Source organism: Stenotrophomonas sp. 22692, from assembly GCF_052045015.1.
Lineage (GTDB): Bacteria > Pseudomonadota > Gammaproteobacteria > Xanthomonadales > Xanthomonadaceae > Stenotrophomonas > Stenotrophomonas geniculata.
In genome coordinates, this window is sequence record NZ_JBQEMR010000018.1 from 1 (window position 1) to 56,661 (window position 56,661).

Consider the following 56,661-nt stretch of genomic DNA (forward strand, 5'->3'; position numbering starts at 1 on the left):
GCGGCATGGATGCCGCGGCCAAGCCCCCATGGACGGGTTTACGGCGTCCCCCGCGATGCCCACCCGCCCGGCCAAACCCTTGAATTCGCGTGCCGACCAACCACGAGGGGCTCCGCCGATGGCCGCCGACCGCGCGCAGCGCGCTCTCCGCCCGATTCCCGGAACCATGCGCTTGCTCACGGATTGACCACACGATTGATGACAACGTTGTCCCTACCTGGCGCCGGACTCTCTCCCCGGCCTCCCAGGTACCTCCGTCCGGCCCCTCCGTCGCCTTCCCGGGCGATGCCCGGACCTGCGTCACGCGCGGCGCCATCGGGGCCCGCGCGCCCTTTGATCGGAGACTTACCCATGTACGACCCGATTGTGCGCAGTGCCGAACGTGCGACCCGAAGCTGTCGTCCCCGCCGCCTGGCCTGGCTGCTTGCCGTGGCCGCCGGTGCCGCCGCCCTGCCCGGCCTGGCGCAGGCCGCCAGCTGTGCCGGGGTGGCCCAGTGGGACCAGGCCAGGATCTACCGGGCCGGCGATACCCTGCAGAAAGGAGGCGTCCTCTATCGGGCGAACCAGGACATCTGGAACGCGCCGCCGGACCATCCGGCCGGTGCGCCCTACTACACCAACCTCGGCGCCTGCGATGGCAGCGGCGCCAACCAGCCGCCGGTGGTCAGCCTGACCTCGCCGGCCAACGGCGCCACCTTCAGTGCCGGCAGCACGGTCAACGTGACTGCCAACGCCAGTGATCCGGACGGCAGCGTCGCCAAGGTCGAGTTCTTCCGCGATGGCAGCACGCTGGGCGTGGCCACCAGTGCGCCGTACGCGGCCAGCTGGGCCAATGCCAGCGCCGGCAGCCACACCCTGCGCGCGGTGGCCACTGACAACAACAACGCCACCAGCAGCACCGCGACCATCACCATCACCGTCAACGCCGCCGGTGGCGATACCACCGCACCGAGCGTGCCGGGCGGGCTGGCGGTCGGTACGCGCACCGCCAACAGCATCGCACTCAGCTGGAGCCCGTCCACCGACAACACCGGCGGCAGCGGCGTGGCCGGCTACGACGTGTACCGCAACGGCAGCCTGGTCGGTTCACCGTCCAGTGCCAGCTATGTCGACGGCGGGCTGACTGCCTCCACCACCTACCGCTACCGCGTGCGCGCCCGCGACAACGCCGGCAACGCGTCGGCACAGGGCACCGAGATCAGCGCCACCACGCTGGCCGGTGACGGTGGCACCACCGGCAAGCGGGTCATCGGCTACTTCACCCAGTGGGGCATCTACGGCCGCAACTACCGGGTCAAGAACATCGACAGCAGCGGCTCGGCCGCACGCCTGACCCACATCAACTACGCGTTCGGCAACGTGCGCAACAACCGCTGCGAAGTGGGCATCACCCAGCCGTCGGATCCGAACAGCGGTGCCGGTGGCGACGCCTTCGCCGACTACACCAAGGCCTTCAGTGCCGCCGAGAGTGTCAGCGGCAGCGCCGATACCTGGGACCAGCCGCTGCGCGGCAACTGGAACCAGCTCAAGCAGCTCAAGGCCAAGTACCCGGGCATGAAGGTGCTGATCTCGCTGGGTGGCTGGACCTGGTCGCGCGGCTTCTCCAGCGCGGCGCGCCCGGAAAACCGCCAGGCCTTTGTCGCCTCGTGCATCGACGCCTACATCAAGGGCAACCTGCCGGTGACCGACGGTGCCGGTGGCGCCGGTGCCGCGCTGGGCGTGTTCGACGGCATCGACATCGACTGGGAATACCCGGTGGCCTGCGGCATCGAATGCGGCAAGCCGGAAGACAACGCCAACTTCACCGCACTGATGGCCGAGTTCCGCCGCCAGCTCGATGCGGTGCGTCCGGGCCTGTTGCTGACGGTGGCGGTGGGCGCCGGCATCGACAAGATCCGCGTCACCGATCCGGCCGCGTACCACCCGTACCTGGACTACATCAACGTGATGACCTACGACTTCCACGGTGCGTGGGATGCGAAGACCAATCACCAGTCGGCGCTGTTTGATTCGCCGAATGATCCGTCCACCGGCGACCAGAAGCTGTACAACAGCAACGACGCCATCGAGGCCTTCATCAGCCGAGGCGTTCCCGCCGCCAAGCTCAACCTGGGCATCGGCTACTACGGGCGCGGCTGGACCGGTGTGGCCAACGCCAACAACGGCCTGTACCAGACCGCCACCGGCGCCGCGCCGGGTACCTACGAGGCCGGCATCGAAGACTGGAAGGTGCTGAAGAACCTGGCGTGGCCGGGCTACACCGACAACACCGCCGGTGCCACCTGGATCTACAACGGCAGCACGCTGTGGAGCTTCGATACCCCGGCCAACATCACCCGCAAGATGGGCTACGTGAAGACCCAGGGCCTGGGCGGCGCGTTCGTCTGGGAGTTCAGTGGTGACGATGCACAGGGCACGCTGACCAAGGCGGTCAGTGATGGCCTGAAATAAGAAAAAAGCCGGGGGCGCAACGCGTCCCCGGCCCCTGACCTGTAGAGCCGAGCCCATGCTCGGCTGATGTTGCCGGAGCCGAGCACGGGCTCGGCTCTACAGCGAATGACATGCGACGATCAGCGCTTGGCCGACAGCTTTTCCAGCGCCGCGCGCAGCTGCGCCGGCGGCAGGTAACCGCCCAGCTGGGTACCGTCCGGCGCGAAGATCGCCGGCGTCCCGTTCACGCCCAGCTGCTGGCCCAGTGCGTACTGCATCGCCACCGGGTTGGTGCAGTTCTTGGCCGGCACATTGCCACCGCGCTTGGCATTGGTCAGCGCCTGGCGGCGATCCGCTGCACACCAGACCGAGATCATGTCGGTGTAGTCCTTGCTGCCCAGCCCCATGCGCGGGAACGCCAGGTACTCGACGGTGATGCCGTTGCGGTTGAGCTCGGCGATGTCCTGGTGCAGCTTGCGGCAGTAGCCACACTCGATGTCGGTGAACACGCTGATGGTGTACTTGGCATTCGGCGCGGCGAACACGATGCGGTCGCCATGGTTGGCCTTGGCCAGCAGATCGCGGCGGTAGCCGAGCAGGCCTTCGCTGTTGGCCGGGCCCTTGGCGCGGGTGTCGTAGGGCTGCGACTGGAACAGGTAGCGGCCATCATCGGACACGTACAGCAGCTGGCCGGACACGACGACCTCACGGAAGCCGGGGAACGGTGCAGCACCGATGTAGTCCACCTGGAAACCGGGGTTCAGCGCGGTCAGCGCGGCGCGCACGGCCTGATCGGCCGACGCGTTGGCGGCCGGGCTGGCCTTGGCCGCAGCGGTGGCGGGTGCCTTGGCAGCTGGCGGGGCCGGCTGGGCGCAGGCGGTCAGGCTGAGCGCACCGAACACGGCGGCGATGGCAAATCGGAGCATGGAGCGGTCCGCGGCAGAAGAAGACCCCGGATTCTGACACAGCTGCCGCGACCGGGCCGCGACACCGCCCGACGCTTGAGGCCGGGGTTCAGGCCTGCGCTCAGCCGCGCGGATGGTGGCGTGCGTGCAGCTTCTGCAGGTGTTCGCGGGCCACCAGGGTGTAGATCTGGGTGGTCGACAGCGAGCTGTGGCCGAGCAGCATCTGCAGCGCGCGCAGGTCGGCACCGCGGTTGAGCAGATGCGTGGCAAAGCTGTGCCGCAGGCCATGCGGGCTGATCCGCGCCGGATCGATGCCGGCCACCTGGGCGTGGCGCTTGACCAGATGCCAGAACGCCTGGCGGGTCAGCGCATGCAGCGTCGGCTCGACGAACAACGGTGTCTGCCCGTCTGCCAACGCGTGCACCTTGCCCTTGCCGACCAGCAGCGGGCGCGACTGCTGCAGGTAACGCTCCAGCCAGTGCTGCGACTCCTCACCCAGCGGCACCAGCCGTTCCTTGCTGCCCTTGCCGGTCACCCGCAGCACGCCCTGGCGCAGGTTGACCGCGGTGGCGGGCAGCAGCACCAGCTCGCTCACGCGCAGGCCGGCGGCATACATCAGCTCCAGCATGGCCCGATCGCGCAGGCCCAGCGGGCTGTCGACATCCGGTGCTGCCAACAGCGCGTCGATCTGGCTCTCGGCCAGTGCCTTGGGCAGCAATCGTGGCAGCTTGGGCGGATCCAGCAGCGCGCTGGGATCCTCGCTGCGTTCGCCGCGGCGCACGCCATCGGCGAAGAACGCCCGCAGCGCCGACAGCAACCGCGCATTGCTGCGCGGTGACCAGCCGTGGCGGGTACGCCAAGCCAGATAGTCGAACAGGCCGGGACGCTCGATGCCGGCCAGGCCACCATTGCGCCCGTCCATCCAGCGTGCCAGCCCTTCCAGGTCGCGCCGGTAGCTGTCGAGGGTGGCGCGGGCCAGGCCGTTCTCGGCCCAGATCGCATCGAGGAAGCGCTGGATGCGCACGCTGTCATCGGCGCGCAGCTCGGGCAGTTGCTGCACCAGCTGGCGGCGCTCGGCGGGGGTGGAAACAGAGGCCATGCGTGCAGGATACGAGGGCCACTGCGGATGCGGCCAGCATTGCGTATGCTCGGCGCATGTCCCGCCCCGTCATTGATACGGCCCCTGCGGCTGCTACAGAGCTGCCCCGCCCGCGCGCATTGCTGCTGTGGCGCGCGCTGGCGATGGTCTACGACGCGCTGCCGGTGCTGGCGCTGTGGATGCTGGCCGGCACCCTGTTCACCCTTGCCTACACCTTCAGCGGCCATGCCCAGCGCGAGAACATCGCGCCGTTCAGTGCTTGGCAGTGGCTGCTGTGGGCGGTGTGCTGGGCGATCACGGGGTGGTACGCGACGGCAAGCTGGCGCCGCGGCGGGCAGACGCTGGGCATGCGGCCGTGGCGGCTGAAACTGCACGCCAGCGATGGCGCGCCGCTGCGGCGCAGCCAGCTGTGGCTGCGCTTCGCCGTGGGCACGCTGTCCCTGCTGCTGGGTGGACTGGGATTCTGGTGGGCGTGGGTCGATCGCGAACGCCTGACCTGGCACGACCGCGCCAGCGGTACCCGCCTGGTGCGGATGCCGAAACGGTAAGGCGCTGTCTGTAGAGCCGAGCCCGTGCTCGGCTGCTTTCCGCACTGTACGTGACAGCCGAGCACAGGCTCGGCTCTACAACAACCAGAATCAGCCCGACTTGCGCCGGAACAGCAGTCCTGACACCGCCAGCATCACGATCGGCGGCAGCGCATAGGCAATGCGGTAATCGAACTTCAACGCGCCGGCCATGCGCCCGAAGAACAGCTGCAGCAGCCAGAAGCCCAGCGCGAACAGGATGCCCAGGAACAGGCGCTTGCCCATGCCGCCGCTGCGCAGCGAACCAAACGCGAACGGCACCGCCGCCAGGCACAGTGCCAGCACGTTCACTGGGTAAAACCAGCGGCTCCAGTACACATCCTCGAAGTCGCGCGCATCCAGCCCGTTGCGCTGGCGATAGGCGATGCTGGTGCTCAGTTCGGCCACACTGAGGTTGCGCGGCTTGGCGATGCCGGTGGCCAGCGCCGCCGGATCCAGCGATGAATTCCACGCTTCGCGCGCTACTTCCTCACGCGTGGCCGAGCGTTCACCAAAGGTGTCCCGGCGCACGCCCGTCAATACCCAGCCATCCTTGTCATGCTCGACGGTGGCCGCATGGGTCAGCGAGGCGATCCGGCCGTCTTCAGCAATGCGATACAGGCGCACGTCGCGCAGGATCAGGCGCGTGCCCTTGTCGCCAACCAGCTGCTCCTCGCCACTCTGCGCATTGAGGAAGGTATCGCCCTCGCGTGCCCACAGGCCCGAATAACGGCTGGTGGCGATATCCCGCCCCCACTTGGCACTGGACTTCAACGCATCGGCACGGTCCTGGCCCCAGGGGCCCAGGGTCTCGGCGCTGAGCACCATCACCGCGGTCAGCAGCGACAGCGCGATCGCCACTGAAACGCTCAGGCGCTTGCGCGACAGCCCCAGTGCGCGCAGCGCGGTCAGCTCCGAGGTCGCCGCCAGCTGGCCCAGGCCCATCAGTGCGCCGATCACCGCGGCGGTGGGGAACATGGTGTAGGCGCGGCGTGGCACCGTATACAGCACCCAGGCGGCGGCATGGCCCAGGGTGTAGCCGTTCTTGCCGATGTCCTTGAACTCGCCGGAGAACGCCATCACCACGTCCAGGCCGACCAGTACGGCCCAGGTCAGCAACACGGTGGTGAACACCGACCGGCCCAGGTACAGGTCGAAACGCATCGGGCGCAGCCTCATGCGCGGGCTCCCTTCGGGCGGCCCAGGCGGCCATCACGTGCATACATCCAGATGGCCAGCGCCAGCAGCGGCAAGGTCAACCACCACAGGCCGAGCGCAGGGGGGATCTTGCCGTTGGCGATCCAGCCGCTGCCGATGAACATCAGGTTGGTGCCGACCATGTAGGCCATCAGCGCCAGCATCATGCGGCCGTAGCGCTGCTGGCGCGGCGAGCTGCGGCCCAACGGCACGGTCAGCAGGGCGAACGCCAGCGCGATCAGCGGCGGGGCCAGGCGGCGGTGCAGCTGCGCCTGCGCCTGCGGACGCTCATCGCCGATCAGCTGCAGGGTCGGCATCAGTTCCGGATCATCCTCGGTGCGGGTCTGCGCGCCATCGGGCAGGGCCACGTCATTGCGGGCGAAGGTCGCCAGCCGGTAATCCAGCGCGCCGGCCACCGGGCCTTCCACCTGGTGGCCGTCATCCAGCTCCAGGAAGCGCTGGCGGGTACCCTCGAAGAACATGCGACCGCCATTGGCCGACACCACCTCCAGGCGGTCATCCTTCTGGCGCTGCAGGAACACCTTGCCCAGCTGGGTGCCATCGGGCGAGATCGAGGACAGGTAGACCACGCCGCCGTTGGGCAGCGGCGTGAAACGGCCCGGCTCCAGGCCGGCCATCAGCACGCTGCGGTTGGCCTCGATGACCATCTGCTCTGCCACCCGGCCGGCCCACGGGCCCAGCCACAGCGAGCAGGCGCCGACCAGCAGCACCACCGGCACCACCAGCATCAGCAGCGGCCGCAGCAGCCGCTTTGGGCCTACCCCGATCGCGGTGATGACCGCCATCTCCGAGTCGCGGTACAGGCGGGCGATGGCCAGCAGCAGGCCCAGCATCAGCGCCAGCGGCAGGATCAGCGGCAGGTAGGCGATGAACTGCAGGCCCAGCTGCGAGAACAGCAGCTTGGCCGGCAGGCGCCCGTCGGCGATGTTGCCGAGGATGTCCACCAGCACGCCGCCCACGCTGACCACCAGCAGGACGATCAGGGTAGCCAGGAAACTCTGGACGAAATCGCCCAGCAGGTATCGGTCGAGCTTCAGCATGGGGCGGTGGTTTAAACTCTGGGGTTCGTTCGCGGTGCCGCCCAGTCTACTGTCTGGGCGTAAACGGCCTGCGATTGTACGGACTCGCCAATGGAATCTGCTCAATGGCCCTCGAATTCACCCTGAACCACGTTGCTCCGGCCGCCGCCACCGTTGATTGCCTGGTGGTCGGCGCGTATGCCGACCATACCCTGACCCCGGCCGCGCAGGCGCTGGATGCCGCCAGCGGTGGCCGCCTGGCCGCCCTGGCCCAGCGTGGCGACCTGTCCGGCAAGACCGGCGCCACCACCCTGCTGCACGACCTGCCGGGCGTGAGCGCGCCGCGCGTGCTGGTGGTCGGCCTCGGCGACGCCGCCCGCTTCGGCGTGCCGCAGTACCTGAAGGCCGTGGGCGACGCCGTGCGTGCTTTGAAGGCCGGCGCTGCCCGCAGCGCACTGTTCACCCTGTCCGAAGTGGCGGTGAAGGACCGCGACGCGGCCTGGGCGATCCGCCAGGCGGTGATCGCCGCCGATCACGCCGCCTACCGCTACACCGCCACCCTGGGCAAGAAGAAGGCCGACGACGCCGGCCTGGCCCAGCTGGCCATCGCCGGTGACGACGCGCAGGCCCTGGCCCAGGGCCAGGCCATCGCCGCCGGTGTCGAGTTCGCCCGCGAACTGGGCAACCTGCCGCCGAACTACTGCACCCCGGCCTATCTGGCCGAGATGGGCGTGAAGTTCGCCGCCGAGCACGAAGGCGCCGAAGCCGAGATCCTCGACGAGCACCAGATGGAAGCGCTGGGCATGGGCTCGCTGCTGGCGGTGGCCCGCGGTTCGGCCAACCGCCCGCGCCTGGTCGTGCTGAAGTGGAACAATGGTGGTGACGCCAAGCCGTACGTGCTGGTCGGCAAGGGCATCACCTTCGATACCGGTGGCGTCAACCTGAAGACCCAGGGCGGCATTGAAGAGATGAAGTACGACATGTGCGGTGGCGCCAACGTCATCGGCACCTTCGTCGCTGCGGTCAAGGCCAAGCTGCCGCTGAACCTCGTGGTGGTGGTGCCGGCGGTGGAAAACGCCATTGACGGCAATGCCTACCGCCCGTCCGACGTGATCACCTCGATGTCGGGCAAAACCATTGAAGTGGGCAACACCGACGCCGAAGGCCGCCTGATCCTGTGCGATGCGCTGACCTACGCGCAGCGCTTCGAACCGGCGGCGCTGGTCGATGTCGCCACCCTGACCGGTGCCTGCATGGTCGCCCTGGGCCACCAGACCGCCGGCCTGATGAGCAAGCACGACGACCTGGCCAACGAGTTGCTGGCCGCCGGCGAGCAGGTATTCGACCGCGCCTGGCGCCTGCCGCTGTGGGACGAATACCAGCCGATGCTGGATTCGACCTTCGCCGACGTCTACAACATCGGCGGCCGCTGGGCCGGTGCGATCACCGCCGGCTGCTTCCTGTCGCGCTTCGCCGAAGGCCAGCGCTGGGCCCACCTGGACATCGCCGGCGTGGCCAGCGATGAAGGCAAGCGCGGCATGGCCACCGGCCGCCCGGTGGGCCTGCTGAGCCAGTGGCTGCTGGACCAGGCCGCCCGCGCCTGATGCCGTACCCGACCCTGGCCGGCAGACGCCGGCCCGGGCCTCGCCCGGCACCGCCGGAACCCTGCCTGACCCGGACCCTGCCATGCCCCGCGCCGACTTCTACCTGATCGCCAAGCCCCGTTTCCTGACCGAGCCCCTGCGCCTGGTCTGCGAGCTGGCGCGCAAGGCCAACGATGCCGGGCTGTTCACCCTGGTACTGGCCCGCGACCAGGCCCAGGCCGAGGAGCTGGACGAACTGCTGTGGGCGTTCGACAACGATGCCTACATCCCGCACCAGATTGCCGGCGAAGACATGGACGAGGAAGAAGCCCTGGTGCTGATCGCCGTGCCCGGCACCGAGGCACCGGTGCGTCCGCTGGTGATCAACCTGCGCGACGAGCCCTGGCTGGGCCAGTGCGAGCGCGTGCTGGAAGTGGTTCCGGCCGACCCGGAAGCGCGCGAACCGCTGCGCGAACGCTGGCGCCAGTACAAGGCCGCCGGTTACGACCTGAACAAGCACGACATGTAGGCGCGCCCCGGCCCCCTTGATGGGCCGCCGCCGCGCCCTGATCCTTCAACGATTACCTCCTGGTTCCCCCGCATGACCCAACTCGCCTCCAGCTACGACCCGAAGTCCTTCGAGACCGACCTCTACGAGGCCTGGGAGAAGGCCGGCCACTTCAAGCCGTCCGGCACGGGCGAGCCGTACACCATCCTGCTGCCGCCGCCGAACGTAACCGGCACCCTGCACATGGGCCACGCGTTCCAGCAGACCCTGATGGATGCGCTGGTGCGCTACCACCGCATGCGTGGCTACGACACGCTGTGGCAGGTCGGTACCGACCATGCCGGCATTGCCACCGAAATGGTGGTCAGCCGCAACCTGGCGCTGGAAGGCAAGGGCGAGACCCGCGATTCGCTGGGCCGCGAGGGCTTCATCGGCAAGGTCTGGGAGTGGAAGCAGCAGTCCGGCGACACCATCGAGCGCCAGATGCGCCGCCTCGGCACCTCCGCCGACTGGTCGCGCAGCACCTTCACCATGGACCCGCAGCCGTCGGCCGCCGTCAACGAAGCCTTCGTGCGCTGGTACGAGCAGGGCCTGATCTACCGTGGCCAGCGCCTGGTCAACTGGGACCCGGTGCTGAAGACCGCCATTTCCGACCTGGAAGTGGAGAGCGCCGAGGAAGACGGCTTCCTGTGGTCGATCGCCTACACGCTGGATGAAGGCCTGAGCTACGAGCACGTCGAGCGCGATGCCGACGGCGTGGAAACCCTGCGCGAAACCCGCGACTACCTGGTGGTCGCCACCACGCGCCCGGAAACCCTGCTGGGTGATACGGCGGTGATGGTGCATCCGGAAGACGAGCGCTATGCGCACCTGATCGGCAAGCAGGTGGTGCTGCCGTTGACCGGCCGCCGCGTGCCGGTGATCGCCGACGATTACGTGGACCGTGCGTTCGGCACCGGCGTGGTCAAGGTCACCCCGGCGCACGATTTCAACGACTATGAAGTGGGCGTGCGCCACAGCCTGCCGATGATCAACCTGTTCACCCCGGTGGCGGCGCTGAATGAAAACGCACCCGAACGCTTCCAGGGCCTGGACCGCTACGCCGCGCGCAAGGCCGTGCTGGCCGAGCTGGAAGACCTGGGCATCCTGGTCGAGACCAAGGCGCACAAGCTGCAGGTGCCGCGCGGTGATCGCACCGGCCAGGTGATCGAGCCGTACCTGACCGACCAGTGGTTCGTGAAGATGGACGACCTGGCCAAGCGTGGCCTGGAACTGGTCGAGGACGGAAGCATCGCCTTCGTTCCGCCGAACTGGATCAACACTTACCGCCACTGGATGAACAACATCCAGGACTGGTGCATCAGCCGCCAGCTGTGGTGGGGCCACCGCATTCCGGCGTGGTTCGACGCCGCCACCGGCAACTGCTACGTCGGTCGCAGCGAAGACGAAGTGCGCGCGAAGAACAACCTCGGCAGCGACGTGGTGCTGAACCAGGAAAGCGACGTGCTGGAGACCTGGTTCTCCTCGCAGCTGTGGCCATTCTCCACCCTGGGCTGGCCGAACGAACAGGCGATGGCCGAGCGCGGCTTCGACCGCTACCTGCCGTCGTCGGTGCTGATCACCGGCTTCGACATCATCTTCTTCTGGGTGGCGCGCATGATCATGGCCACCGACAACCTGGTCGGGAAGATCCCGTTCAAGGACGTCTACTTCACCGGCCTGATCCGCGACGGCCAGGGCCAGAAGATGTCCAAGAGCAAGGGCAACGTGCTCGACCCGCTGGACATCATCGACGGCATCACCATCGACGACCTGGTCGCCAAGCGTACCGGCGGCCTGATGCAGCCGAAGATGGTGGAGAAGATCGAAAAGGCCACCCGCAAGGAATTCCCGGACGGCATTGCTGCCCACGGTGCCGATGCGCTGCGCTTCACCATCGCCGCGCTGGCCACCCACGGCCGCGACATCAAGTTCGACATGAACCGCGCCGAGGGCTACAAGAACTTCTGCAACAAGCTGTGGAATGCCAGCCGCTTCGCGCTGATGAACACTGAAGGTGCCGCGTTCACCGGCGTGCCGAAGCCGCGCACCGATGCCGAGCGCTGGATCCTCGCGCGCCTGGCCGCCACCACTGCCGAAGCGCAGGGCCATTTCGCCGCCTACCGCTTCGATCTGCTGGCACAGTGCCTGTACGAGTTCGCCTGGAACGCGTTCTGCGACTGGTTCCTGGAACTGAGCAAGCCGGCCCTGAACGGTGCCGACGGCGCCGATGCCGAAAGCACCCGCCACACCCTGCTGTACGTGCTGGAAGCGCTGCTGCGCCTGCTGCACCCGCTCACGCCGTTCATCACTGAACAGCTGTGGCAGCAGCTGGCCCCGCGCCTGGGCCTGGCCGAAACCACGCTGTCGCTGCGCCCGTACCCGACCGCGGCCGAGTTCGAGGGCGATTTTGCCCAGGCCGAGGCCGACGTGGAATGGCTGAAGGCGGTGATCAGTGCGGTGCGTCGCGTGCGCAGCGAACTGAACGTCGCCCCGTCCAAGCTGGTGCCGCTGCGCCTGCAGGCCGGCCTGGAACAGGACCGCGTGCGCATCGAACGCTTCAGCGCTTCGCTGTCGTTCCTGCTGAAGCTGGACAGCATCCAGTGGCTGGCCGAAGGCGAAAGCGCACCGCCGGCTGCCGCTGCGATCGTGGGCGAGCTGAAGCTGCTGGTGCCGCTGGAAGGCCTGGTCGATCTCGACGCCGAGCGCGTGCGCCTGGACAAGGAAATCGCCCGCGTCGAAGCCGAAAAGGAAAAGAGCGAGACCAAGCTGGCCAGGTTCACCGACAAGGTGCCACCGGCGGTGGTCGAGCAGGAACGCGTGCGCCTGGTCGACTGGAACACCCAGCTGGCCGGCCTGCGCGAGCAGCGCGCGAAGCTGTAAGCACCATGCTGGTGTGTGCGGACCTCGGTCCGCACTGAGCGATGTGCCAACCAAGGTTGGCACCCACCAAACCCGGAACATTTTCCCGACATGGCATCATCGCCCGATGCCTCTGCCCATTTTCCTGCTGGTCCTCGCGGCCGCGGCCCTGCATGCCAGCTGGAATGCGATCGTCAAGCGCGGACCAGACAAATTCCTCGGCACCGTGCTGGTCACGGGCAGCGCCGCGCTACTGTCGGCGGCCGCCCTGCCCTTCCTGCCGTTCCCGGCCGCGCACTGCTTGCCGTGGCTGGGCGCGTCGGTGCTGTTGCAGGTGACGTACTACAGCCTGGTCGCACGCTGCTACCAGCAGGTCGACATGAGCCTAGCCTATCCCCTGATGCGTGGCAGCGCGCCGATCCTGGTTGCGCTGGCCGGCACCCTGCTGGGCGAACAATTGCCAGCTGCCGCGTGGCTGGGCGTGGTGCTGGTGAGCACCGGCATCCTGTGCATGGCACTGGGTGCGCGTGGCGGCCAACTGCGCTTGCCACTGCTGACCGCGGCGATGATCGCCACCTACACCCTGGTCGACGCGCAGGGTGCACGCCAGTCCGGCAGTGCGCTCAGCTACACGCTGTGGCTGTTCCTGCTGTCGGGCATTCCCCTGCCATTGTGGGCGCTGTACACCCGGCGCGGCGCGGTGCTGGACTATGCGCGGCAGCATTGGCCTCTCGGTCTGGCCGGCGGCGTCGGCACCACGGCGTCCTATACGATGGCGTTGTGGGCGATGACCCAGGCGCCGGTGGCGATGGTCTCCGCGCTGCGTGAGTCTTCGATCCTGTTCGCGCTGCTGATCTCGGTGTTCCTCCTGCGCGAGCGCATTCCGCGTGCGCGCTGGCTGGCGGCGGCGCTCATCGTAGGCGGTGTATTGGCACTGCGGTTGGCGTGAGCAATGCGTGCCAACCAAGGTTGGCACCTACCACGGCAGGTGATGTGTCGATGACAGCGGAGATCCATCGGTAGTGCCGGCCGCTGGCCGGCAACCCTTCCCGGTTACAGCGGCGGCATCGCCTGCAGGTCGCCGTCGACCAGTTCGATCGCCATCACCACCGCGTCCTCGCGGCCCTGTGCGGCCGGGTAGTAACGCGGGCGGCGACCGATCTCGTTGAAGCCTTCGCTGTGGTACAGCGCCAGCGCCGGCGTGTTGGACGGACGCACTTCCAGGAACACCCGCTGCGCGCCACGGTCGCCGGCCAGCTGCACCAGCGCCCGCAGCAGTTGCCGCCCGAGGCCACGCGACTGCGTGAACGGATCGATGCAGATGTTCAGCACATGGGCCTCGTCGGCGGCGATGCTGAGCACGCCGTAGCCGATCAGCTGACCATCGCGCTCCATCGCCAGGCCGGGATAACCGGCACGCAGGCAGTCAACGAAGATGCCGCGGGTCCAGGGAAACGGATAGCCGCGTACTTCAATCGCCATCACCGCGTTGAGGTCGCTCTCGCGCAGCGCACGCAGGCTGACCGGACCGGGCTGGCTGACCGCACTCATGGCGTGCCCCGCTTGCGCAGGGTGCGCAGCTGCGGCCACAGCGCGCGCTTGGCGGCCGGGTCCTGGCGCAGCTGGTCCAGCGGCCAGCTGTCCATCAGCGCCTGCGTGGCCGGATCGTTGGGGTTGCAGCCGGACGCGCGCAGCAAGGCGATCTGCAGGCGATCCGGCAGCCGCACCACCGGCTGCCGGGCATTGCCGCCGGGCAGCGGGCGGGCAGCGGCGGGCGCGGTGTCCGGTGCGCTGACCGGGGTCTCGCGACGCGGGGGTGCCGGACGCTCCTGGCGGGAAACGGGTGTGGCCGCAGCCAGAGGCTCACGCGCGGGTGCGGTGGATGCCCGCGCCTGCTCCGCCGCTGGCGCGGCAGCCGTCTCGGCTTCGGCCACGCTCAGCTGCAGCGCGGCATCCAGCTCGGCGGCCAGCTGACCGTCGTGATAGACGGTATAGCCCATGGCCTGCAGCCAGGCCTGCTGGGCCGGTGACCACAGCACGGGCAGGTCCTGGCTCACGCGGCCTCGGGCTTCTTGCGCAGGCGCTGCACGGCCCACATCACTGGGCCGGACAAGGCGTACAGGATGCCCACCGCGAACAGCACGCGCGGCAGATCGATGACCGCGATGGCGATGGCCACCGGTACCAGTGCCAGCACCAGGAACGGCACGCGGTCCGAACGGGTGCCCTTGGCAGCGCCGCCCTTGAAGCTCCAGAAGCGGATGCGGCTGACCATCAGCAGCGCCGCGATGATCGTCACCGCCAGCGCAACGTAGCGCAGCTGGTTGCCGTCCCAGCCCAGGTTGCCATCGGCGAACGCCCAGACGAAGGACATCATCAGGCCGGCCGCGGCCGGGCTGGCCAGGCCGACGAACCAGCGCTTGTCGACCACCGCCACCTGGGTGTTGAAGCGGGCCAGGCGCAGCGCCGCGCAGGCGGCATACAGGAAGGCCACGGCCCAGCCGACGCGGCCGAGCAGCGGATCATCGAACTTCAGCCACGACAGCGACCAGTGGTACATCACCAGCGCCGGGGCCATGCCGAAGCTGACCAGGTCGGCCAGCGAGTCGTACTGCACGCCGAATTCGCTGCTGGTACCGGTCAGGCGCGCCACGCGCCCATCCAGGCCATCCATCACCGCTGCCACGAACACGGCGATGCTGGCGTTGACGAAGTCCCCGTTGGCCGCGGCGATGATCGCGTAGAAGCCGGCAAACAGGCCGGCGGTGGTGAACAGGTTGGGCAGCAGGTAAATCGTGCGCGAACGCGGCGGCGGTGTGATCGGGTCCATGGAATCCAGTTTAATCGACTTGCCAGTACTCGGCGCCAATGCTGCAATCGGCGTTCTACGCCCATTCCGTGGAGTTTGCCATGCGTGCCCTGTCCTGCCTTGGATGCCTGCTGCTGTTGGCCAGTGCCAACGTCGTGGCCGGCCCGGTCTATAAATGGAAGGACGCCAATGGCGTGACCCAGTATTCGGAGACCCCTCCGGCGGGCAGGAAATTCGAGACCCGTGCGCAGGCGCGCAGCCCACAGGCTGCGGCCAGCGCCGAGACCCCCGCCGCACCGGTGCCTGAGCAGTGCAGCACGGCCCGGGCCAACCTGGCCCTGCTGGACGGTGGCGGCCAGGTGATGCAGGACACCGATGGCGATGGCAAGGCCGATACCCCGTTGGCTCCGGAGCAGCGCAGTGCGCAGAAGGGATTGGCTGAAGCCGCCATCAAGGCTTACTGCCCGGCGGAGTGAGGGTATCGGCAGGGCTTGCAGCCCTGCACCTGCTTCAAGCAACGGCAACGTCAAACGCCAAAGCGGCTTCCTGAGGGATGGCGGGGCACTGTGGGTTTGCGGGGACGCCGTAGACCCATCCCTGGGGGCTTGGTCGCCGCATCCATGCGGCTCACACCCCGCAAACCCACAGTGCCCCGCCTTCGACAGTTGGCCGGTGGCCGGTGGCCGGTGGGCAGTTGATCCACGCCATATGTGGATCAATCTCCATGGAAATCGAATATTTCGGGAATTGATCGAACAGCAGCCGAGCAAGGCTCGACTCTACAGAAATGCAGGCAGGTCGCAGGAATCTGTCGAAGGCGGGGTGGGTACGGTGGCAGGGGTGTGAGCGGCATGGATGCCGCGACCAAGCCCCCATGGACGGGTTTACGGCGTCCCCTGCCACCGGGCCCACCCCGCCATCCCCCAGTAAACTCGCCTTTGCCGTTGCTTCGGCAGTTGCAGTTGACGTTGCTTGAGGCGGGTGCAGGGCGCAGCCCTGCCGATACCCCTCCCCCCGGCCAGGCTGGCAGAATAGGCGTCTCTGCCGTTATCCGAAGCCGACGATGCGCCTCTCCCAGTTCCACCTGCACACCACCAAGGAAACCCCCAGCGACGCCGAGCTCACCAGCCACCGGCTGATGCTGCGCGCGGGCATGATCCGCAAGCTGGCATCGGGCCTGTACACCTGGTCGCCGCTGGGCCTGCGCGTGCTGCGAAAGGTCGAGCGCATCGTGCGCGAGGAAATGGACCGCGCCGGTGCCGTGGAATTCCAGATCCCGACCATCCAGCCGAAGGAACTGTGGGAGCAGACCGGCCGCTGGCAGAAGTTCGGCCCGCAGCTGCTGAAGATCAAGGACCGCAAGGACCAGGTGTTCTGCTACAGCCCGACCGCCGAAGAAGCCGCCTGCGACTTCGCGCGCAGCGAGCTGTCCAGCTACAAGCAGCTGCCGGTCAATTTCTACCAGGTGCAGACCAAGTTCCGCGACGAGATCCGTCCGCGCTTCGGCGTGATGCGTTCGCGCGAGTTTCTGATGAAGGACGCCTATTCGTTCCACCTGCACGATGAGTGCCTGGTGCGCGAATACGAGAACATGAAGTCGGCCTATAGCCGCATCTTCACCCGCCTCGGCCTGGACTTCCGCATGGTGCAGGCCGACTCCGGTGCGATCGGCGGCGATGCGTCGCAGGAATTCCACGTGATCGCCGATTCCGGCGAGGACGCGCTGGTGTTCTCCACCGGTTCGGACTACGCGGCCAACATGGAAGCGGCGATTGCCGCCGATCCGGCACCGCGTGCCGCCGCCAGCGAAGCCATGCGCAAGGTCGACACCCCCACCCAGAAGACCTGCGAGGACGTCGCGGCCCTGCTCGGCATCGCCCTGCAGCGCACGGTGAAGTCGGTGGCGCTGATCGCTGGCGAAGGCAAGGCACAGCAGTTCGTACTGGTGCTGGTACGCGGCGACCATGAGGTCAACGAGATCAAGCTGGCCAAGGTTGCCGGCCTGGACGAACAGCGCTTCGCCAGCGAAGCGGAAATCGCCGACCATCTGGGCGCCGTGCCGGGCTTCCTCGGCCCGGTCGCCCCGGCCAAGGCCATCCGCGTGGTGGCTGATCGCGAAGTGGCGGCGATGTCCGACTTCGTCGTCGGCGCCAACGAAGCCGGTTTCCACCTGGCCGGCGTCAACTGGGGCCGCGACCTGCCGGAACCGGAAGTGGCCGACATCCGCAACGTGCGTGCCGGTGACCGCGCGCTGGACGGCGGCGAACTGAAGATCGCCCGTGGCATCGAAGTCGGCCACGTGTTCCAGCTGGGCCGCAAGTACGCCGAAGCGCTGGATGCCACGGTGCTGGACGAGAACGGCAAGGCGGCGGTGATGGCGATGGGCTGCTATGGCATCGGCATCTCGCGCGTGGTGGCTGCCGCGATCGAACAGAACCATGACGATGCCGGCATCATCTGGCCGGACGCGATGGCGCCGTGGCAGGTGGTGGTGTGCGTGATCAACCCGAAGGGCGACGCTGCCGTCGCCGATGCAGCGTCCAACCTGCTGCAGGAACTTCGCGACGCCGGCCTCGATGCCGCGCTGGACGACCGTGGCCTGCGCCCGGGCGCGATGTTCGCCGACATGGAACTGATCGGCATCCCGCACCGCGTGGTGGTCAGCGAACGTGGCCTGGCCGCCGGTACCTACGAGTACCGCTCGCGCCGCGCCAGCGAAGCCGAGAACCTGGACAAGGCCACCCTGCTGCAGCGTCTGCAGGACTGATCAGGAAAAGACCGGGGCATGCCCCGGTCTTTTTCTAGCTGACGCCCATTTGAGCAATATTGCAGCGGACATAATCCGGTCAAAATAGACGCAATGCAGCCGGGATGCTGCCAGGCCATGACCCGCCTGCATTTGTGCTGGGATTAATTCATCTTTATTCTGTCCCGCGACGCCATGGACTGGCTCGTCCCGTCCACTTATTAGTTTCCGGAGTAACCGTAAATGAGCATTGACCTGACCGGCCTGTCGGCACGCGAGCTGGGCGCCCTGATCCGTACCGCCAAGAAACAGCAGACCATCGTCGCCAAGCGCCGGCCGATCACCAAGGTCCGGGCACAGCTGACCAAGCTGGCCAAGACCGAGGGTTACACCATCGAGGAACTGTTCGGCGACGCCCCGGCCCCGCGCGCGCGCAAGGTGGCCAAGGCCGCCAAGGCACCGTCGAAGGCCGCTGGCCGCAAGCTGGGCAAGGTTGCTCCGAAGTACCGCAACCCGGCCAACCCCAAGGAAACCTGGACCGGTCGTGGCAAGCAGCCGCGCTGGATGGCCGAGCTGACCGCCAAGGGCAACAAGAAGCCGGAAGATTTCCTGATCAAGAAGGCCTGAGGCCGGATCGGGATGCGATGAAAAACGCCGGCGAAAGCCGGCGTTTTTCATTCTTCGGTGTGTGGACCGAGGTCCACACCCACAGCAAGCAGCCCTCCCGGCGTGTGGACCAACGGTCCACACTCACCGACATCATTACAGGGTTTTGCGAGCGGGCATCAGCAGGTTGCCGAACAGCAGGCCGGCGACCAGGGCCATCACCACGTTGAGCACGGTGAGGAACACGCTCTGGCCGGCACCCACGTCCTGCTGCTGGACCAGGGTCAGCACGCCGCGCAGGCTGGTGCTGCCTGGCACCATCATGATGATGCCAGGCAGGCGGATGATCGCACCCGGGCGGCCAACGAGACGGCCGAACAGATTGCCACCGGCGGTCAGCAGCATCGCCGACAGGAAGATGCCGGCCGGCGCGCCCCAGGCGTGGCCACCGAACTTGGAGATCGCATAGCCGGCCACCGAGGCGGCGATCACCCACGGGTAATCGCGGCGGTTGGCCTTGAACAGCATCGCGAAGGCGAACGCCGCGGTCAGCAGCGAGCCCCACTCCACCCAGGGCCCCTGCGGCCGCGCCGCGCGGATCACCGGGTCGAGGCCGAGCACGTCGGCCAAGGTCACCGCGATCATCGCGCCCACACTGAGTTTCATGATGGTGGTCAGCGCACCGGCGAAGCGCGCGGTCCCCGACACCCAGTGCTGGCTGGCCAGTTCATTGACCGCATTGGTCAGCGACATGCCCGGCAGCAGCACCACCAGCGAGGCGATGATCACTGTGTTGAGGTTGAGCGCGCCGATGAAGGACGCGACCAGCGTGGCGACCAGGCCGGCCAGCAGCGCGGCCAGTGCCTCGGCGGCTTCGCGGGTGGCCGGGCGACGGTCGGTGACCATGCCGAGCAGGCCGATCATCAGGCCGATGACACCGGCGGTGGCGATGTCCAGCCACGGCAGCTTCCACATGCCGGCCACGCCGGCCGCGCCGAGGGTGAACGAAAGGATGGTGCGCAGCTTGCCGCGCCGGCCCGGATCCTTGTCCAGCTGGCGCAATGCGGTGTGGCCCTGGGCGATGCTCATCCGCCCATTGGCCACTTCCTCGGCGATATGGTCGGCGACGCTGAGCTTGTGCAGGTCGTTCTCGCCGGGCGCCAAGCGGATCACGCGGGTGATGTCACTGGAGCCGATCGCCTGCGCCGGGTCGCTGAAGCTGAGGATGATACCGGTGGGATTCGACCACGGTTCACAATCCAGATCGAGCTGGCGGGCCAGTGCCACCACCGCTGTTTCCAGGCGCTGGGCCGTTGTGCCATAGCTGTGCAGGCGTCCGGCGATCTCGGAAACGAAGGCCACGCGCTGTGCGTAGCTGGCCTGGGGCGTGGGGATCGTGTGAGCGTCTGCGGACATGCGCCGTAGTATTACCTAGGCTGGGCCTTACCGGAGAAATTCATCCGAGTTCGACGCGAAGCCCAATACAGAACGGTTATGCTGCGACCCGAATGGCCCAAGTGACCCCGAACCACGCCCCCCAGCTCGAACAGGATGCCCATGACCCGGGCGTGATCCGCCTGTCCGGCACCTGGACCTTGAAGACCGCGCTGGCCGCGGCCGAAGTCCTGCGCGGCGTTCCCGACACGCTGACCGGCATCGATGCCACCGCCATCGAGAAAATGGATTCGGCCGGCGTGCTGCAGGTGCTGCGCGTAGCCCATCGCGCCGACCTCGGCGAGGACGCACTGAAGTTCCGCCCGGATCACCAGGCGCTGGTGTGCACCATCGAGGAAGTGGCCGACGACCGGCCCAAGCCCAAGCGCGACTTCGGCGTGCTGGCGGCGCTGGAACGGCTGGGTGTCAGCGTCCATGCCACCGGCCACAACATCAAGGCGCTGTGCAGTTTCCTCGGCGAGAACCTGGTCAAGGGAGCTCGCCTGGTCAAGGAACCCCGTCGCTTCCGCCTGACCGCCACCGTGCACCAGATGGAGCAGGTCGGGCTGGACGCGGTACCGCTGGTGGCGCTGCTGTCCTACCTGGTGGGCGCGGTGATCGCCTTCCTCGGCTCGACCATCCTTCGCGACTTCGGCGCCGAGATCTACGTGGTCGAGTTGGTCAACATCGCCTTCCTGCGCGAGTTCGCGGTGCTGCTGACCGCCATCGTGCTGGCCGGCCGCACCGCCAGCGCCTTCACCGCACAGATCGGTGCGATGAAAGCGCGCGAGGAAATCGATGCGATGCGCACCCTGGGCCTGGATCCGATCGACCTGCTGGTGCTGCCACGGCTGCTGGCGCTGCTGGTCACCCTGCCGCTGCTGACCTTCATTGCGATGGTGGCCGGCCTGGCTGGCGGCATCACCGTCGGTGCGTTCGACCTCGACATCCCGCCGCAGATGTACATCGCGCGCATGCACGAGACGATGGAAGTGCGGCACATGCTGGTCGGCCTGTCGAAGGCGCCGGTGTTCGCGCTGGTGATCGGCCTGATCGGCTGCCTGGAAGGCCTGAAGGTGGAAGGCACGGCGCAGTCGGTGGGCGAACGCACCACCTCCAGCGTGGTGCAGACCATCTCGCTGGTGATCATCATCGACGCCTTCGCGGCGTTGTGGTTCATGCACATGGACTGGTGACATGAGCACGCATCCGACGCCCGACGACATTCCCATGCAGGACGACGATGGCCACGACCTGGCCATCCGCGTGCGCGGGCTGGTCAACCGCTTCGGCAGCCAGACCGTGCACGAGGACCTGGACCTGGACGTGCGCCGCGGCGAAATTCTCGGCGTGGTGGGTGGTTCGGGTACCGGCAAGTCGGTGCTGATGCGCTCCATCCTCGGCCTGCGCACGCCCGACGAAGGCCGGATCGAGGTGCTGGGCCGCGACGCGCGTGCCGACGATGCCGAGAGCCGCCTGCACATCGAGCGCAACACCGGCGTGCTGTTCCAGGACGGTGCGTTGTTCTCGTCGCTGACCGTAGGCGAGAACGTGCAGGTACCGTTGAAGGAGCACCACCGCGAACTGCCCGAGCGCTGGCATTACGAACTGGCGCTGCTGAAGGTGAAGCTGGCCGGCCTGCCCGCCGATGCGATCAACAAACTGCCCTCGCAGCTGTCCGGCGGCATGCGCAAGCGCGCCGGCCTGGCCCGCGCGTTGGCACTGGACCCGCCGCTGCTGTTCCTGGATGAACCGACCGCCGGACTCGACCCGATCGGCGCGGCCGCCTTCGACCGACTGATCAAGACCCTGCAGGAAGCACTGGGGTTGACCGTGTTCCTGATCACCCACGACCTGGACACGCTGTATGCGATCTGCGACCGGGTGGCGGTGATCGCCGACCGCAAAGTGGTGGCCAACGCGCCACTGCCGGACATCGAGAAACTGGATCATCCGTGGATCCAGGAATACTTCCACGGACCGCGTGCGCGTGCCGCGCGCGGCGAACAGATCGAGAGTGCCTGAGCCATGGAAACCAAAGCCAACTACGTGCTGATCGGCGCGTTCACCCTGATCACCGGCCTGGCCCTGCTGGCCTTCGGCCTGTGGGCGGCCAAGTACTCCTCCGACCGTACCTGGCAGGAATACCGCGTGGTGTTCCGCGAGGCAGTAACCGGCCTGTCGGTGGGCAGCCCGGTGCAGTACAACGGCATCGCGGTGGGTTCGATCATCGAACTGAACCTGGTTCCGGACGACCCGCGCCAGGTGGTCGCACGCATCCGCCTGAACTCGACCACCCCGGTCAAGACCGATACCCGTGCAAAGCTGGCGATCACCAGCCTGACCGGCCCGTCGATCATCCAGCTCAGCGGTGGTACGCCGCAGTCGCCGGCACTGACCACGGTCAACAAGGACCCGGCGCCGATCATTCCAACCACGCCGTCGGCGCTGCAGAACATCACCGACGTTGCCAACCGCATCGTCGAGCGCATGGACCAGATCCTCAGCGACCGCAACGTGGCCTCGATCAACGCGACGCTGGCCAACCTGGAAACGATCAGCGGCGGCCTGGCCGACCGTGATCAGGGCACGCAGGCGCTGCTGCTCAGCGCGCGCGATGCCGCCCGCAGCCTAGACACCACGCTGAAGACCACCAATGGCACCATCGAGCGCCTGGACAAGAACCTGGTGCAGCAGCTGCCGGGCATCATCGACAAGCTCGACGCCACCCTGGCCAAGCTTGATTCGGCCGCCGGCAACGCCGACTCGATCCTTGGCGAGAACCGTGCCGCGATCAACAGCTTCGCCAACGATGGCCTCGGCCAGCTCGGCCCGACGCTGACCGAACTGCGCGGCCTGATCCGCGATCTGCGCCGGGTCAGCGACCGCCTCGAGAACAACCCCGCGCGCTACCTGCTGGGCCGCGACGCACCGAAGGAGTTCGAACCCAAATGAGCCCGACCGCCCTTCCGCGCCTGCTGCTGGCCGCTTCGATGGTCACCCTGCTGGGCGGCTGCTCCATCCTTGGCAGCAGCGAGAAAACCGCAGTGACGCTGTACTCGCCGTCCGTGCAGGTGAAGGCCGACCCGGCGTGGCCACAGGTGGGCTGGCAGCTGGTGCTGGCCAAGCCCAGCGCCGCGCGCATGGTCGACAGTCCGCGTATCAACGTGCGGCCGACGCCGTCGCAGATGGAGATCTACAAGGGGGCCAGCTGGGCACAGCCGGCCACCGACATGATCGAGGACACCCTGCTGCGTGGCTTTGAGGACTCCGGCCGCATCCGTGGCGTGGCGCGCAGCAGTGCCGGCATCCGTGCCGACTACAAGCTGTCCACCGACGTGCGCCGCTTTGAATCGGACTACCTGGGCCAGGCCACGCCGACCGTGGTGATCGAGGTCAACGCCAAGCTGATCCATGTGGCCGACCAGCGCGTGGTCGCCGACCGTACCTTCCGCCAGGCGCAGCCGGTCGGCAGTACCGACGTGCCGGCGGTTGCCGCTGCGTTCGAGCGCGGCCTGCAGCAGCTGGCACAGGAGATGGTGGGCTGGACGCTGACAAGCGGACAGGCCGACCAGCCGACCGTCGCGCGCTGACCGTCAGCGTGGCGTAATCCAGCGGAACGTCAGGTTGATCCGTTCGCCCTGCACCCGTGCCATCTTCGGCAGCGCGTGCTGGTAGAACCGCTGTGTCTGCCCCGCCATCACCAGCAGATCGCCATGGCCGAGCAGGTACTCGGCCTTCCGCGCCGGGTCATCGCGCCGGCGCAGCAGGAAGCGGCGCGCCGCGCCCAGGCTCAGCGAAGCAATCACCGGGGTCGGCCCCAGCTCTGGCTCGTCATCGCTGTGCCAGCCCATGTAGTCGCCACCGCCGCGATAGCGGTTCAGCAGCACGCTGTTGAAGCGGCCGATGCCCTCCGCCTGCAGGCGCCCGCGCATGGCCTGCAACGCGGGTGGCCAGGGGTGCGGCACGAATTCAGCACCGGAATAGCGGTAGCGCGCCAGCGGATCGCCGATCCAGCAACTCAGCCGCGGCGAATCCACCCAGTTGCCGAACATGCGGATGCGATGGACCTCCCAGCGGACTTCGGCCTGCAGGGCGGACAGGAGCCGGTCGGCATCGGCCGTGGCCAGCCAGCCCGGCAGGTGCTGGACGTCGGCATCGGGCAGGTCATGGGGGAACAGCATGGCGATCCCTCAAGGAACAGGGCGGCGCTTGGCCGCCCTTGCACTCTCAGCCGCGCTGGAACGCGACGCCGGTCTTTTCCTTCAGCTCGTCATCACTGACGCCCGGCGCCGCTTCCACCAGCAACAGGCCCTTGTCGGTCACGTCGAACACGGCCAGGTCAGTGATGATGCGGTCGACCACGCCGACACCGGTCAGCGGCAGCGTGCATTCGGTCAGGATCTTGTGCTCGCCGTTCTTGGCGGTGTGCTCCATCAGCACCACCACGCGCTGCACGCCGGCCACCAGGTCCATCGCACCGCCCATGCCCTTGACCATCTTGCCGGGCACCATCCAGTTGGCCAGGTCGCCCTTGTCGGTGACCTGCATGGCGCCGAGGATGGCCAGGTTGACGTGTCCACCGCGGATCATCGCGAAGCTGTCGTGGCTGCCGAAATAGCTGGCACCGGCACGCGCGGTGACGGTCTGCTTGCCGGCATTGATCAGGTCGGCGTCAACTTCGGCGTCGGTCGGGAACGGACCGATGCCGAGCAGGCCGTTTTCCGACTGCAGCCACACGTCCACCCCTTCGGGGATGTGGTTGGCAACCAGGGTCGGCAGGCCGATGCCCAGGTTCACGTACGCACCATCGGTCAGTTCGCGGGCGGCACGTGCCGCCATCTCATCGCGGGTCCACGCCATGTCAGTTGCCCTCCGCGCGGATGGTGCGCTGTTCGATACGCTTTTCGGGATGCGGGTTGTGCACGATGCGGTGTACGTAGATGCCCGGCAGGTGCACCTGGTCCGGATCAATCGCGCCGACCGGCACCACCTCCTCCACTTCCACGATGCAGACCTTGCCGGCCATCGCGCAGGCCGGATTGAAGTTGCGCGCGGTCTTGCGGAACACCAGGTTGCCCGCTTCGTCGGCCTTCCACGCCTTGACCAGCGCCACGTCGGCGCGCAGCGCGGTTTCCATCACGTAGTGCTTGCCGTCGAACTCGCGGGTTTCCTTTCCTTCAGCCACCACCGTGCCATAGCCGGTGGCGGTGAAGAACGCCGGAATGCCTGCACCACCGGCACGCAGGCGCTCGGCCAGGGTGCCCTGCGGGTTGAATTCCAGCTCGAGCTCGCCGGCCAGGAACTGGCGCTCGAATTCCTTGTTCTCGCCCACGTAGGACGAAATCATCTTCTTGATCTGCCGGGTTTCCAGCAGCTGGCCCAGGCCGAAACCATCAACGCCGGCATTGTTGGAGATCACGGTCAGGCCCTTGGCGCCGCTGTCGCGCAGCGCGGCGATCAGTGCCTCGGGAATGCCACACAGGCCGAAGCCGCCCACGGCCAGCGTCTGGCCATCGGCGACCACCCCTTGCAGGGCCTCCGCCGCACTGGCGAAGCGCTTGCCGCGCTTGCCGGTGGAAGTCGATTGCTGCATTGCTGTACTACCCTGCACGTTGAGGATGACCGCATTCTAGCTGGAGGGCCGCGAAGGGCTTGGATGCGCCGCAGCATTGCACGGGCATCGCACAGGGTTCCGTAGAATGCCGGGTTCCCCTGCCAATGGCCGGCCCCGTGCCCGCCCCACCCTCGTTGATGGCCCATACCTACACCGAAGAAGACCTGCTCCGCTGGATGGAGGGCCGGACGCTGGAAATGAGCGACCATTGCCTGTCGGAAGTCCACAGCATGCGTCTGTTCGGTGACATTCTGGTCGCTGAGGTAAAGATCCCGGCCAAGTACTCCTACCGGGTGGAGATCGACCTGGCTGCCAGCCTTCGCCATCCGCGCAGCCTGCTGCGCAACCGGTGTTCCTGCCCGCTCGGCCACGACTGCCTGCACGTGGCGGCTGTGCTGGCGCGGATGCTGCAGCAGATCGACCATACGCCCCCCATGCCCGACGACAGCAGCACGCTGCCAACGCTGCTGATCCGTTCGATGACGCCCGTCCTGCGCCTGCACACGGTCGAGTTCCGTCCGCCGTGGCTTGCCCCCCGTGCCCCTTCGCAGTGGGCCGATATCGCGACCGTGGCCTTCGAATACGACGAGCACGTGCGGTTCCTGGATGACCCGAGCCTGTTCGCACACGATCCGGAGGGCCAGCTCGCCCTGCTGCCCCGCGACCTGGTTGAGGAGTCACGGCGCGAGGCCGAGCTGCGCACGATGGGACTGCACCGCGACACGGCCCCGCGGGCGCCATTGGAGGGCGCAGGCCCTCAGTTCCAGCTGCGCACCCATGACTGGACACGGTTCCTGCTGGACGACGTGCCGCGCCTGGAAGCCCTGGGCTGGAAGGTGGAGACGGACGACGATTTCCGCCATCGCATCACCCGGGTGGATGAGATCGACCTGGACATCCAGGCGGACCCGGCGGATGCAGGCTGGTTCAACCTGGGCCTGGACATCCAGGTGGACGGCCGCAACGTGTCGATGGTTCCGTTGCTGCAGCAGGTACTGCAGTCCGATCCCCGCTGGATGCGTGGCCAGCTGGACGCCATCGGCGATGACGAAAACATCCTGTTGAAGACAGGCGACAACACGCGCCTGGCGGTGCGGGCGGCGCGACTGAAGCCGATCATGGCCCTGTTGGCGGACCTGTTCGCCCAGCGCGGCGGACCGCTGCGCTTGTCAGCGCTTGACCGTGGCCGCCTGCAGGCGCTGCAGGGCACGGCGCGCCTGCAGTTCCGGGGCCGCAAGGATACCCAGGCGCTGGTGCAGCGGCTGATAGAGGCACCCGCGCTGGGTGAGGTGCCGCCACCGGCCGGGCTGGTGGCAACGCTGCGTCCCTATCAGCGTGAAGGCCTGTCGTGGCTGCAGTACCTGCGCCAACAGGGTCTGGGCGGTGTGTTGGCCGATGACATGGGGCTGGGCAAGACCCTGCAGACGCTGGCGCATCTGCTGGTCGAAAAGGAAAGTGGCCGCCTGGACCAGCCGGCGCTGCTGGTGGTGCCGACCTCGCTGCTGCACAACTGGCAGAGCGAAGCCGCACGCTTCACCCCTGGCCTGCGGGTGCTGACCCTGCATGGACCGACGCGCGAAGCAATGTTCGAGGCGATTCCCAAGCATGATCTTGTGCTGACCACGTATCCCCTGCTGTGGCGCGACGAGCAGGCGCTGCAGGCACATGCCTACCATCTGCTGATTCTGGATGAAGCCCAGCAGGTGAAGAATCCGAAGTCACGTGCGGCCATTACCCTGCGCACGCTGCAGGCCCGCCATCGCCTGTGTTTGACCGGTACGCCGCTGGAAAACCATCTGGGCGAACTGTGGACGCAGTTCGATTTCCTGCTGCCCGGCCTGCTCGGCACCGAGAAGCAGTTCAACCAGCATTGGCGCCACCCGATCGAGCGCGGGAGCGACCACCGCCGTGCCCAGCTGCTGGCACAGCGACTGCGTCCCTTCATCCTGCGCCGGCGCAAGGAACAGGTCGCGTCAGAGCTTCCGCCCAAGACCCTCATTACCCGTGCGGTGGAAATGGAGGGCAGCCAGCGTGATCTCTATGAAACCGTGCGTGCCGCAATGGAAAAACAGGTGCGCGAGGCCATCAGCGGCAGCGGGCTGGCGCGCAGCCATATCGTGGTGCTGGATGCCCTGCTGAAGCTGCGCCAGGTCTGCTGCGATCCGCGCCTGCTGCCGGGCGACGCCCCGGCACGCAATGCCGGCTCGGCCAAGCTGGAGCTGCTGCGCGACATGCTGCCGTCGATGGTCGAGGAGGGCCGGCGGGTCCTGGTGTTCTCGCAGTTCACCGGCATGCTGGCACTGATCGCGCAGGCGCTGGAGGAGCTCGGGCTGGCCTATGTGACCCTGACCGGCGACACCCAGGACCGGGCTACGCCGGTGCAGCGCTTCATGCAGGGCGAGGTACCGGTGTTCCTGATCAGCCTGAAGGCAGGTGGCGTCGGGTTGAACCTGACCGCCGCCGACACCGTCATCCACTTCGACCCCTGGTGGAACCCGGCGGCCGAAAACCAGGCCAGTGACCGCGCCCATCGCATCGGCCAGCAGCAGCCGGTGTTCGTTTACCGGCTGATCGCCGCAGGCAGCATTGAAGAACGGATCGCCGAGCTGCAGGAACGCAAGGCCACGCTGGCCGACTCGATTCTCGAAGGCGGCGGTGCTACGTGGCCACGCTTCAGCGAGGAAGACGTGCAGGCGCTGCTGGCGCCGTTGCCGGGCCTGCCCGGCAAACGTTCCCGTAAAGCGGGCAAACGGTCGACGCGAGCCTGACCCCCGAACGCCAGTCAGGTGGCGTTCCCCGATGGAAACGATTCCCATACGGGACTGGGACTACAATTGGGGGCTGAGCTCACAAAGGATCTGATCGATGCCCCTGCCCGCCTTCAAGGCCTACGATATCCGCGGCCGTGTGCCGGAAGAACTGAACGAAGACCTGGCCCGCCGCATCGGCGTCGCCCTGGCCGCACAGCTCGCTCCCGGTCCGGTGGTCCTCGGCCACGATGTGCGCCTGACCAGCCCGGCGCTGCAGGATGCGCTGGCCGCAGGCCTGCGTGGTACCGGCCGCGAGGTGATCGACATCGGCCTGTGCGGTACCGAAGAGGTCTACTTCCAGACCGATCACCTCGGCGCGGCCGGCGGCGTGATGGTGACCGCCAGCCACAACCCGATGGATTACAACGGCATGAAGCTGGTCAAGGAGAATGCCCGTCCGATCAGCTCCGATACCGGCCTGTTCGCGATCTCCGATGCGGTCGCCGTCGATATGTCCGAGGCCCAGCCGCCGCGTGCCGGGCAGACCGCCCAGCATGACAAGAGCGCCTACATCCAGCACCTGCTCAGTTATGTCGATGCCAGCAAGCTCACGCCGCTGAAGCTGGTGGTGAATGCCGGCAATGGCGGCGCGGGCGCCATCGTCGACCTGCTGGCCCCGCACCTGCCGTTCGAGTTCATCCGCATCTGCCACGAACCCGACGGCAACTTCCCCAACGGCATTCCCAACCCGCTGCTGCCGGAAAACCGTGCCGCCACTGCCGACGCCGTGCGCGAGCATGGTGCTGACTTCGGCATCGCCTGGGACGGCGACTTTGATCGCTGCTTCTTCTTCGATCACACCGGCCGCTTCATCGAGGGCTATTACCTGGTCGGCCTGCTGGCCAAGGCCATCCTCGCGCGCAATCCCGGCGGCAAGGTCGTGCATGACCCGCGCCTGGTCTGGAACACCGTGGAGATGGTGGAGCAGGCGGGCGGCGTACCGGTGCTGTGCAAGAGCGGCCATGCCTTCATCAAGGAAAAGATGCGCGCCGAGGATGCGGTGTATGGCGGTGAGATGAGCGCCCACCACTACTTCCGCGAATTCGCCTATGCCGACTCCGGCATGATCCCGTGGCTGCTGATCGCCCAGCTGATTTCCGAAAGCGGCCGCTCGCTGGCCGACTGGGTCGAAGACCGCATGGCGGCCTATCCGTGCAGTGGCGAGATCAACTTCAAGGTGGCCGATGCCAAGGCCGCTGTGGCCCGCGTCATGGCGCACTTCGCGGCGCAAGCGCCGGTACTGGACCACACCGACGGCATCAGTGCCGACTTCGGCGACTGGCGCTTCAACCTGCGCAGCTCCAACACCGAGCCGCTACTGCGCCTGAACGTTGAAGCCCGTGGCGACGCAGCGCTGATGCAGGCCCGCACCGACGAAATCTCCCGTCTCATCCAGCAGTAATCAAGGAAGATCATGAGCAACATCCAGCCTGTCATCCTCTCCGGTGGTTCCGGTACCCGCCTGTGGCCGCTTTCGCGCGAGGCGTATCCGAAGCAGTTCCTGCCGTTGGCCAGCGAGCTGACGATGCTGCAGGCCACCTGGCAGCGCGTCGCTCCCATCGCCGCGCATGGCCCGCTGGTGATCGCCAACGAGGAGCACCGCTTCGTCGCTGCCGAGCAGTTGCAGCAGGTCGGCGCCGAGCCGGCTGGCATCATCCTGGAGCCGGTTGGCCGCAATACGGCGCCGGCGATCGCGGTCGCAGCCCTGGAGGCCACCCGCGATGGCGCCGATGCGCTGCTGCTGGTGCTGCCCTCGGACCATGTGATCACCGATGAGGCCGCGTTCCGCACTGTCGTGCAGGCTGCAGCCAGCGCTGCCGAGGCCGGCAAGCTGGTGACCTTCGGCATCGTGCCGAGCGGTCCGGAAACCGGCTACGGCTATATCAAGGCCGCCGATGGGCAGGGCCTGCGTGCGGTCGAGCGCTTTGTCGAAAAGCCCGACCTTGAGACCGCCACCGGTTACGTCAGCAGCGGCCAGTATTACTGGAACAGCGGCATGTTCCTGTTCAAGGCCTCGCGCTACCTGCAGGAACTGGAGCACTTCCAGCCCGACATGCTGGCCGGCAGCCGCCAGGCCTGGCAGCAGGCCCGTCGCGATTCGGATTTCACCCGTCTGGACAAGGACGCCTTCGCTGCGGTTCCTTCCGACTCCATCGACTACGCGGTGATGGAAAAAACCGCAGACGCCGTGGTGATTCCGCTGGACGCCGGCTGGAACGATGTCGGCTCGTGGACCGCCCTGCGCGATGTCTCGCAGCAGGACGGTGATGGCAATGCGCACCAGGGTGATGTGATCGCCATCGACTGCCGCAACACCTATTCCTATGCACAGCGTCTGGTAGCACTGGTCGGCCTGGACGATGTGATCGTGGTCGAGACGGACGATGCAGTGCTGGTCGGCAAGGCCGATCGCATGCAGGAGGTCAAGACCGTGGTGGCGCAGCTGAAAGCCGAAGGCCGCAGCGAGGCCACCTGGCATCGCAAGGTCTACCGCCCGTGGGGCGCCTACGATTCAATCGATAACGGCGAGCGTTTCCAGGTCAAGCGCATCACGGTCAAGCCCGGCGGCACGCTCAGCCTGCAGATGCATCACCATCGCGCCGAGCACTGGATCGTGGTCAGCGGCACCGCTGAAGTGACCCGCGGCGACGAAGTGATCCTGCTCAGCGAGAACCAGAGCACCTACATCCCGCTGGGCGTGACGCATCGCCTGCGCAACCCCGGAAAACTGCCGCTGGAACTGATCGAAGTACAGTCGGGCAGCTACCTGGGCGAGGATGACATCGTGCGGTTCGAGGACACGTACGGGCGCAGTTGACCCGACACCCTGCAGCGAGTGCCGACCGTCGGTCGGGGTGGGTGCCGACCGTTGGTCGGCACGTCGCCTACCCGGTCAGGCAATCTCCGCCATCACCCGCTTCAACCCGTCCTGCCAGGTCGGCAGCACGATGCCGAAATCCTGCTGCAGCTTGCGGTTGTCCAACACCGACCAGGCCGGGCGCTTGGCCGGCGTCGGATACTCGGAACTGGGAATCGCCTCGACGGCCGGCACCTTCGCCAGCACGCCGGTAGCCAGCGCTTCGGCGAAGATCGCCTCGGCAAACCCATGCCAGCTGGTCTGGCCACTGGCGGTCAGATGCCAGATTCCCGACAAGTGGCCCGGATGCTGCAGCACCTGCGCAGTGACATCGGCAATCAGCGCTGCCGGTGTTGGCGTGCCGATCTGGTCGGCCACCACCCGCAACTGTTCGCGTTCTGCTCCCACGCGCAGCATGGTGCGCAGGAAATTGGCGCCATGTGAGGCATAGACCCACGCCGTGCGGAAGATCAGGTGGCGGCCACCGGCCAAACGCACTGCATCCTCACCATCGCGCTTGCTGGTGCCATAGACGCCCAGCGGCGCGGTCGGCTCGTCTTCGCGGTAGGGCGCACTGCCCTGGCCGTCGAACACATAGTCGGTGGAGTAATGCACCAAGGGCACGCCATGGGCCGTGCACCAGCGCGCGATCACGCCCGGCGCCTGCGCGTTGGCGGCGAAGGCCGCCTCGGCATCCTGCTCGGCGCGATCGACTGCCGTGTACGCGGCCGCGTTGACCACCACCGATGGCTGCAGGCGATCCAGCAATGCCGGCAGGCTGTCGGGCTGGCCGAAATCAGCCACCTCGCAGGCGCTGCCATCAGGCAGCTGACCACTGCGGGTGGTGGCAACCACTTCACCCAGCGACGCCAGCGCGCGCAGCAGCTCCTGGCCAACCTGGCCGTTGCCACCGAACACCAGAACGGTCATGGCACGTAGACCGGCAAGCGATCTTCAGCGATGTCCTTCAGGAACGGCGCGTTCTCGTCCTTGGCCGACAAGGTCGGTGCACTCACCGGCCAGTCCACCGCAATATCGGCGTCATTCCAGCGGATACCTGCATCCGCTTCCTTGACGTAGACGTCCGTGCACAGATAGCTGAACATTGCACGTTCGGAGAGCACGGCAAACCCATGCGCGAAGCCTTCCGGAATCCAGAACTGCTTCCTGTTTTCAGCGCTCAGCACCACCGCTTCCCACTGGCCGAAGGTCAGCGAGCCGCGGCGGATGTCCACGGCCACGTCATAGACCTCGCCTTCGAGCACGCTGACCAGCTTGCCCTGCGGGCGCGGCCACTGGTAATGCAGGCCACGCAGCACGCCCTGCGCCGAGGTGGACACGTTGCTCTGCACGAAACGATCCGGCAGGCCCAGCGCGGCGAAACGCTCGGCATTCCAGGTTTCAAAGAAGTAACCGCGGGCATCGCCGAACACAGCCGGCTCGATCACCGCGCAGCCGGGCAACTTGGTTTCAATTACTTTCACGGAACGACTCCACGCTGGGCGAGCGTGTGCAGGTACTGGCCGTAGCCATTCTTGATCAACGGCGCAGCCAGCGCCTCCAGCTGCTCGGCATTGATCCAGCCTCGGCCGAACGCGATTTCTTCCGGGCAGCAGACCTGCAGGCCCTGGCGGGTCTGGATGGTCTCGATGAAGTTGGAGGCTTCCAGCAGCGACTGGTGAGTGCCGGTATCCAGCCACGCATAGCCACGGCCGAGCGCTTCCAGGTGAAGATTGCCTTCTTCCAGGTAGCGCTTGTTGAGATCGGTGATCTCCAGCTCACCACGCGGCGACGGCTTCAGTTCGGCCGCGTAATCGCTGGCCTTGCCGTCATAGAAGTACAGGCCGGTCACCGCATAGTTGGAGCGCGGTTTTTCAGGCTTCTCCACCAGATCGATCACCTTGCCGCGCTGGTCGAACTCGGCCACGCCGTAGCGCTCCGGATCATTCACCCAGTAGCCGAACACGGTCGAGCCGTGCACGCGTTCGTCTGCACGCTTGAGCACCTCGCGCAGGCCGTGGCCGTGGAAGATGTTGTCGCCCAGCACCAGGCAGCTCGGCTTGCCGGCAACGAAGTCGCGGCCGATCAGGTAAGCCTGGGCCAGGCCATCCGGACTCGGCTGCACCGCGTACTGGATGTCCATGCCCCATTGCGAACCGTCGCCCAGCAGCTGCTGGAACAGCGCCTGTTCGTGCGGGGTATTGATGATCAACACTTCGCTGATGCCCGCCAGCATCAGCACGCTGAGCGGGTAGTAGATCATCGGCTTGTCGTACACCGGCAACAGCTGCTTGCTGACGCCCTTGGTGATCGGATACAGCCGGGTGCCGGAACCGCCGGCCAGGATGATGCCCTTGCGTTGCGTCATGTTCTCTCCCGGCCTCAGGCGGCAGTGCCGATGCGCTGCAGGCGGTAGCTGCCATCCAGCACGCCGTTGACCCATTCCTGGTTGTCCAGGTACCAGTCGACGGTGAACGTGATGCCCTGCTCGAAGGTGTAGGCCGGTTCCCAGCCCAGGTCGTTCTTCAGCTTGGAGGCATCGATCGCATAGCGGCGGTCATGGCCGGGGCGGTCGGTGACGTAGGTGATCTGGCTGCTGCGCGGCTGTCCATCCGCACGCGGGCGGCGCTGGTCCAGCAGTGCGCAGATCGCCTGCACCACTTCGATGTTCTGCTTTTCCGAATTCCCGCCGACGTTGTAGGTCTCGCCGACCTGGCCCTTGGCCAGCACGGTGCGGATCGCTTCGCAGTGGTCGGACACGAACAGCCAGTCGCGCACCTGCTTGCCGTCGCCGTACACCGGCAGCGGCTCGCCAGCCAGCGCCTTGGCGATCACCAGCGGGATCAGCTTCTCGGGGAAGTGGTACGGGCCGTAGTTGTTGGAGCAGTTGGTGGTCAGTACCGGCAGCCCGTAGGTGTGGTGGAAGGCACGGACCAGGTGGTCCGAAGCGGCCTTCGACGCCGAGTACGGCGAATTCGGGGCGTACGGGGTGGTTTCGCTGAACTTGCCGGTCTCGCCCAGGGTGCCGTACACCTCGTCGGTGGACACGTGCAGGAAGCGGAACACCTCGCCCTGTTCGGCCGGCAGCGCCTTCCAGTAGTCACGGACCGCTTCCAGCAGGCCCAGGGTGCCCACCACGTTGGTCTGGATGAAGGCGCCGGGACCATCGATGGAGCGGTCAACGTGGCTTTCGGCGGCGAAGTTCACCACGGCGTCCGGCCGGTGTTCGGCCAGCAGGTTCGCGATCAGGGCCTGGTCGCCGATATCGCCCTGCACGAACAGGTGGTTGGGGTTGCCGTCCAGGCTGGACAGGGTCTTCAGGTTGCCGGCGTAGGTCAGCACATCGAGGTTGATGACCTTGACGCCGCGCGCGACCGCCTCGAGAACGAAGTTACCGCCAATGAATCCGGCGCCGCCGGTGACAAGCCATGTGGGCACTACCTGTTCTCCTGATCGAAACTCATCCAAGGAGCGCCCACGGGCGCCCCAGCGCAGCGTGACAGGATACATCCCGATGGCCTTCACGACCGCCTGCGTGACGTGAACACGAGCTCGCGGAGGTCCATTCTTGCGGCGCCGCAACATAACCATACGCATTCGCATGGTCACCCCAAGCCAGCTAGAATCGGGGTCCCACCCCCGAACCGGTTGCTGTTGCAGGACCGGACGTTCTCCCTGTTACTGAAGGACCCCGTACCAGATGAAAATCCTCGTCGCGTACAAGCGCGTGGTGGACTACAACGTCCGCATTCAGGTCAAGCCGGACGGTTCCGGCGTGGTCACCGACGGCGTCAAGCTGTCCCCCAACCCCTTCGACGAAATCGCCCTGGAAGAAGCCCTGCGACTGCGCGACAAGGGCATTGCCAGCGAAGTGGTGGTCGCCACCATCGCCCCGGCCGATGCCCAGGCGCACCTGCGCAACGGTCTGGCCATGGGCGCCAACCGTGCCATTCACGTCGTCACAGACCAGGCCATCCAGCCGCTGACTGCGTCGCGCACCCTGCTCAAGCTGATCGAGAAGGAACAGCCTGACCTGGTGATCCTCGGCAAGCAGGCCATTGACGACGACGCCAACCAGACCGGCCAGATGCTGGCCACGCTGTGGGGCCGCCCGCAGGCGACCTTCGCTAGCAAGCTGGAGATTGCCGATGGCAAGGCCACGGTGACCCGCGAAGTCGACGCCGGCCTGGAAACGCTGGAAGTGGACCTGCCGGCCGTGGTCACCACCGATCTGCGCCTGAACGAGCCGCGCTTCATCAAGCTGCCGGACATCATGAAGGCCAAGGCCAAGCCGCTGGAAACCCTGCAGCTGGCCGACCTCGGCGTTGAAGCCGCCGACACCTTCAAGACCACCCAGTACGCCGCGCCGTCCAAGCGCAGCAAGGGTGTGATGGTCAAGGACGCGGCCGAACTGGTGGCCGCACTCAAGCAGAAGGGGTTGCTGTAATGAGCAAGATTCTCGTCATCGCCGAGCACCATGACGGCAAGCTCAACGCCGCCACCGCCAAGACCGTGAGCGCCGCTGCCGCCATCGGCGGTGCCAGCATCGACGTGCTGGTGCTGGCCGCCGATCCGGCCGCCGTCGCCGCCGAGGCCGCGAAGATCACCGGCGTCGCCAAGGTCCTGACCGTGGCCAATGCCGCCAACGCGCAGGCCATCGCCCAGGTGCTGGCGCCGCAGATCGCGCAGCTGGCCAAGGGTTACAGCCACGTGTTCGGCCCGTCGACCACCTTCGGCAAGGACCTGATGCCGTGTGTGGCCGCCCTGCTCGGCGTCAACCAGGTCTCCGACCTGATGAGCGTCGAAGGCAGCCACACCTTCAAGCGCCCGATCTACGCCGGCAACGTGATCATCACCGTGGACGCCCCGGCCGACCAGATCGTGGTCGCCACCGTGCGTGCCGCCTCGTGGCCGGAAGCTGCCCAGGGCGGCAGCGCCGCCATCGAAGCGGCCAGCGTCGATGCTGCCCTGCCGACCCACACCCGCTTCGTCGGCCTCGCCGCTGGCGCCAGCGACCGCCCGGACCTGCAGAGCGCCAAGCGCGTGGTCTCCGGTGGCCGTGGTGTCGGTTCGGAAGAGAACTTCAAGGTCATCTTCCAGCTGGCCGACAAGCTCGGTGCCGCCGTCGGTGCCTCGCGCGCCGCGGTCGATGCCGGCTACGTGCCCAGCGACCTGCAGGTCGGCCAGACCGGCAAGATCATCGCGCCGGAACTGTACGTGGCCGTGGGTATCAGCGGTGCCATCCAGCACCTGACCGGCATCAAGGACGCCGGCACGATCGTGGCGATCAACAAGGACGGCGATGCGCCGATCTTCGAGATTGCCGATATCGGCCTGGTGGGGGATCTGTTTACGATCCTGCCGGAGCTGGAACAGGCGCTGTAAGGTTACGTTGTGAAATAGTAGGCTTTGCTGCATCGGCCGCCTAGTGCGGCCGATGCTCTTCCCGCTCCGGCCATTGGACCCCTTACCAGCGTGTCTCCGCAACCGTCAAAGCCCATGTCAAAGACCGTCCTGAATCAGGCACCGTCTCGGGATTTCTCATTCGTCCCGGACGTATCCGTGGTCATTCCGGTCTACGGATGCTCAAGCTGCCTGGAAGAGCTGACCGAAAGGGTCCTGGCTGCGGTCAAGAATGAGAGCAGAACAGTCGAAATCATCTTCGTCGACGACAACAGCCCAGACCAGGCATGGGAACGCATCCTGGAGTTGTCTCAACTCCATGCCGAGGTACGAGGGCTCAAGCTTTCACGGAACTTTGGGCAACACGCCGCGATAAGCGCTGGAATCGCACGAGCCCGAGGCAGGGCCATGATTGTGATGGACTGTGACCTGCAGGATATACCTGAGGAGATTCCCACGCTTCTGGCCGAGCTTAAGGAAGATGTCGAGATCGTCCTCGGACAACGCATCGAACGTCAGGACACCTGGTTCAAGCAGGCAGGCTCGCGCACCTTCTACCGTACTTTGGGCTGGTTGACCGATACCAATTACGATCCGAGCACCGCCAACTTCGGCGCCTACAGCCGCAAAGTCATCGACGCGATGAATGCGATGCCGGAAACGGACAGATTCCTTCCTCTGCTTGCCAGATGGACGGGCTTTCGGACGGTCCGTACCCCCGTGGTACACGGGGAGCGCACCGTGGGCAAGAGCAGTTACACGCTAAGCAAGCTGCTGCAGATGGCGACCCGGATCGCCCTTTCATTCTCGGACAAACCGCTGAGATTGGTAATGTCGGCTTCGTTCGCACTCGCCGGAGTGGGCCTCTGCGTTGCGGCGTTCGCCGTGTACCGCTATCTGATGGGCGATATTCGAGTTGCGGGATTCACCAGTATCCTTGCTTCGGTCTGGCTGGTGGGAAGCTTCCTCATGGCAAGCATTGGGGTGGTCGGCCTTTACGTCGGTCGCATGCACAACGAAACCAAGAGACGCCCGCAGTACCTGATCTGGTATGACTCCTGGAGCAACGACAATGCCTGAACAGTCCTTGCTCAATTACTCGCCCTTGGACTCGAATCGATTCGCGATCCACGTCGAGCGCGCGAACCTCGGGATCGATACGCCTGCGGCGCCCATGGTCGAGGCCATTATGGCCTCCCCGGCCGACCTCATCATTGCCCGCTTTCCAGCGGGCAGCAACGAGGTCCCCAATGCGCTCATCCAGCATGGCGAAGTACTGCTCCACGCTGACACCCTTGTCTACTATGAAGTGCGGCTGCCAGCTTCCGCAGGAAACGCGGCTCCCAACGTTCGCCGCGCGCAGTTGGACGACCTTGAGGCAATCCGCGGCATCGCCTCCGCAGGCTTCCAGAACTACCGGGCCCACTATGCGGCCAATCCGCTATTGCCCGCTGCACAGATTCTGGACGGATACATCGAGTGGGCCCAGAGCCGTGCCGACCCGTCCAACACAACCAGCGATACCTGGCTGGTGTTCGACGGCGACGTTGCCGCTGGCTTCGCTACCTGCGATGTCCAGGACGGTGGCGTGGAGATCGTACTCAATGCAGTCCACCCCGCTTTCGAGCGACGAGGTCACTACGGCACGCTGCTGCGTCACCTGCTGCACCACTATGCAGGAGCGGGCTTAGCGCGCCTGAGTATCTCCACCCAGATATGGAACTACACCGTGCAGAGACAATGGGCGCGCGCCGGTCTGTTGCTGGCGAGAGCTTACGATACGTTTCATATCGACCGCCGCCTGGCTGCAAAGCGGAGCAAGCCGTGAACTCCACAACTCCCTTCTTCCCCTGGTTCATGGTCGCCGCAACGATTCTGCTGACCAGCTATGGTCAGCTCGTCATCAAATGGCAGGCGAGTTCATACCAAGCTACAACGACCGGACTACTAGGGAAACTTCCTCCTGTCATCCAGTTACTCCTGCAGCCCTGGGTGATTTCTGCCTTTGTCGCGGCGTTCGCAGCATCCCTTTGCTGGATGCTGGCGGTTTCGCGACTGGAACTTAGTCGTGCCTATCCATTCATGGCACTAAACTTCCTGATCGTCTGCGTCGCCGCTATCCCCCTGTTTGGCGAAGTTTTCACCGTGTATAAAGCGGTCGGGCTGGCAACCGTTATTGTCGGCCTGATCTTCATCAGCCAAGGCTGATCTCAACTGTTCAGACCGAAGAGACCTCATGATTCCGTTCAATCGCCCGTTCATGACTGGCAAGGAACTCCCGATGATCAGCCAGGCGCATGCCAATGGCCACCTTTCGGGAGACGGTCCGTTTACGAAGAAGTGCCACCAGTGGTTGCGAGAACGCACAGGCGCTGCGAGTGCCCTGCTCACCCACTCGTGCACTGCAGCACTGGAAATGGCCGCTCTTCTGCTGGACCTTGAACCCGGCGATGAAGTGATCATGCCCTCATTCACCTTCGTGTCGACGGCTAATGCCTTCGCACTGCGTGGTGCGGTGCCGGTATTCGTCGACATACGGAGCGACACTCTCAACATCGACGAAGCCCTGATCGAAGCGGCCATCACTTCACGCACGCGAGCAATCTGTGTGGTCCACTACGCCGGTGTCGCCTGTGAAATGGATACCATCGTCCAAATCGCTCAACGACACGGCGTAGCTGTTGTGGAAGATGCGGCCCAAGGAATCATGTCCAGTTACAAGGGGCGCGCATTGGGAACAATTGGCGAGCTCGGGGCGTTTAGTTTCCACGAGACCAAGAATGTCATTTCCGGCGAAGGCGGCGCTCTACTGTGCCGTGACACCGAGTTCGGCGAGCGTGCGGAAATCATCCGTGAGAAGGGCACAAACCGGAGTCGCTTCTTCCGCGGTCAAGTCGACAAATACACTTGGGTCGACGTTGGCTCCTCCTATCTTCCCGGGGAGATCATCGCAGCATTCTTGAATGCCCAACTGAATGAAGCAGAGGACATTACGTCTCGACGCCTCGCGATATGGGACCGCTATCATGCATGGGCAGCGCCACATGAGGCAGCGGGTGCGCTACGCCGCCCGATAGTTCCGGAAGAATGTGTTCACAACGCACACATGTACTACTTACTTCTTCCCAGTCTGGAAGCACGTACGAAATTCATTTTCAGCATGAAGGAAAGCGGAGTGCAGACGGTATTTCACTACATACCCCTGCATTCTTCGCCTGCGGGAGAGCAGCTCGGCCGCACGTCTGGCAATCTTGATGTTACGGACGACATCAGCAACAGACTGGTCCGTCTTCCGCTGTGGCTGGGTCTTGAGGAGCAACTCGACCTTGTAACTGAGGCGGCGGAGCAAGCAATGCAGGTCACTCAGTGATCCATCCTCCTTCTCTTCCCAGCAGCGCAAGCGGCCTGCTTCTCCAAAGAAGCTTCTGGCTGCTCTTTCTCACCGCCCTTGTGGGCAACCTGCTAAGCAAAGGCGCGACACTACTTCCGGGAATGGCGCCCGACGACTACGCCTTTGCCTTCCAAGGTGATGCTGCGGGAAACCTGGAGAACTTCGTCTCTCAGGGAAGGGTGGTGCTGTCCCTGCTTACCCAAAGCGTGGACGTAACTGGGCTTTCGCTTACCAGCATCTCATTCTTCACGTCATTGCTTGCATTCAGCTCGATCTCACTGGCAATTGCAGCGGCCGTTTCGCTAACCCGTGTGAGTGAGCGCAACAATTTTGTCCATTACGTCGCAGCCGTTTTCGCAGCAACCCATCCTTACCTGACCTCGTACTTCCTGTTCCGCATGAGTGCGATCACACATGCGTTCGTCTATTTGTCCCTGTTCTTTGCCCTGCTCATTCTGACAACCCAGTTGAAGACAGGCATAAAATTCGCGCTGAGTTTGCTTGTCTTGGTCGTATGTAGCCACGCCAACCAAGCGATTCTAATCCTGTATGCCATCGCGGCCGGGGCATGGGCCGTCACCATGATGTGCGAGGTCAAGCAGCGGAAAGGCGAATGGCCCCAGGCTCTGTACGGCGTCGTATTTGTTCTAGCCACGCTGCTCCTAAGCACCACCGTTTATCTTATAACCAGCAGCATCCTACGAAGCATCCTGGGCGTAGGCGCATCGGAAACCTATACACCCCATCTTCAAGGCGGAGTCGCCAACACACTCCACTCCGGACTAAGTTTGGCTTACGGGATACTGCTTCGAGGCGAGCCGATCATGGCCTTGTGGCTCAAGATTCTTTTGGGCATTGGGTTGCTGTCGATGTTCTTGTTCTGCTTAGTCCGCGACTGGTTCAGAGCACTCTCGGCAGCGCTTTTTCTAGGGGCCGGCCTGCTGGCCACAGTAAGCCCGCTTGCTCTTTCCTGGGGGGGGCATGTTCCCCGCACCTTTTCGCCGGCGGGCCTCTGTTTTGCCCTCTTCATCAGTATGGTTTGGGCAGGAATTCGCCTTCCGTTTGGCAGGTTGATATTGGCTTCATTGATTCCACTTGTGTTCGCCTTCTGCGCCATCGGGTCAACCCTGTTCTATCAGCAGTTACTTGTAACACAATGGGATCAACGGACCGCTACCGCAATCTACACGCGCGCATTGGAGTTTGACGGCATTCCGCGCCTACAGATTGCGGCAGGATGGCCCGCCCACACCAGAACCCAATCGATGACAGGCGAAGGCATCAATGAATCCGCCTTCCTCTATGATTGGTCACTGCCCGGACTGTTTGCCGTGTCGACGGGGGAAAAATTGGATATCCGTGGAACAAAAAAAGAGATGTGCAACGGGATCGCCGCATGGCCGTCGCGAGCATCGGTGTCAAAGCAAGCAGACGGCAGTATCCTCGTCTGCATGATTCAATAGTCACAGCAATCTTGGACTTTCACCGTTCAGTGCAATCTGCAATCCTAGAATTTGCAGAACTTTCCAGGTATATATAAAGATGAATATCCTTGTAACTGGCGGCCTTGGTTTTATTGGCTCCCATACTTGCGTCGATCTACTAGCGCGCGGGAATGAGGTAACCATCCTCGACAACCTGGACAATAGCCAGAAAGGAACGCTGGAGGCGATCAAAACGATCACAGGAAAACCACCTGTATTCATCGAGGGCGATGTACGCGACGGATCCACTCTTCGTACTGTCCTGCAGGATCACCAGATCGACGCGGTAATCCATTTCGCCGCGCTCAAGTCAGTCGGCGAATCTTGGAAGCGCCCGCTTGATTATTTCGACAACAACATCTCGGGAACAATTACTCTCCTGCAGGCGATGGAGGGCACTGGTGTACGAAACTTTGTCTTCAGCTCTTCTGCAACGGTTTATGGTGACCCGGACTTCTGCCCGATACCAGAATCAGCAGCGACCCGAACGACCAATCCGTACGGCCGAACCAAACTCATCTGCGAACAGTTGCTAGCTGATAAGGCGGCTTCTGATCCGAAATTCCGGGTAGCCACGCTTCGTTACTTCAATCCCGTAGGCGCACATCCATCCGGTCTCATAGGCGAAGCTCCGACTGGAACGCCCAATAACCTGATGCCGTATGTTTCCCAGGTTGCCTTCGGGCAGCGCGAGTACCTTCAAGTATTCGGCGACGACTACGAAACACATGACGGCACCGGCGTGCGTGATTACATCCATGTCATGGATCTGGCGGCAGCCCATGTGCGCGCGCTGGACTACATCACGGAAATGAATCAGAGTCTTACAGTCAATCTTGGTACAGGCAAGGGATACAGCGTCTTGGACGTCGTTGCCGCGTTTGAACGCGCAAGCGGCCGAAGCGTACCGTTCCGTGTCGTGGCGCGGCGGCCTGGAGATGCAGCCAGTTGCTTTGCCGACCCATCCCTCGCCCACGGTCTTTTGGGCTGGACCGCGGAGCGGAGCTTGGACCAGATGTGTGTTGATGCATGGCGCTGGCAGGTTCACAACGACCGGGGTCCAGCCTGATTTGCGGGAGCGTTCCAATGAAACCTGAGGTCTCGGCAGTCATCACATTCCACAGGGAAGGTCTGCTGGCGCACAAGTCCTTGCTGTCATTGCTTCGTTGCAAGCTTGCCGCAGCGGAGCACGGCATTTCGGTGGAAGTCGTCGCCACCCTTGACCACGCCGACGCTGAAACGGCACGCGTGATCACCTGGCATCACCATGCCGGCTTGATCGATAAAGTACTAGAGCTGGAGTGCGGTGATCTGGGGGTTTCGCGGAACAAGGCAATTGAATCTGTAGCTGGCCACTGGGTTCTGATATGTGATGGTGATGACTATCTTTCCGCGGACTTTGTCATCCGCTGCTTGGAAACCGCAGCAGGAAATGAGAACTCCATTATTCACCCCGAGTTGATTGTTACTTTCGATGCTGAGCAGGGCATTTGGTGGCAAACAGGAAGTGACGCCTACGGCTTTGACTCCGACTGCATGCTGGTAACCAACCCTTGGAATGCATGCAGCTTCGCTGCCAGGAGTATTTATCTCCAGACCCCATATACCCTCTCCCGCCCAGGCGAATCAGGATTCGGCTTCGAAGACTGGCATTGGAACTGCCAGACACTCTCGCTAGGCCACCCCCACCTGATCGCGGAACGGACCGTGCATTATGTACGCAAGAAGAAGGTCGGCTCATTGAACCAAGCGCACGCCAGCAACCGCGCGTTGATCGCCCCCACCCAGTTGTTCGCCCCCCGTCCATGATTTCACGATCCTTTGCCCGTCGGGCCTATCACCTGCTGGACCGGCAGCTACTCTCACGGCTACCCGATCACATCCAGCGCAAGCTGATCTCGCAACTCCTGAGCCTGGGCAAGCGTATCCATCCATCGGCGAAATGGCCAGTCTCGGCAGACCACGTACTGGATCGCAGGAGCCTACGCGAACCCGTGGCAGCGCTTCGGACGCTGCCCCAGTGGGCAGTTGAAGACATGGAGAATCTCTCACTGCAGGTAGATCCACTGCTATCGCCCGGCGAATTCCTAGGCTCGCACCCGCAGGCGCGCTACGCACCCACCCATTGGACACAGGCGGGCAAGGCCTATCAGCGAATCCTGGATCTGATTGGAAGCCGACGTTTCGACACCATTCTATTCGTACCATGGCTGAAGCGTGGCGGGGCGGATCTGGCTGCGCTGTACCATGCCAGACTCTGCAGTGGTGAGCTGGGGCATCGAACATTGGTCCTTGCCACTGAAGATGGAGACTCCCCTTGGGCAGATCGCCTGCCGAGAGCTTCACTGTACATTGATGCGGGGAAAGAATTTCGCGGACTAAGCACTGCAATGCAAGAGCGGGAAATCGTTCTTGCACGATTGATTCTTCAGCTGGCACCATCCCGGATCCATATCATCAACTCCCATTCCGCATGGAGAATGCTGGAGCGATTTGGACTAGCTATTCGCCAAAGAACCCGTATCTTCGTTTCACTCTACTGCGACGAGTTGGCAGAGAGCGGCCGCGCACAGGGCCTTGCACAGCAGCACCTCCCGACCACTTCACAATGGCTGGACGCAGTCATCACTGACAACAGCGCCTCGCCTGAAAGCTGGTGTCAGCAGCTTGGTATTCGCCGTGACCTTTTTCGGGTTGTGCACTTCCCCGCTCCGTCGATGGACAATGCGCCAAGCTTCACGCTGCAGCCAGGCAAGCGCGTCCTGTGGGCAAGCCGTCTTGAGCGGCAGAAGCGACCTGATCTTCTGGTTGACATCGCTACCATGCTCAAGGATGTCCACTGGGACGTTCATGGAACCGCACTATCGGCGGACGATCCGCATCTGGCTGCGCTCACCCGACTGGACAACGTAACCCTGCACGGTCCATTTGACCGCTTTCAAGATATCGTTTTGCCGCAGCATCGGGCTTACGTCTATACGACTGCCTGGGACGGCCTTCCCAACGTTCTGCTGGAGGCCGCAGCCGCAGGCCTCCCGATCGTAGCGCCCGATGTTGGCGGCATCAGAGATCTTGTACCCGCGCAATCGCTGCTGGGCACTCGCGCTACTGCACTGGATTACGTGAAGGACATTGAGCAGTTGTCGGATAACCAAGTCCGCCAGCAACGTCTTTGCATGCAAAACCTGCAGGTCGCAACATTCACTTGGGAGGCGTTCGCGCGGGATATGTGCAGAATCGAGGGTTACGCGAACGCCTGATACCAAGTGCGACTAAGCCACCATCAACGCCGGCGCAAGCTCCTCAGCCAACTCCCTAAGCGAGATTTCATGCTCTGGGGAACCGGCATTCGCATCCCTGCAAGACGTAGGATTTCGAACAGACCCACGTTGCCCGCCGCATCAAATCGCCGCGTTCTAGCGAATCGATTGACTACCCGAAGCGGCGACGTCCAGCGCCACGAGCGGCTTGCCATCATTTCCTTTAGCAAGTTGGTGGCCGCTTGGGCCCGCTCCATATGATAGACGCGTGCATCATGCTCGGATTCAGCCTGCTTTCGGTATCGCCCGGCGTCGAAGCCCACCTCGGTCAGCCGCTCATTGCAGGCCAACAACCGATCCTCGATTTCGAACCGTCGCTCCTGCCAGTAATCCCGGACGGCACCCAGAGAGCCGACACGCGCTCCCGCCGACAGAGCGTCGTCAAACAGTAGTTTAAGCCGATCAGTGGCTTCTGCTGCGGCAACATTGGCCTCATGCAATTGCAGATCCAAGGACTCGCAGCGTTCATTGGTGCTCTGCAATTGCAGGGACAGCTCATCGCGCTCCCGCTCCACTTTCCGAAGCGTTAGGCTTACTTGGTCGAATCTGGTTTCCACCTCTTCGAGCCGCTCAAACATGGCCTGCTTCTCAGTAGCCAGCGACGTCCGACTCTCAGACAATGTTCCTCTCTCTTCCAGCAGCTGACTGACCGTCCTCCAACTATCGCCAAGCCGCGTTTCAAGGCGGGGTTCTCCTTTGAAATGGAATACTCTCCCTTCACCGGAAGCTGGATCCCACGTTACGCTATTCTGAGCGCGACCCGCAGCGTCAACCACGGCATCTAGTTTGGCATGCCATTGAACACGCGCGTCGAGATTCTCTCCATGGTCGACGCATGGCAGAGTTTCCAAGAACGATTCGAAGTCACCCTCCACTCCCAATGAACGGCGCTTCTGGTCATAGTAGCTATTGCTGCCACGCAACCAGCAGGGAATACCATTGAGCTGCAACCACATGGTGACGTGGTAAGAGCAGGAGTAGCCAAATTCACCCTGAAGTACACGCGGCGACCATTTCCCGGGAGGAGCCAGAATTGCCTCGACCAGCAATGCCGTCTGCACACTTGCGAACGGGAAAGCCCGCTCAAGCCGCTTGACGGTCTCAAGCGAATCAACCACTTCTTCACGGCCGTCCTGGAATGCTTGGAAGAGAACCGCCTGCTCCGACGAGCCCACTCGCTGCGTCACAAGCGAAAGGTGTCGGGTCATTTCCAGCAGCGCAGTGTCATTGCCGGTGTATCCGGAGGAGTTCAGATGTAGGAATGCGCCAGCACCTCGACGTATCTGAAACAGTCTGGACAGCGACAGAAGTTGCTCAACCGCATCGTCGAAGGAGAACTCGGCAGTAGCGCCATGCTCCTGAACGTTGCGCAGCGAGTCACGATCACGCACACCGACCAAAGCGGGCTTGTATTTGGCGATGTGCTCGACGACTCGACCTGAATAGCCAGCGGCCACCTGCTGCCCGGAAATAACGTAGATGGCACTGGGAAGCTTCTGAAGCAGGCTTTCGGCAATATCCAGGGAGAAGTCCCCCCACATTTCATTGAGGAAGCCCCCACCGTAGAGATGAAGCATTGCAACATTGTTGACGACAAGCACCTGCTGAAGGCCCAAGCGGGTCAAATCGTCAGCCCGGAGAGGTTGAGAGGCGACAAACATCAACGCATTGACTCTGTAGATCTTCCTGAGTGCGTCGACCGCGACAAACCTGGAGATCGCCTCCAACGCGAAGATCGAAACCAGCTCCAAAGCCGAGGTTTCCCGCAGGCGAGACAGAGCTCCAACGTGCTGGAGCACATCACCGAAATTGCCGTAGCCAAAGTCGCTGCCAAGCATCAGCGCCTTGGAGCGACCAGAACGCAGAACATCAATACTCTCTGCGTCAGCGTAGAAGTACATTATTGACATCAAGAAGCCTTGCTGGAGTTCAAACGAGCGAGTTCAAGGACCTCGGCTACTCTTTCAGAGAATTGAGCTGGCCCATGCTGGGTCAGAACCAGTTCACGCGCCCGAAGCCCCGCATGAAGCGTGGCACTCCAATCGCCATATATATCCTTCACAGCATCGACGTATGCGACGACAAGCGATTCCTCATCAGCTCCGCTCACCAATTTGCCAGTGACGCCATTGATGACAGCCTCACGAATCCCACCAACATCCGGTGCGATCACAGGCAATCCAGCGCCCAGCATTTCGAGCAGGATGTTCGGAAGACCATCAAAGTCACTTGTATAGATGAATGCATCGTACTTTTCGAGAGGCAAATCCGACACGACTGAGAACCCCCCTCGATAGCGAACATTCTTGCCACCGTTGAAAATCATCTTTGCGTCCACGCCCGGATCTGCCGAACCATACGCATCAATTTCCACCTCGATACCTGCATCGCTCAGGGCACTCGCAATTTGAGCCAACCGCTCCGGCCGCTTCTGCGGGTCTACCCGTGAAGCCCAAAGGAGGCGCTTGGTGGGGATACGCTGCGACTCAACCGCTCGCGGCGTGTCGCATTCCGCATAGACCACCTCGTAACTGGGAAGCGGCCCAAGGAAACGCTGATCTTCGGACAGGGTTGCCTGACAGTCTGTCACGACTTTCCAGAATCCTCGAAGGTGCTTTCTCATCACCTCGATTCCCCAAGGCCCGCGCCGCACCTTCCGGCCCCAACTATACGTTCCGTCGCAGAACCGGTAGTACACAATGCGGAAGCTGGCGCTCATGACCGGGGCGAAGGAATCCAGAAGGCGGTGGGCAAAACCCGACGATTTCACATGTAGACGGGCGCGAACGGAGGAAACCGCCAACAATGCGCGGATGAGCAATGCATCGCGGTCGCCCGCATCAAGCGAGGGGAAGGCATTGCAAATGTCGATGAACACGCTTCCGGAAGGGAGGCGTGCCACCCACTCATGCCGAGGTACGGATTCGCCCGCTACAACCAGGAAACGCGAATCGGGCTCCTGCGCTGAAATCTCGTCCAAAATCTGCAGAATGTACTTCTCCCCCCCTCCTGGCCGCAGCCAAGGCAACAGCACGATGTCAGTGAAGGGCCCATCTCCAATCATTCGATAAAGGCTCTCCAGCTGCATTCCCCAATGCGCCGGGTTCCAAGGCATGGGGCTGTAGCTGCCCGCTGTCTCGACCCTGTACGGCTCGATTTCCGGCTCCAGTTCGACGGCGTCATTCAGGTATCCCATCATCTTCGGCGATGAGGTGAACAACTGCGTGTTGTCCGCCAAGAATATTTTCTGGCGCTCTCGGCAGAGCCTGGCCCAGTCCCCCGCGCGCGAACGCTGCATGTCGCCCAAGAAAGTCCTGCGATCAAACAATGGGCCGTGAGGAATCAGGCGCGAGGAAGCAGCGTCAGCCTGTCTCAGCAGACTGCCATTGCGCTGGCGGTAGAAGATGACTGTCTCCGGCGCGACAACCATATCGTAGCCATCTGCACGCAGATTGCAGTTGAAATCCCAATCTTCGTAGGCGAATCCCGATGCGACGCGCAAGTCGCCGTAACGAAGTCTGTCAAAGGCAGCCCTTGGCACAAAGATTCGAGAAATGTAGGGATGCTGAAACGCAAAATCCCCCGCAGTGAGGTACCTTGAATCGAAGTAGCGAACATTGTGGTAGCGGTCACCGAATGCGCAGAGGTATTCGATGAAGACGACCACCTTGGGGTTGGGGTGTCTCCGGGCGGTCTGCAGCAGGGCAACGATCGAGTTGGATGACACGATGTCATCGGAATCGGAGGTCCAGATGTATTCGCCGGTCGCACGCTCGATTCCCGCATTTCGAGCTAGGCCAAGTGAGCCTACATCCACTTCCAACGTCTCGATGCGATCAAACCCTCCCATAGGCTGCGCATTAAACGCGTCCCGGGTAGCATCATCCGTGCGGTCAAATACCGCAATGAGCTCCACGGAGATACCTGCAGCCTGGGCCTCGCGAGCGCACGCGTCAAGCGAGAGCAACGTTGGTGTCAGAAGAAGTGCTTCCCGGTGCAAGTTCAAAACTACGCTGACTTCCATACGATTCACTTGCATTCCACCTTGAATGGCATTCTGAACTTGAACCACATGGGTTCATCTTTGTCTGTCCGCACATCAAAGACCGCGGCCAGTTCGTCGGCATATATGACGACGTTATCGCTTCGGTCCCAATGGCTGACCTGATTGATGCGAATGGCAATGGAGTAGGATTGCCCTCCTCTCAGCAAATTCGCCCCTCTGAATCTGACCTGCAACAGCTGCCCCGCATATACCTCTACTCCCTTACGGAAGCTGTTGAAGATACTCTCGCCCGTCAATTCCTGGCCGAACTGGTCCTTGATGAGGAATCCGATGCTGACGTTCTTCAATGCCTTGTAGAACTTGACATCGATGGCCAATGTAAGCTGGTCGCGCTGTTCAATCTGGTCTGTTGGTTGTCCGTCCGTATTCAGGAGCTGGACTGCCTGAACGTTGAGCACAGTGCGGGCTGTGACCTCCTCGGCGTCGATCATGTCATCCCCCGCCTGGTCGGCCGGCCCAGACGTAGTAGGGGTGGCCATTGCTACGCTGCCAGGCTCGTCATGGATCCCCCCCTGGCTCGCTTCCAAGATGAGTCGGTTGTGCTCGACGAACACATCATTCATGTAGGCATTGGTCACCTCGGTGACATTTCCCTGCATCTTGAGGGTGCCACCATCGATCCAGATGGCGTAATCACAAAGTGCCCGCACTGCGTCGATGGAGTGACTGACGAAGAGCACGGTGCAACCGCTTTCCATGAGCTTGCGCATTCGCGCCATGCTCTTGTGCTGGAACCACGCGTCACCAACGCTGAGCGTCTCATCAACAATGAGGATGTCTGGATCGACATGGATGGCTACAGAAAACGCCAGTCGCGCGAACATGCCGCTCGAATAAGTCTTGACCGGCTGGCTGACATGATCGCCGATGTCGGCAAAGCTGATGATCTTGTCCAGCTTACCGTCAACTTCCTTGCGAGTCAGGCCCAGCAGCTGGGCGTTCATGTAGATGTTTTCGATACCCGTGAACTCGGGATTGAACCCCGAGCCGAGCTCCAGCAGAGCCGAGACGCGACCAGCGACCCTAGCCTCGCCGGACGTCGCCGCCAAGGTACCGCAGATGATCTGCAGCAGCGTCGATTTGCCCGCGCCGTTCTTGCCAAGGATGCCGTACACCTGCCCCTTGGGAATCTTGAACGACACATCACGAAGGGCCCAGAACTCTCGATAGAAACGCCGCTCGTCATTTCCCAGCAGCATCTGCATCAACCGGTCGCGGGGCTTGTCGTAAATCTGGTAGCACTTGCTGAGGCTCTCAACCTCAATGGCGTTTTCAGATGACATCGGCAAAACCCTTTCTGGTCTTCTGGAACCATGCAAAGCCCAGTACTGCGACCACAATGGAAACACCCAGCATCTTCAGCCACATGCCCCAATGCATGCCGCCGTGCCAGATGAGGAGCTCGCGGGACTGTTCAATGAAGTAAGTGATCGGGCTGATGTACAGATAGGGCCGGAACTCCTCCGGCATCGCGACTGCCGGGAAGAACACGGGCGACATGAACATGAGCGCGGTCGTGACGACCACGATCACCTGGCCGACGTCACGCAGATAGACCCCCAGCGACGCAAGAAACCATGACACACCAACGCACAGGATCAGCAGCGGCACCATCACGATCGGCAGCCAAAGCGCCTGGATCGATGGGATACCAAACAGGATCAGGTAGAACAGCACCCAGACCACCATGCTGATGGCAAAGTGGAACAGCGCCGCACCCAACGACACCACCGGGAGAATCTCCAGGGGGAAGATCACCTTTTTCACGTAGTTCGCATTGGACAGGATGAGCGACGGCGCCCGATTGATGCATTCAGAGAACAGCCCGAAGATCATCATGCCCACGAACAGAACCACCGCGAACTCAGTTTTGGAGCCAGACCCCCCAGCCCAACGCGCACGAAACACAACGCTGAAGACAAAGGTGTACACAACCAGCATGAGCACAGGGGTAAAGAACGACCACAAGAGCCCCATGACCGATCCACGATAGCGCCCGATCACTTCCCGCTTCACCATCTCCAGGATCAGCGTTCGATAGTGGAAGATGGAGCGCAGCGCCGTGATCGGCGCCATGCTCATCGCTTGATTAGAGTTGAACATGCTTGGACTTCCTGGGTTCATGCCTTGCCTGCCCCTTTTGGTGGACAGGTCGATAGAGCGCTGGGCCGCGACCTCGGTCAGCCGCCCAGCGCCCGTTCCAGATCCACCTGCAGATCCCCCAGATCCTCCACGCCCACGCTCAGCCTTACCAGCGCATCACTGATGCCCAGCTGTTCGCGGCGTGCCACGGGAATCGAAGCGTGCGTCATCACCGCCGGGTGGTTGACCAGGCTTTCCACGCCACCCAGCGACTCGGCCAGGGTGAACAGCTCGGTCTTCTCGCAGAAGCGCTTGGCCGCCTCGAAACCGCCCTTGAGGACGATCGAGACGATGCCGCCGTAGCCGCCCATCTGGCGGGTCGCCAGCTCATGCTGCGGGTGCGACGGCAGGCCCGGGTAGATCACCTTTTCCACCGCCGGATGCTTTTCCAGCCACTGGGCCAGGGCCAGCGCGTTGGCGCAGTGCGCCTTCATGCGCAGCGGCAGGGTCTTCAGGCCACGCAGGGCCAGGAAGCTGTCGAACGGGCCCTGCACGCCCCCCACCGAGTTCTGCAGGAAGGCCATCTGCTCGGCCAGTTCGGCGTTGTCGCCGACCACGACCATGCCACCGACCATGTCCGAGTGGCCATTGAGGTACTTGGTGGCCGAGTGCAGCACCAGGTCCGCGCCCAGCTCCAGCGGGCGCTGCAGCATCGGCGAAGCGAAGGTGTTGTCGACCACCACGATCAGGCCGTGGCGCTTGGCGATGGCGGCCACCGCAGCGATGTCCACGATCTTCAGCATCGGGTTGGTCGGGGTCTCGATCCAGACCATCTTCGTCTTCGACGTGATGGAGGCTTCAAACGCCGCCAGATCGGTCAAGTCGACGAAGCTGAAGTCCAGCCCGGCGGTGCGGCGACGCACGCGCTCGAACAGGCGGAAGCTGCCGCCGTAGATGTCGTCCATCGCCACCACGTGGCTGCCGGCGTCCAGCAGCTCGATCACGGTCGAGCTGGCCGCCATGCCCGAAGCGAAGGCGAAGCCACGGGTACCGCCTTCCAGCGACGCCACGCACCGCTCATAGGCGAAGCGGGTCGGGTTGTGGGTACGCGAGTACTCGAAGCCCTGGTGCTCGCCCGGGCTGGACTGGGCATAGGTCGAGGTGGCGTAGATCGGTGGCATCACCGCGCCGGTGCTGGGATCGGGCGACTGACCGCCGTGGATGGCCAGCGTGGCCAGGGCCAGGGCGCGATCCTGGGAAGTAGCGTTGGACATGTTCTTTCCTGAGGGGCGCCGACACGCGGCGCCATCGAAGGTGCGGAAGTCTACCAGCGCGGCCTTAACGACCTTTGACGCGGATAAACCGGGATTCAGCAGCGAACGTCTGCGATCAGCGGCTTACTGCACGCGACGGCGCAGATAGTTCAGCAGGTCGATACGGGTGATCAGGCCCAGGAAAGTGTCGCCGTCCATCACGATCGCCACCTGGCCGCGGTCGAACACCGGCAACAGCGCCTCGATCGGCGACTTCACGTCCAGCCGGTCCAGCTTGCTGACCATCGCGGTGGCGACGGTGTCGCGGAAACGTGCCTCATCGCCATACACATGCAGCAGCACGTCGCTTTCGTCGACGATGCCGACCAGCTGGTCGCCGTCCATCACCGGCAGCTGCGAGACGTCGTACAGCTTCATGCGCTGGTAGGCGGTGGTCAGCAGGTCGTTCGGTCCGATCACGACAGTGTCGCGCTGGCCGTACGGGCGCAGGATCAGGTCGCGCAGGTCGCCGTGCTGCGGGCGCTGCAGGAAGCCGTTGTCCAGCATCCAGTAGTCGTTGTACATCTTCGACAGGTACTTGTTGCCGGTGTCGCAGACCAGTACCAGCACCCTCTTCGGCGTGGTCTGCTCCTTGCAGTACTTCAGTGCCGCCGCCAGCAGGGTGCCAGTGGACGAGCCGCCCAGGATGCCTTCCTTGCCCAGCAGCTCGCGCGCGGTGTGGAAGCTCTCCGCATCGGTGATGGCATAGGCCTTCTTCACCCGACTGAAATCGGAAATCGACGGCAGGAAGTCCTCGCCGATGCCCTCCACCAGCCAGCTGCCCGACTTGTCGTTCAGATTGCCGTCGTTGATGTACTCGGCCAGGATCGAGCCAACCGGGTCGGCCAGCACCAGCTCGGTCTTCGGCGACAGTTTGGCGAAGGCGCGCGACAGGCCGGTCATGGTGCCGGAGCTGCCACAGCCGAATACGATGGCATCGAGGTCGCCGCCCATCTGCTCCAGGATCTCCGGGCCGGTACCGAATTCATGCGCGGCCGGATTGTCCGGGTTGCCGAACTGGTTGATGAAGTACGCGCCCGGGGTCTGCTCGGCGATGGTCTTGGCCAGATCCTGGTAGTACTCGGGGTGGCCCTTGGCCACGTCCGAGCGGGTCAGACGCACTTCAGCGCCCATCGCCTTCAGGTTGAAGATCTTTTCCCGGCTCATCTTGTCGGGAACGACCAGGATCAGCTTATAGCCCTTCTGCTGAGCCACCAGGGCCAGGCCCAGGCCGGTGTTGCCTGCGGTGCCCTCGACCAGGGTCGCGCCGGGCTTCAGGTCGCCGCGCTTCTCCGCCGCTTCGATCATCGACAGGCCGATGCGATCCTTGATCGATCCGCCCGGGTTGGCGCTCTCCAGCTTCAGGTAGAGCTCGCAGACGCCGGTGTCCAGGCGCTGGGCCTTGACGATCGGGGTCTGGCCGATGAGTTCGAGGACGGAAGAATGGATGGGCATTCGGAGGACTTTCGGTTCGCGCCACGCAGGGCCGGACCGATGATTATCCGACGGATGGCGATGAAAGTCAGGTCGCTGCGGCAGCGGCGTGCCCGCCGTAAAAAAGAGATGCGGACGGCCCCGGATCGACGAGGAGACCGGTACCGCCCGCACCGGTGAGTTGTGCCTGCAGGCCAAGGCACCACCGCTTGTGGTGCCTTGGCGCGGCCGCCTCATCGGCGGTGCCGCGATGCCGGGGCAGAAGCGCCCGGCGGGCCATCGATGGCCGGGTCACGCCGTTCCGGGCGTGACGGGGTGCTTCAAAGCGTGGGGGACGTCGTTGGGAGCGGTGTTTCGTACATTCGCAGAAGTCGTTGCTTGGCCAGCAGCTTCTCGCGCTTCATGCGACCCAGGGTGACATCATCGATCGGGAGTACACCCAACTCCGCGTCCATGCACTTCTTGTTCAACTTGCGGTGCTGGTCATGGAGTGCCCTGAACTCCGGATCACGCGCGCGACGGGCGTCGATCTCGCTCTGGGGCTGATCTTCAAACATGATGGACCTCCTTCGACAGATACACGAACGCCCCGGCCGCAAGGCACGGGGCGTTGTTCATGGAGGAGCGCCGGTCGATGGCCACCTGGACGCCTGCAACGACCTGCGGCACTGGCCTGCGCACGTCGATTCGCTGCGGTTCGCGCCCAGTTTGCATCGGCCCGGCCCTCCCATCGTCCGGTCCGCGGCATTGCGTCCCGGACGATTGACCCTACGCCTGCTCAAGGCGGGGAACAAGACCCCTGCGGCAAAAAGACCGAACCCCGCCGGGGCGGGGTTCAGGCTGAATGCTCATCGCAACGAAAAACAAACAATATCAAGCAATTACGGGGCGATGATGACCTCGGCCGAACGCGCCTGGGTGGAGGCCGCCTTCTTGCCAGCGAGCTGGATCCGGTTGCTGGCGACACCGGCCGCGACCAGGGCATCGCGCAGCGCTTCGGCACGCTTCTGGCCCACGCCGTTCGCGTTGTCGTAGGCCTCGATGCGCAGGCGGCCCTTCTTGCCGATGTTCAGGTATTCGGCCAGTGCCTTGGCCTGGTTGCGGGCCCCGCCGGACAGGCTGGAGGCGCCGGCGGTGAACGCGTCACCACGGAAGGTGAAGACTTCGCCGCGACCATCGAACTTCGAGGCCGGCAGTTTCTGACCGGACACCAGCTCGGCTTCCTCGCGGGCCAGCTTGGCGGCGTTCTGCTGGGCAGCGCTGAGGCGCTGCTGCTGCTTGCCGGCCACGCTGGTCAGGGCGTTCTCGGCGTCCTGGCGGGCCAGGGTTTCGGCCTCGGCGGCCTGGCGCAGGCGCTCGGCCTCCTCCGCCTGCATCTGCGCCTGCATGCGCAGCTGCTCGGCTTCCTGGCGGGCGCGGGCGGCGTCGCGGCGGCTGGCCTCGATCAGCAGGTCGCTGCGGGTCCGCTCCAGGCGGTCGACCTCGCGCGCGGCCAGTGCGGTACGCACGGCGGTCTCGGCAATCTCCACCCGGCGCTCAGCCAGGTAGGTGGCCAGCTCCTGGTCGCGGCGCTTGGCCTTGTCCAGGGTGGCGATGGCCTGCTGGGCCTGCATGCGCTCGAAGGCGCCCAGCTCAGCGGTGTCGGGATTGGCCTGGATGGCCATCAGGCGCTGGCTCAGCTGCGCCACCATCGGGTTGTCGGCGGCCACGGCCAGGGGCGGCAGCGCCAGCAGCGCGGCCAGGGTTGCGGCAGTCATCGGCTTCACCGGCGGTCCTCCCCGGTCGACAGCTGGCGTTGCAGCTGGTTGACCTCGTTGCGGCGCAGCTGCAGCTGGGCAGTCACGGTGGCTTCCTCGCTGCGGACGCGGGCCAGGTCGGCATCGGCGGCGGCGCGCAGGGCGATCGCCGGGGCGTTCTTGCGCTCGCGGCGGTCGCCGGCAGCACGCTGGGCCTGCTCCAGCCCCTGCCGGGCCAGCCCGATCAGGTCCGGGGCGTACTGGTCGGCGTCGGCCTGGGTGGCCTTGTCGACCGCCTGCCGGGCCTGGGCCAGTTCCAGTGCGCCGTCCTGCGCCCAGGCGGGGGCAGACAGTGCGAATGCAAACGCCATCACATACAGGCCATGGCGCATTCGTGCGAAGCTAAGTCGTTTCATTGGGGAGGCCGTACCGGTTGTCGGTTCACGGCCATTGTCGTCAAGCCGACACCGTGCTGGCAACGGGCGTCGGCCGTTTCGTTGGGGAAAATTCGCAATGGATATCGGCTACTTCCTGAAGCTGATGACCGAAAAGAACGCTTCGGACATGTTCCTGACCACCGGAGCACCGGTCTACATCAAGATCGAGGGGAAGCTTTATCCGCTGGGCAACACCGGCCTGCCGCCGGGCATGGTAAAGAAGATCGCCTACTCGCTGATGGACGAAGGCCAGGTGCCGCAGTTCGAGCGCGAGCTGGAGCTCAACATGGCCATCGCCCTGCCCGATGCCGGGCGCTTCCGCGTCAACGTGTTCAAGCAGCGGGGCGAGGTCGGCATGGTCATCCGCGCCATCCGCAGCCGCATCCCGAGCATCGAGGAGCTGAACCTGCCGCAGGTGCTGAAGGACGTCATCATGACCCCGCGCGGGCTGGTGCTGGTGGTGGGGTCCACCGGTTCCGGCAAGTCCACCTCGCTGGCGTCGATGATCGACCACCGCAACAGCACCACCACCGGTCACATCCTCACCATCGAGGACCCGATCGAGTACCTGCACAAGCACAAGATGTCGATCGTCAACCAGCGCGAGGTCGGGCTGGACACCCATGCCTTCCACAACGCGCTGAAGAACGCGATGCGTGAAGCGCCGGACGTGATCCTGATCGGCGAGATCCTGGACGCGGAAACGATGGAGGCCGCCATCGCTTTCGCCGAGACCGGCCACCTGTGCCTGGCCACCCTGCACTCCAACAACGCCGACCAGACCATTGAGCGCATCCTCAACTTCTTCCCGGAAAGCGCGCACAAGAACGTGCTGATGAACCTGGCGCTGAACCTGCGTGCGGTGATCAGCCAGCGCCTGGTGAAGA

At 64.3% G+C, this 56,661-nt stretch carries 51 protein-coding genes (1 of these 51 only partly in view); 27 read left to right on the forward strand and 24 right to left on the reverse strand.

All coding sequences use genetic code 11. The annotated features are described in order from the left end of the window. Window positions 1-351 precede the first annotated feature (351 nt). A complete protein-coding gene (locus ACTJJM_RS13585; protein ID WP_049452681.1) occupies window positions 352-2,451 on the forward strand; it encodes a glycosyl hydrolase family 18 protein in 2,100 nt (699 codons plus the stop codon). 119 nt (window positions 2,452-2,570) lie between these two features. Here ACTJJM_RS13585 and ACTJJM_RS13590 read toward each other — a convergent pair whose 3' ends face one another. Together ACTJJM_RS13590 and xerD are read right to left on the reverse strand one after the other, a co-directional pair. Beyond that, window positions 2,571-3,356 (reverse strand): thioredoxin fold domain-containing protein, encoded by a 786-nt coding sequence (locus tag ACTJJM_RS13590; protein WP_010480725.1) that lies wholly within the window; start codon window positions 3,354-3,356, stop codon window positions 2,571-2,573. Between the two features lie 100 nt (window positions 3,357-3,456). Continuing rightward, window positions 3,457-4,434: a site-specific tyrosine recombinase XerD gene (gene xerD, locus ACTJJM_RS13595; protein ID WP_126560272.1), complete on the reverse strand. Its 978-nt coding sequence runs from the start codon at window positions 4,432-4,434 to the stop codon at window positions 3,457-3,459. A gap of 56 nt (window positions 4,435-4,490) precedes the next feature. Between xerD and ACTJJM_RS13600 the strand changes: the two genes are divergently transcribed. Beyond that, on the forward strand, window positions 4,491-4,982 hold the full coding sequence (locus ACTJJM_RS13600; protein ID WP_043403325.1) for an RDD family protein: 492 nt from the start codon (window positions 4,491-4,493) through the stop codon (window positions 4,980-4,982). Window positions 4,983-5,072: 90 nt separating this feature from the next. Here the strand turns inward: ACTJJM_RS13600 and lptG are convergent, their stop codons facing one another. Beyond that, window positions 5,073-6,179 (reverse strand): LPS export ABC transporter permease LptG, encoded by a 1,107-nt coding sequence (gene lptG, locus ACTJJM_RS13605; RefSeq protein WP_010480722.1) that lies wholly within the window; start codon window positions 6,177-6,179, stop codon window positions 5,073-5,075. Continuing rightward, complete coding sequence (gene lptF / locus ACTJJM_RS13610; RefSeq protein WP_440865762.1) at window positions 6,176-7,258, reverse strand: LPS export ABC transporter permease LptF; 1,083 nt, start codon at window positions 7,256-7,258, stop codon at window positions 6,176-6,178. The genes lptG and lptF overlap by 4 nt, the downstream gene beginning before the upstream one ends. 104 nt (window positions 7,259-7,362) lie before the next feature. On the opposite strand from lptF, the gene ACTJJM_RS13615 reads away from it, so the two are divergent. The 4 genes from ACTJJM_RS13615 to ACTJJM_RS13630 all read left to right on the forward strand — a co-directional run bounded on the left by ACTJJM_RS13615 (window position 7,363) and on the right by ACTJJM_RS13630 (window position 13,178). Further along, window positions 7,363-8,841, forward strand: coding sequence for a leucyl aminopeptidase (locus ACTJJM_RS13615; protein WP_440865763.1), 1,479 nt, complete (start codon window positions 7,363-7,365; stop codon window positions 8,839-8,841). A gap of 82 nt (window positions 8,842-8,923) precedes the next feature. Further along, complete coding sequence (locus ACTJJM_RS13620; protein WP_019660991.1) at window positions 8,924-9,349, forward strand: DNA polymerase III subunit chi; 426 nt, start codon at window positions 8,924-8,926, stop codon at window positions 9,347-9,349. 72 nt (window positions 9,350-9,421) lie between these two features. Then, window positions 9,422-12,250 (forward strand): valine--tRNA ligase, encoded by a 2,829-nt coding sequence (locus ACTJJM_RS13625; protein ID WP_010480718.1) that lies wholly within the window; start codon window positions 9,422-9,424, stop codon window positions 12,248-12,250. A gap of 106 nt (window positions 12,251-12,356) precedes the next feature. Next, window positions 12,357-13,178, forward strand: a complete 822-nt coding sequence (locus tag ACTJJM_RS13630) for an EamA family transporter (RefSeq protein WP_126560270.1) — start codon at window positions 12,357-12,359, stop codon at window positions 13,176-13,178. Between the two features lie 104 nt (window positions 13,179-13,282). Here ACTJJM_RS13630 and rimI read toward each other — a convergent pair whose 3' ends face one another. From rimI to pssA, 3 genes are read right to left on the reverse strand one after another with little or no spacing between them, the layout of a single operon-like run. Then, on the reverse strand, window positions 13,283-13,780 hold the full coding sequence (gene rimI, locus ACTJJM_RS13635) for a ribosomal protein S18-alanine N-acetyltransferase (protein WP_010480714.1): 498 nt from the start codon (window positions 13,778-13,780) through the stop codon (window positions 13,283-13,285). Then, window positions 13,777-14,286: a hypothetical protein gene (locus ACTJJM_RS13640; RefSeq protein WP_049482122.1), complete on the reverse strand. Its 510-nt coding sequence runs from the start codon at window positions 14,284-14,286 to the stop codon at window positions 13,777-13,779. Before ACTJJM_RS13640 ends, rimI begins: the two co-directional genes overlap by 4 nt. Continuing rightward, window positions 14,283-15,059, reverse strand: coding sequence for a CDP-diacylglycerol--serine O-phosphatidyltransferase (gene pssA, locus ACTJJM_RS13645; RefSeq protein ID WP_005415206.1), 777 nt, complete (start codon window positions 15,057-15,059; stop codon window positions 14,283-14,285). The genes ACTJJM_RS13640 and pssA overlap by 4 nt, the downstream gene beginning before the upstream one ends. An 80-nt stretch (window positions 15,060-15,139) precedes the next feature. Here pssA and ACTJJM_RS13650 point away from each other — a divergent pair, with 80 nt between their 5' ends. From ACTJJM_RS13650 to ACTJJM_RS13660, 3 genes are all read left to right on the forward strand, one after another. Beyond that, the gene (locus ACTJJM_RS13650; RefSeq protein ID WP_029379706.1) at window positions 15,140-15,514 is read left to right on the forward strand and encodes a DUF4124 domain-containing protein; all 375 of its coding nucleotides are present in this window, start codon (window positions 15,140-15,142) and stop codon (window positions 15,512-15,514) included. A 587-nt stretch (window positions 15,515-16,101) separates the two neighbouring features. After that, window positions 16,102-17,805 carry a proline--tRNA ligase gene (locus tag ACTJJM_RS13655; protein WP_019338434.1) on the forward strand — a complete coding sequence of 568 codons (1,704 nt, stop codon included), beginning with the start codon at window positions 16,102-16,104 and terminating at the stop codon, window positions 17,803-17,805. A 222-nt stretch (window positions 17,806-18,027) separates the two neighbouring features. Further along, complete coding sequence (locus ACTJJM_RS13660; protein ID WP_071306591.1) at window positions 18,028-18,411, forward strand: H-NS histone family protein; 384 nt, start codon at window positions 18,028-18,030, stop codon at window positions 18,409-18,411. Between the two features lie 135 nt (window positions 18,412-18,546). On the opposite strand, the gene ACTJJM_RS13665 is transcribed toward ACTJJM_RS13660, so the two are convergent. Continuing rightward, window positions 18,547-19,806: a threonine/serine ThrE exporter family protein gene (locus ACTJJM_RS13665; protein WP_010480697.1), complete on the reverse strand. Its 1,260-nt coding sequence runs from the start codon at window positions 19,804-19,806 to the stop codon at window positions 18,547-18,549. 92 nt (window positions 19,807-19,898) lie between these two features. On the opposite strand from ACTJJM_RS13665, the gene ACTJJM_RS13670 reads away from it, so the two are divergent. Genes ACTJJM_RS13670 through ACTJJM_RS13685 form a run of 4 tightly spaced genes read left to right on the forward strand, consistent with a single transcriptional unit; the run spans window position 19,899 to window position 23,417 of the window. After that, a complete protein-coding gene (locus ACTJJM_RS13670; protein WP_010480695.1) occupies window positions 19,899-21,020 on the forward strand; it encodes an ABC transporter permease in 1,122 nt (373 codons plus the stop codon). 1 nt (window position 21,021) lies between these two features. Next, entirely contained in the window at window positions 21,022-21,849 is an 828-nt protein-coding gene (locus tag ACTJJM_RS13675) for an ABC transporter ATP-binding protein (protein WP_010480693.1), read from the forward strand. Window positions 21,850-21,852: 3 nt separating this feature from the next. Further along, window positions 21,853-22,779 (forward strand): MlaD family protein, encoded by a 927-nt coding sequence (locus tag ACTJJM_RS13680; protein WP_010480691.1) that lies wholly within the window; start codon window positions 21,853-21,855, stop codon window positions 22,777-22,779. Continuing rightward, window positions 22,776-23,417 (forward strand): ABC-type transport auxiliary lipoprotein family protein, encoded by a 642-nt coding sequence (locus ACTJJM_RS13685; RefSeq protein WP_049455356.1) that lies wholly within the window; start codon window positions 22,776-22,778, stop codon window positions 23,415-23,417. Before ACTJJM_RS13680 ends, ACTJJM_RS13685 begins: the two co-directional genes overlap by 4 nt. 3 nt (window positions 23,418-23,420) lie before the next feature. Here the strand turns inward: ACTJJM_RS13685 and ACTJJM_RS13690 are convergent, their stop codons facing one another. From ACTJJM_RS13690 to ACTJJM_RS13700, 3 genes are read right to left on the reverse strand one after another with little or no spacing between them, the layout of a single operon-like run. Beyond that, entirely contained in the window at window positions 23,421-24,008 is a 588-nt protein-coding gene (locus ACTJJM_RS13690) for an alpha-ketoglutarate-dependent dioxygenase AlkB (protein WP_224328948.1), read from the reverse strand. A gap of 46 nt (window positions 24,009-24,054) precedes the next feature. Then, on the reverse strand, window positions 24,055-24,687 hold the full coding sequence (locus tag ACTJJM_RS13695; RefSeq protein WP_224328947.1) for a CoA transferase subunit B: 633 nt from the start codon (window positions 24,685-24,687) through the stop codon (window positions 24,055-24,057). A gap of 1 nt (window position 24,688) precedes the next feature. After that, on the reverse strand, window positions 24,689-25,420 hold the full coding sequence (locus ACTJJM_RS13700; protein WP_012509993.1) for a CoA transferase subunit A: 732 nt from the start codon (window positions 25,418-25,420) through the stop codon (window positions 24,689-24,691). A gap of 158 nt (window positions 25,421-25,578) precedes the next feature. On the opposite strand from ACTJJM_RS13700, the gene ACTJJM_RS13705 reads away from it, so the two are divergent. From ACTJJM_RS13705 to ACTJJM_RS13715, 3 genes are all read left to right on the forward strand, one after another. Beyond that, window positions 25,579-28,209 carry a DEAD/DEAH box helicase gene (locus ACTJJM_RS13705; protein ID WP_440865764.1) on the forward strand — a complete coding sequence of 877 codons (2,631 nt, stop codon included), beginning with the start codon at window positions 25,579-25,581 and terminating at the stop codon, window positions 28,207-28,209. Window positions 28,210-28,306: 97 nt separating this feature from the next. Further along, a complete protein-coding gene (locus ACTJJM_RS13710) occupies window positions 28,307-29,653 on the forward strand; it encodes a phosphomannomutase (RefSeq protein ID WP_313412505.1) in 1,347 nt (448 codons plus the stop codon). A gap of 12 nt (window positions 29,654-29,665) precedes the next feature. Further along, window positions 29,666-31,069 (forward strand): mannose-1-phosphate guanylyltransferase/mannose-6-phosphate isomerase, encoded by a 1,404-nt coding sequence (locus ACTJJM_RS13715; protein WP_049455362.1) that lies wholly within the window; start codon window positions 29,666-29,668, stop codon window positions 31,067-31,069. Window positions 31,070-31,144: 75 nt separating this feature from the next. On the opposite strand, the gene rfbD is transcribed toward ACTJJM_RS13715, so the two are convergent. The 4 genes from rfbD to rfbB are packed head-to-tail and all read right to left on the reverse strand — an operon-like array spanning window position 31,145 to window position 34,546. After that, window positions 31,145-32,038: a dTDP-4-dehydrorhamnose reductase gene (gene rfbD, locus ACTJJM_RS13720; protein WP_049455363.1), complete on the reverse strand. Its 894-nt coding sequence runs from the start codon at window positions 32,036-32,038 to the stop codon at window positions 31,145-31,147. After that, the gene (gene rfbC, locus ACTJJM_RS13725) at window positions 32,035-32,592 is read right to left on the reverse strand and encodes a dTDP-4-dehydrorhamnose 3,5-epimerase (protein WP_049455364.1); all 558 of its coding nucleotides are present in this window, start codon (window positions 32,590-32,592) and stop codon (window positions 32,035-32,037) included. The genes rfbD and rfbC overlap by 4 nt, the downstream gene beginning before the upstream one ends. Continuing rightward, window positions 32,589-33,476 (reverse strand): glucose-1-phosphate thymidylyltransferase RfbA, encoded by an 888-nt coding sequence (gene rfbA / locus ACTJJM_RS13730; RefSeq protein WP_049455365.1) that lies wholly within the window; start codon window positions 33,474-33,476, stop codon window positions 32,589-32,591. The genes rfbC and rfbA overlap by 4 nt, the downstream gene beginning before the upstream one ends. 14 nt (window positions 33,477-33,490) lie before the next feature. Further along, window positions 33,491-34,546: a dTDP-glucose 4,6-dehydratase gene (gene rfbB, locus ACTJJM_RS13735; RefSeq protein ID WP_049455366.1), complete on the reverse strand. Its 1,056-nt coding sequence runs from the start codon at window positions 34,544-34,546 to the stop codon at window positions 33,491-33,493. A 262-nt stretch (window positions 34,547-34,808) separates the two neighbouring features. Between rfbB and ACTJJM_RS13740 the strand changes: the two genes are divergently transcribed. The 10 genes from ACTJJM_RS13740 to ACTJJM_RS13785 all read left to right on the forward strand — a co-directional run bounded on the left by ACTJJM_RS13740 (window position 34,809) and on the right by ACTJJM_RS13785 (window position 44,646). Further along, window positions 34,809-35,555 (forward strand): electron transfer flavoprotein subunit beta/FixA family protein, encoded by a 747-nt coding sequence (locus ACTJJM_RS13740; RefSeq protein WP_012509979.1) that lies wholly within the window; start codon window positions 34,809-34,811, stop codon window positions 35,553-35,555. Continuing rightward, window positions 35,555-36,493: an electron transfer flavoprotein subunit alpha/FixB family protein gene (locus tag ACTJJM_RS13745; RefSeq protein ID WP_049455367.1), complete on the forward strand. Its 939-nt coding sequence runs from the start codon at window positions 35,555-35,557 to the stop codon at window positions 36,491-36,493. The genes ACTJJM_RS13740 and ACTJJM_RS13745 overlap by 1 nt, the downstream gene beginning before the upstream one ends. A 114-nt stretch (window positions 36,494-36,607) precedes the next feature. Then, window positions 36,608-37,591, forward strand: a complete 984-nt coding sequence (locus tag ACTJJM_RS13750; protein WP_049455368.1) for a glycosyltransferase family 2 protein — start codon at window positions 36,608-36,610, stop codon at window positions 37,589-37,591. Beyond that, window positions 37,584-38,339 (forward strand): GNAT family N-acetyltransferase, encoded by a 756-nt coding sequence (locus ACTJJM_RS13755; RefSeq protein WP_049455369.1) that lies wholly within the window; start codon window positions 37,584-37,586, stop codon window positions 38,337-38,339. The genes ACTJJM_RS13750 and ACTJJM_RS13755 overlap by 8 nt, the downstream gene beginning before the upstream one ends. Further along, entirely contained in the window at window positions 38,336-38,719 is a 384-nt protein-coding gene (locus ACTJJM_RS13760; RefSeq protein WP_224328944.1) for a hypothetical protein, read from the forward strand. Before ACTJJM_RS13755 ends, ACTJJM_RS13760 begins: the two co-directional genes overlap by 4 nt. 28 nt (window positions 38,720-38,747) lie before the next feature. Continuing rightward, window positions 38,748-39,881 (forward strand): dTDP-4-amino-4,6-dideoxygalactose transaminase, encoded by a 1,134-nt coding sequence (gene rffA / locus ACTJJM_RS13765; RefSeq protein WP_049455370.1) that lies wholly within the window; start codon window positions 38,748-38,750, stop codon window positions 39,879-39,881. After that, the gene (locus ACTJJM_RS13770; protein ID WP_152906429.1) at window positions 39,878-41,365 is read left to right on the forward strand and encodes a glucosyltransferase domain-containing protein; all 1,488 of its coding nucleotides are present in this window, start codon (window positions 39,878-39,880) and stop codon (window positions 41,363-41,365) included. Before rffA ends, ACTJJM_RS13770 begins: the two co-directional genes overlap by 4 nt. A gap of 79 nt (window positions 41,366-41,444) precedes the next feature. After that, window positions 41,445-42,455 (forward strand): UDP-glucose 4-epimerase GalE, encoded by a 1,011-nt coding sequence (gene galE / locus ACTJJM_RS13775; RefSeq protein ID WP_049455372.1) that lies wholly within the window; start codon window positions 41,445-41,447, stop codon window positions 42,453-42,455. A 17-nt stretch (window positions 42,456-42,472) separates the two neighbouring features. Beyond that, window positions 42,473-43,195, forward strand: coding sequence for a glycosyltransferase family 2 protein (locus ACTJJM_RS13780; protein ID WP_049455373.1), 723 nt, complete (start codon window positions 42,473-42,475; stop codon window positions 43,193-43,195). Continuing rightward, complete coding sequence (locus ACTJJM_RS13785; protein ID WP_160314093.1) at window positions 43,192-44,646, forward strand: glycosyltransferase family 4 protein; 1,455 nt, start codon at window positions 43,192-43,194, stop codon at window positions 44,644-44,646. Before ACTJJM_RS13780 ends, ACTJJM_RS13785 begins: the two co-directional genes overlap by 4 nt. Window positions 44,647-44,669: 23 nt before the next feature. Here ACTJJM_RS13785 and ACTJJM_RS13790 read toward each other — a convergent pair whose 3' ends face one another. From ACTJJM_RS13790 to ACTJJM_RS13830, 9 genes are all read right to left on the reverse strand, one after another. Further along, window positions 44,670-46,607: a hypothetical protein gene (locus ACTJJM_RS13790; protein ID WP_152906431.1), complete on the reverse strand. Its 1,938-nt coding sequence runs from the start codon at window positions 46,605-46,607 to the stop codon at window positions 44,670-44,672. Between the two features lie 8 nt (window positions 46,608-46,615). Then, window positions 46,616-48,730: a glycosyltransferase gene (locus ACTJJM_RS13795; RefSeq protein WP_224329370.1), complete on the reverse strand. Its 2,115-nt coding sequence runs from the start codon at window positions 48,728-48,730 to the stop codon at window positions 46,616-46,618. A 5-nt stretch (window positions 48,731-48,735) separates the two neighbouring features. Next, on the reverse strand, window positions 48,736-50,055 hold the full coding sequence (locus tag ACTJJM_RS13800; protein WP_049455377.1) for an ABC transporter ATP-binding protein: 1,320 nt from the start codon (window positions 50,053-50,055) through the stop codon (window positions 48,736-48,738). Further along, entirely contained in the window at window positions 50,045-50,875 is an 831-nt protein-coding gene (locus ACTJJM_RS13805) for an ABC transporter permease (RefSeq protein WP_224328943.1), read from the reverse strand. Before ACTJJM_RS13805 ends, ACTJJM_RS13800 begins: the two co-directional genes overlap by 11 nt. A 77-nt stretch (window positions 50,876-50,952) precedes the next feature. After that, on the reverse strand, window positions 50,953-52,128 hold the full coding sequence (locus ACTJJM_RS13810; protein ID WP_414610426.1) for a cystathionine gamma-synthase: 1,176 nt from the start codon (window positions 52,126-52,128) through the stop codon (window positions 50,953-50,955). A 123-nt stretch (window positions 52,129-52,251) separates the two neighbouring features. After that, entirely contained in the window at window positions 52,252-53,622 is a 1,371-nt protein-coding gene (locus ACTJJM_RS13815) for a pyridoxal-phosphate dependent enzyme (RefSeq protein WP_010480640.1), read from the reverse strand. Between the two features lie 299 nt (window positions 53,623-53,921). Continuing rightward, entirely contained in the window at window positions 53,922-54,158 is a 237-nt protein-coding gene (locus tag ACTJJM_RS13820) for a YdcH family protein (protein WP_005407964.1), read from the reverse strand. A 324-nt stretch (window positions 54,159-54,482) separates the two neighbouring features. Next, a complete protein-coding gene (locus ACTJJM_RS13825; protein ID WP_010480632.1) occupies window positions 54,483-55,367 on the reverse strand; it encodes a hypothetical protein in 885 nt (294 codons plus the stop codon). Further along, window positions 55,364-55,729 carry a DUF4398 domain-containing protein gene (locus tag ACTJJM_RS13830; RefSeq protein ID WP_010480631.1) on the reverse strand — a complete coding sequence of 122 codons (366 nt, stop codon included), beginning with the start codon at window positions 55,727-55,729 and terminating at the stop codon, window positions 55,364-55,366. The genes ACTJJM_RS13825 and ACTJJM_RS13830 overlap by 4 nt, the downstream gene beginning before the upstream one ends. 121 nt (window positions 55,730-55,850) lie before the next feature. On the opposite strand from ACTJJM_RS13830, the gene ACTJJM_RS13835 reads away from it, so the two are divergent. Further along, window positions 55,851-56,661: the 5' portion of a PilT/PilU family type 4a pilus ATPase gene (locus ACTJJM_RS13835; protein WP_014645840.1), read on the forward strand. It continues 317 nt past the right edge of the window; the window shows 811 of its 1,128 coding nt (coding positions 1-811); it begins with the start codon at window positions 55,851-55,853; its stop codon lies beyond the right edge, outside the window.

What these genes read in the sequence shown, in the direction of transcription:
- ACTJJM_RS13585 (WP_049452681.1), top strand. Translation starts at nt 352, where the DNA reads ATGTACGACCCGATTGTGCGCAGTGCCGAACGTGCGACCCGAAGCTGT.
- ACTJJM_RS13590 (WP_010480725.1), bottom strand. Translation starts at nt 3,356, where the DNA reads ATGCTCCGATTTGCCATCGCCGCCGTGTTCGGTGCGCTCAGCCTGACC.
- xerD (WP_126560272.1), bottom strand. Translation starts at nt 4,434, where the DNA reads ATGGCCTCTGTTTCCACCCCCGCCGAGCGCCGCCAGCTGGTGCAGCAA.
- ACTJJM_RS13600 (WP_043403325.1), top strand. Translation starts at nt 4,491, where the DNA reads ATGTCCCGCCCCGTCATTGATACGGCCCCTGCGGCTGCTACAGAGCTG.
- lptG (WP_010480722.1), bottom strand. Translation starts at nt 6,179, where the DNA reads ATGAGGCTGCGCCCGATGCGTTTCGACCTGTACCTGGGCCGGTCGGTG.
- lptF (WP_440865762.1), bottom strand. Translation starts at nt 7,258, where the DNA reads ATGCTGAAGCTCGACCGATACCTGCTGGGCGATTTCGTCCAGAGTTTC.
- ACTJJM_RS13615 (WP_440865763.1), top strand. Translation starts at nt 7,363, where the DNA reads ATGGCCCTCGAATTCACCCTGAACCACGTTGCTCCGGCCGCCGCCACC.
- ACTJJM_RS13620 (WP_019660991.1), top strand. Translation starts at nt 8,924, where the DNA reads ATGCCCCGCGCCGACTTCTACCTGATCGCCAAGCCCCGTTTCCTGACC.
- ACTJJM_RS13625 (WP_010480718.1), top strand. Translation starts at nt 9,422, where the DNA reads ATGACCCAACTCGCCTCCAGCTACGACCCGAAGTCCTTCGAGACCGAC.
- ACTJJM_RS13630 (WP_126560270.1), top strand. Translation starts at nt 12,357, where the DNA reads ATGCCTCTGCCCATTTTCCTGCTGGTCCTCGCGGCCGCGGCCCTGCAT.
- rimI (WP_010480714.1), bottom strand. Translation starts at nt 13,780, where the DNA reads ATGAGTGCGGTCAGCCAGCCCGGTCCGGTCAGCCTGCGTGCGCTGCGC.
- pssA (WP_005415206.1), bottom strand. Translation starts at nt 15,059, where the DNA reads ATGGACCCGATCACACCGCCGCCGCGTTCGCGCACGATTTACCTGCTG.
- ACTJJM_RS13650 (WP_029379706.1), top strand. Translation starts at nt 15,140, where the DNA reads ATGCGTGCCCTGTCCTGCCTTGGATGCCTGCTGCTGTTGGCCAGTGCC.
- ACTJJM_RS13655 (WP_019338434.1), top strand. Translation starts at nt 16,102, where the DNA reads ATGCGCCTCTCCCAGTTCCACCTGCACACCACCAAGGAAACCCCCAGC.
- ACTJJM_RS13660 (WP_071306591.1), top strand. Translation starts at nt 18,028, where the DNA reads ATGAGCATTGACCTGACCGGCCTGTCGGCACGCGAGCTGGGCGCCCTG.
- ACTJJM_RS13665 (WP_010480697.1), bottom strand. Translation starts at nt 19,806, where the DNA reads ATGTCCGCAGACGCTCACACGATCCCCACGCCCCAGGCCAGCTACGCA.
- ACTJJM_RS13670 (WP_010480695.1), top strand. Translation starts at nt 19,899, where the DNA reads ATGGCCCAAGTGACCCCGAACCACGCCCCCCAGCTCGAACAGGATGCC.
- ACTJJM_RS13675 (WP_010480693.1), top strand. Translation starts at nt 21,022, where the DNA reads ATGAGCACGCATCCGACGCCCGACGACATTCCCATGCAGGACGACGAT.
- ACTJJM_RS13680 (WP_010480691.1), top strand. Translation starts at nt 21,853, where the DNA reads ATGGAAACCAAAGCCAACTACGTGCTGATCGGCGCGTTCACCCTGATC.
- ACTJJM_RS13685 (WP_049455356.1), top strand. Translation starts at nt 22,776, where the DNA reads ATGAGCCCGACCGCCCTTCCGCGCCTGCTGCTGGCCGCTTCGATGGTC.
- ACTJJM_RS13690 (WP_224328948.1), bottom strand. Translation starts at nt 24,008, where the DNA reads ATGCTGTTCCCCCATGACCTGCCCGATGCCGACGTCCAGCACCTGCCG.
- ACTJJM_RS13695 (WP_224328947.1), bottom strand. Translation starts at nt 24,687, where the DNA reads ATGGCGTGGACCCGCGATGAGATGGCGGCACGTGCCGCCCGCGAACTG.
- ACTJJM_RS13700 (WP_012509993.1), bottom strand. Translation starts at nt 25,420, where the DNA reads ATGCAGCAATCGACTTCCACCGGCAAGCGCGGCAAGCGCTTCGCCAGT.
- ACTJJM_RS13705 (WP_440865764.1), top strand. Translation starts at nt 25,579, where the DNA reads ATGGCCCATACCTACACCGAAGAAGACCTGCTCCGCTGGATGGAGGGC.
- ACTJJM_RS13710 (WP_313412505.1), top strand. Translation starts at nt 28,307, where the DNA reads ATGCCCCTGCCCGCCTTCAAGGCCTACGATATCCGCGGCCGTGTGCCG.
- ACTJJM_RS13715 (WP_049455362.1), top strand. Translation starts at nt 29,666, where the DNA reads ATGAGCAACATCCAGCCTGTCATCCTCTCCGGTGGTTCCGGTACCCGC.
- rfbD (WP_049455363.1), bottom strand. Translation starts at nt 32,038, where the DNA reads ATGACCGTTCTGGTGTTCGGTGGCAACGGCCAGGTTGGCCAGGAGCTG.
- rfbA (WP_049455365.1), bottom strand. Translation starts at nt 33,476, where the DNA reads ATGACGCAACGCAAGGGCATCATCCTGGCCGGCGGTTCCGGCACCCGG.
- ACTJJM_RS13740 (WP_012509979.1), top strand. Translation starts at nt 34,809, where the DNA reads ATGAAAATCCTCGTCGCGTACAAGCGCGTGGTGGACTACAACGTCCGC.
- ACTJJM_RS13745 (WP_049455367.1), top strand. Translation starts at nt 35,555, where the DNA reads ATGAGCAAGATTCTCGTCATCGCCGAGCACCATGACGGCAAGCTCAAC.
- ACTJJM_RS13750 (WP_049455368.1), top strand. Translation starts at nt 36,608, where the DNA reads ATGTCAAAGACCGTCCTGAATCAGGCACCGTCTCGGGATTTCTCATTC.
- ACTJJM_RS13755 (WP_049455369.1), top strand. Translation starts at nt 37,584, where the DNA reads ATGCCTGAACAGTCCTTGCTCAATTACTCGCCCTTGGACTCGAATCGA.
- rffA (WP_049455370.1), top strand. Translation starts at nt 38,748, where the DNA reads ATGATTCCGTTCAATCGCCCGTTCATGACTGGCAAGGAACTCCCGATG.
- galE (WP_049455372.1), top strand. Translation starts at nt 41,445, where the DNA reads ATGAATATCCTTGTAACTGGCGGCCTTGGTTTTATTGGCTCCCATACT.
- ACTJJM_RS13780 (WP_049455373.1), top strand. Translation starts at nt 42,473, where the DNA reads ATGAAACCTGAGGTCTCGGCAGTCATCACATTCCACAGGGAAGGTCTG.
- ACTJJM_RS13785 (WP_160314093.1), top strand. Translation starts at nt 43,192, where the DNA reads ATGATTTCACGATCCTTTGCCCGTCGGGCCTATCACCTGCTGGACCGG.
- ACTJJM_RS13790 (WP_152906431.1), bottom strand. Translation starts at nt 46,607, where the DNA reads ATGTACTTCTACGCTGACGCAGAGAGTATTGATGTTCTGCGTTCTGGT.
- ACTJJM_RS13795 (WP_224329370.1), bottom strand. Translation starts at nt 48,730, where the DNA reads ATGGAAGTCAGCGTAGTTTTGAACTTGCACCGGGAAGCACTTCTTCTG.
- ACTJJM_RS13800 (WP_049455377.1), bottom strand. Translation starts at nt 50,055, where the DNA reads ATGTCATCTGAAAACGCCATTGAGGTTGAGAGCCTCAGCAAGTGCTAC.
- ACTJJM_RS13805 (WP_224328943.1), bottom strand. Translation starts at nt 50,875, where the DNA reads ATGTTCAACTCTAATCAAGCGATGAGCATGGCGCCGATCACGGCGCTG.
- ACTJJM_RS13810 (WP_414610426.1), bottom strand. Translation starts at nt 52,128, where the DNA reads ATGTCCAACGCTACTTCCCAGGATCGCGCCCTGGCCCTGGCCACGCTG.
- ACTJJM_RS13815 (WP_010480640.1), bottom strand. Translation starts at nt 53,622, where the DNA reads ATGCCCATCCATTCTTCCGTCCTCGAACTCATCGGCCAGACCCCGATC.
- ACTJJM_RS13820 (WP_005407964.1), bottom strand. Translation starts at nt 54,158, where the DNA reads ATGTTTGAAGATCAGCCCCAGAGCGAGATCGACGCCCGTCGCGCGCGT.
- ACTJJM_RS13830 (WP_010480631.1), bottom strand. Translation starts at nt 55,729, where the DNA reads ATGCGCCATGGCCTGTATGTGATGGCGTTTGCATTCGCACTGTCTGCC.